Annotated in this window: 57 protein-coding genes and 1 pseudogene (2 of these 58 running past the window's edge); 28 read left to right on the forward strand and 30 right to left on the reverse strand. The window is 59.7% G+C overall.

Translation table 11 applies throughout. The features are described from left to right. From G560_RS18455 to G560_RS0103820, 4 genes are all read right to left on the reverse strand, one after another. A protein-coding gene (locus tag G560_RS18455) for a Ppx/GppA family phosphatase (protein WP_022702982.1) crosses the window boundary here: on the reverse strand, positions 1–167 show its start. The gene continues 1,408 nt to the left of window position 1, outside the view; the window shows 167 of its 1,575 coding nt (coding positions 1–167); it begins with the start codon at positions 165–167; its stop codon lies off the left edge, out of view. Between the two features lie 64 nt (positions 168–231). Continuing rightward, the gene (locus G560_RS0103810) at positions 232–2,418 is read right to left on the reverse strand and encodes an RNA degradosome polyphosphate kinase (protein WP_022702983.1); all 2,187 of its coding nucleotides are present in this window, start codon (positions 2,416–2,418) and stop codon (positions 232–234) included. Positions 2,419–2,473: 55 nt separating this feature from the next. Next, positions 2,474–3,145 carry a P-loop NTPase family protein gene (locus tag G560_RS0103815; protein ID WP_022702984.1) on the reverse strand — a complete coding sequence of 224 codons (672 nt, stop codon included), beginning with the start codon at positions 3,143–3,145 and terminating at the stop codon, positions 2,474–2,476. After that, entirely contained in the window at positions 3,142–4,221 is a 1,080-nt protein-coding gene (locus tag G560_RS0103820) for an AI-2E family transporter (RefSeq protein WP_022702985.1), read from the reverse strand. The genes G560_RS0103815 and G560_RS0103820 overlap by 4 nt, the downstream gene beginning before the upstream one ends. A gap of 181 nt (positions 4,222–4,402) precedes the next feature. Between G560_RS0103820 and proS the strand changes: the two genes are divergently transcribed. From proS to G560_RS0103845, 5 genes are all read left to right on the forward strand, one after another. Next, positions 4,403–5,740, forward strand: a complete 1,338-nt coding sequence (proS, locus tag G560_RS0103825) for a proline--tRNA ligase (protein ID WP_022702987.1) — start codon at positions 4,403–4,405, stop codon at positions 5,738–5,740. A 139-nt stretch (positions 5,741–5,879) separates the two neighbouring features. Next, positions 5,880–6,380: a DUF2937 family protein gene (locus tag G560_RS0103830; protein ID WP_022702988.1), complete on the forward strand. Its 501-nt coding sequence runs from the start codon at positions 5,880–5,882 to the stop codon at positions 6,378–6,380. Positions 6,381–6,494: 114 nt separating this feature from the next. After that, complete coding sequence (locus tag G560_RS0103835; RefSeq protein ID WP_050525270.1) at positions 6,495–7,742, forward strand: lipoprotein-releasing ABC transporter permease subunit; 1,248 nt, start codon at positions 6,495–6,497, stop codon at positions 7,740–7,742. Continuing rightward, complete coding sequence (locus G560_RS0103840) at positions 7,735–8,415, forward strand: ABC transporter ATP-binding protein (RefSeq protein WP_028913699.1); 681 nt, start codon at positions 7,735–7,737, stop codon at positions 8,413–8,415. Before G560_RS0103835 ends, G560_RS0103840 begins: the two co-directional genes overlap by 8 nt. 84 nt (positions 8,416–8,499) lie before the next feature. Continuing rightward, positions 8,500–9,165 carry a DUF3047 domain-containing protein gene (locus G560_RS0103845; RefSeq protein WP_022702991.1) on the forward strand — a complete coding sequence of 222 codons (666 nt, stop codon included), beginning with the start codon at positions 8,500–8,502 and terminating at the stop codon, positions 9,163–9,165. A gap of 5 nt (positions 9,166–9,170) precedes the next feature. Here the strand turns inward: G560_RS0103845 and G560_RS0103850 are convergent, their stop codons facing one another. Continuing rightward, on the reverse strand, positions 9,171–10,157 hold the full coding sequence (locus G560_RS0103850) for an acyltransferase family protein (RefSeq protein WP_022702992.1): 987 nt from the start codon (positions 10,155–10,157) through the stop codon (positions 9,171–9,173). A gap of 26 nt (positions 10,158–10,183) precedes the next feature. Between G560_RS0103850 and G560_RS21570 the strand changes: the two genes are divergently transcribed. Then, entirely contained in the window at positions 10,184–10,309 is a 126-nt protein-coding gene (locus G560_RS21570) for a hypothetical protein (RefSeq protein ID WP_022702993.1), read from the forward strand. Between the two features lie 34 nt (positions 10,310–10,343). On the opposite strand, the gene G560_RS21575 is transcribed toward G560_RS21570, so the two are convergent. From G560_RS21575 to parE, 3 genes are all read right to left on the reverse strand, one after another. Further along, entirely contained in the window at positions 10,344–10,475 is a 132-nt protein-coding gene (locus G560_RS21575) for a hypothetical protein (RefSeq protein ID WP_022702994.1), read from the reverse strand. Between the two features lie 203 nt (positions 10,476–10,678). Further along, positions 10,679–10,996, reverse strand: a complete 318-nt coding sequence (locus tag G560_RS0103865; RefSeq protein WP_022702995.1) for a hypothetical protein — start codon at positions 10,994–10,996, stop codon at positions 10,679–10,681. Continuing rightward, on the reverse strand, positions 10,989–12,944 hold the full coding sequence (gene parE, locus G560_RS0103870; RefSeq protein ID WP_022702996.1) for a DNA topoisomerase IV subunit B: 1,956 nt from the start codon (positions 12,942–12,944) through the stop codon (positions 10,989–10,991). Before parE ends, G560_RS0103865 begins: the two co-directional genes overlap by 8 nt. A 185-nt stretch (positions 12,945–13,129) precedes the next feature. Here parE and G560_RS0103875 point away from each other — a divergent pair, with 185 nt between their 5' ends. Next, the gene (locus G560_RS0103875) at positions 13,130–14,020 is read left to right on the forward strand and encodes an NAD-dependent epimerase/dehydratase family protein (RefSeq protein WP_022702997.1); all 891 of its coding nucleotides are present in this window, start codon (positions 13,130–13,132) and stop codon (positions 14,018–14,020) included. Between the two features lie 15 nt (positions 14,021–14,035). Here G560_RS0103875 and G560_RS0103880 read toward each other — a convergent pair whose 3' ends face one another. Together G560_RS0103880 and G560_RS0103885 are read right to left on the reverse strand one after the other, a co-directional pair. Continuing rightward, positions 14,036–14,392 carry a hypothetical protein gene (locus G560_RS0103880; protein WP_022702998.1) on the reverse strand — a complete coding sequence of 119 codons (357 nt, stop codon included), beginning with the start codon at positions 14,390–14,392 and terminating at the stop codon, positions 14,036–14,038. A 26-nt stretch (positions 14,393–14,418) separates the two neighbouring features. After that, positions 14,419–15,078, reverse strand: a complete 660-nt coding sequence (locus G560_RS0103885; protein ID WP_022702999.1) for a glutathione S-transferase family protein — start codon at positions 15,076–15,078, stop codon at positions 14,419–14,421. A 196-nt stretch (positions 15,079–15,274) separates the two neighbouring features. Between G560_RS0103885 and ppk2 the strand changes: the two genes are divergently transcribed. From ppk2 to G560_RS0103905, 4 genes are all read left to right on the forward strand, one after another. Continuing rightward, entirely contained in the window at positions 15,275–16,273 is a 999-nt protein-coding gene (ppk2, locus tag G560_RS0103890) for a polyphosphate kinase 2 (protein WP_022703000.1), read from the forward strand. Between the two features lie 91 nt (positions 16,274–16,364). Next, positions 16,365–17,027, forward strand: a complete 663-nt coding sequence (locus G560_RS0103895; RefSeq protein ID WP_022703001.1) for a DUF1007 family protein — start codon at positions 16,365–16,367, stop codon at positions 17,025–17,027. Then, a complete protein-coding gene (locus G560_RS0103900) occupies positions 17,012–17,923 on the forward strand; it encodes a nickel/cobalt transporter (protein ID WP_022703002.1) in 912 nt (303 codons plus the stop codon). The genes G560_RS0103895 and G560_RS0103900 overlap by 16 nt, the downstream gene beginning before the upstream one ends. 47 nt (positions 17,924–17,970) lie before the next feature. After that, entirely contained in the window at positions 17,971–19,329 is a 1,359-nt protein-coding gene (locus G560_RS0103905; protein WP_022703003.1) for an MATE family efflux transporter, read from the forward strand. A gap of 22 nt (positions 19,330–19,351) precedes the next feature. On the opposite strand, the gene G560_RS0103910 is transcribed toward G560_RS0103905, so the two are convergent. Beyond that, positions 19,352–19,645 (reverse strand): DUF1330 domain-containing protein, encoded by a 294-nt coding sequence (locus G560_RS0103910; RefSeq protein ID WP_022703004.1) that lies wholly within the window; start codon positions 19,643–19,645, stop codon positions 19,352–19,354. A 10-nt stretch (positions 19,646–19,655) separates the two neighbouring features. Then, the gene (gene rlmJ / locus G560_RS0103915; RefSeq protein WP_028913701.1) at positions 19,656–20,429 is read right to left on the reverse strand and encodes a 23S rRNA (adenine(2030)-N(6))-methyltransferase RlmJ; all 774 of its coding nucleotides are present in this window, start codon (positions 20,427–20,429) and stop codon (positions 19,656–19,658) included. 162 nt (positions 20,430–20,591) lie between these two features. Between rlmJ and G560_RS0103920 the strand changes: the two genes are divergently transcribed. After that, the gene (locus tag G560_RS0103920; protein ID WP_022703006.1) at positions 20,592–21,644 is read left to right on the forward strand and encodes an acyltransferase family protein; all 1,053 of its coding nucleotides are present in this window, start codon (positions 20,592–20,594) and stop codon (positions 21,642–21,644) included. A gap of 19 nt (positions 21,645–21,663) precedes the next feature. Here G560_RS0103920 and G560_RS0103925 read toward each other — a convergent pair whose 3' ends face one another. From G560_RS0103925 to secG, 3 genes are all read right to left on the reverse strand, one after another. Then, a complete protein-coding gene (locus G560_RS0103925; protein WP_022703007.1) occupies positions 21,664–21,981 on the reverse strand; it encodes a hypothetical protein in 318 nt (105 codons plus the stop codon). A 75-nt stretch (positions 21,982–22,056) separates the two neighbouring features. Next, positions 22,057–23,700 (reverse strand): CTP synthase, encoded by a 1,644-nt coding sequence (locus tag G560_RS0103930; RefSeq protein ID WP_022703008.1) that lies wholly within the window; start codon positions 23,698–23,700, stop codon positions 22,057–22,059. A 172-nt stretch (positions 23,701–23,872) separates the two neighbouring features. Beyond that, entirely contained in the window at positions 23,873–24,268 is a 396-nt protein-coding gene (gene secG / locus G560_RS18460) for a preprotein translocase subunit SecG (RefSeq protein WP_022703009.1), read from the reverse strand. A 237-nt stretch (positions 24,269–24,505) separates the two neighbouring features. Between secG and G560_RS0103940 the strand changes: the two genes are divergently transcribed. After that, on the forward strand, positions 24,506–25,318 hold the full coding sequence (locus G560_RS0103940; RefSeq protein ID WP_155947137.1) for a hypothetical protein: 813 nt from the start codon (positions 24,506–24,508) through the stop codon (positions 25,316–25,318). A 4-nt stretch (positions 25,319–25,322) separates the two neighbouring features. Here the strand turns inward: G560_RS0103940 and G560_RS19900 are convergent. Further along, positions 25,323–25,733 (reverse strand): annotated as a pseudogene (locus G560_RS19900) (DUF6524 family protein). Positions 25,734–25,881: 148 nt separating this feature from the next. Between G560_RS19900 and G560_RS0103950 the strand changes: the two are divergent. Next, entirely contained in the window at positions 25,882–27,174 is a 1,293-nt protein-coding gene (locus G560_RS0103950) for an adenylosuccinate synthase (RefSeq protein ID WP_022703011.1), read from the forward strand. 10 nt (positions 27,175–27,184) lie between these two features. Beyond that, entirely contained in the window at positions 27,185–27,418 is a 234-nt protein-coding gene (locus G560_RS0103955) for a DUF2842 domain-containing protein (protein ID WP_028913702.1), read from the forward strand. 48 nt (positions 27,419–27,466) lie between these two features. On the opposite strand, the gene G560_RS20230 is transcribed toward G560_RS0103955, so the two are convergent. Continuing rightward, positions 27,467–29,809, reverse strand: coding sequence for a hypothetical protein (locus G560_RS20230; RefSeq protein ID WP_022703013.1), 2,343 nt, complete (start codon positions 29,807–29,809; stop codon positions 27,467–27,469). A gap of 141 nt (positions 29,810–29,950) precedes the next feature. Between G560_RS20230 and G560_RS0103965 the strand changes: the two genes are divergently transcribed. Next, a complete protein-coding gene (locus G560_RS0103965) occupies positions 29,951–30,604 on the forward strand; it encodes a thiamine diphosphokinase (RefSeq protein WP_022703014.1) in 654 nt (217 codons plus the stop codon). Here the strand turns inward: G560_RS0103965 and G560_RS0103970 are convergent. Then, positions 30,601–31,536 carry a DMT family transporter gene (locus tag G560_RS0103970; protein ID WP_033419240.1) on the reverse strand — a complete coding sequence of 312 codons (936 nt, stop codon included), beginning with the start codon at positions 31,534–31,536 and terminating at the stop codon, positions 30,601–30,603. The genes G560_RS0103965 and G560_RS0103970 overlap by 4 nt on opposite strands. Positions 31,537–31,720: 184 nt before the next feature. On the opposite strand from G560_RS0103970, the gene G560_RS18475 reads away from it, so the two are divergent. Then, positions 31,721–32,383, forward strand: a complete 663-nt coding sequence (locus tag G560_RS18475; protein ID WP_022703016.1) for a hypothetical protein — start codon at positions 31,721–31,723, stop codon at positions 32,381–32,383. Between the two features lie 6 nt (positions 32,384–32,389). On the opposite strand, the gene G560_RS0103980 is transcribed toward G560_RS18475, so the two are convergent. Continuing rightward, positions 32,390–33,769, reverse strand: a complete 1,380-nt coding sequence (locus G560_RS0103980) for an L-serine ammonia-lyase (RefSeq protein ID WP_022703017.1) — start codon at positions 33,767–33,769, stop codon at positions 32,390–32,392. Positions 33,770–33,779: 10 nt separating this feature from the next. Continuing rightward, the gene (locus tag G560_RS0103985; protein ID WP_028913703.1) at positions 33,780–34,469 is read right to left on the reverse strand and encodes a glutathione S-transferase family protein; all 690 of its coding nucleotides are present in this window, start codon (positions 34,467–34,469) and stop codon (positions 33,780–33,782) included. Between the two features lie 159 nt (positions 34,470–34,628). Between G560_RS0103985 and G560_RS0103990 the strand changes: the two genes are divergently transcribed. The 7 genes from G560_RS0103990 to G560_RS0104025 all read left to right on the forward strand — a co-directional run bounded on the left by G560_RS0103990 (position 34,629) and on the right by G560_RS0104025 (position 41,733). After that, positions 34,629–35,162 carry a hypothetical protein gene (locus tag G560_RS0103990; protein WP_022703019.1) on the forward strand — a complete coding sequence of 178 codons (534 nt, stop codon included), beginning with the start codon at positions 34,629–34,631 and terminating at the stop codon, positions 35,160–35,162. A gap of 99 nt (positions 35,163–35,261) precedes the next feature. Beyond that, a complete protein-coding gene (gene rpiA / locus G560_RS0103995; RefSeq protein ID WP_022703020.1) occupies positions 35,262–36,050 on the forward strand; it encodes a ribose-5-phosphate isomerase RpiA in 789 nt (262 codons plus the stop codon). Between the two features lie 3 nt (positions 36,051–36,053). Beyond that, positions 36,054–36,524 carry a PH domain-containing protein gene (locus tag G560_RS0104000; protein WP_155947138.1) on the forward strand — a complete coding sequence of 157 codons (471 nt, stop codon included), beginning with the start codon at positions 36,054–36,056 and terminating at the stop codon, positions 36,522–36,524. Next, a complete protein-coding gene (gene gor, locus G560_RS0104005; protein ID WP_028913704.1) occupies positions 36,521–37,879 on the forward strand; it encodes a glutathione-disulfide reductase in 1,359 nt (452 codons plus the stop codon). Before G560_RS0104000 ends, gor begins: the two co-directional genes overlap by 4 nt. 61 nt (positions 37,880–37,940) lie before the next feature. After that, complete coding sequence (gene hflK, locus G560_RS0104010; protein ID WP_022703023.1) at positions 37,941–39,122, forward strand: FtsH protease activity modulator HflK; 1,182 nt, start codon at positions 37,941–37,943, stop codon at positions 39,120–39,122. Beyond that, positions 39,122–40,003, forward strand: a complete 882-nt coding sequence (gene hflC, locus G560_RS18480) for a protease modulator HflC (RefSeq protein WP_022703024.1) — start codon at positions 39,122–39,124, stop codon at positions 40,001–40,003. The genes hflK and hflC overlap by 1 nt, the downstream gene beginning before the upstream one ends. A 293-nt stretch (positions 40,004–40,296) precedes the next feature. Further along, positions 40,297–41,733 (forward strand): Do family serine endopeptidase, encoded by a 1,437-nt coding sequence (locus G560_RS0104025; protein WP_022703026.1) that lies wholly within the window; start codon positions 40,297–40,299, stop codon positions 41,731–41,733. A 52-nt stretch (positions 41,734–41,785) separates the two neighbouring features. Here G560_RS0104025 and G560_RS0104030 read toward each other — a convergent pair whose 3' ends face one another. Together G560_RS0104030 and G560_RS0104035 are read right to left on the reverse strand one after the other, a co-directional pair. Next, positions 41,786–42,415, reverse strand: coding sequence for an HD domain-containing protein (locus tag G560_RS0104030; protein WP_022703027.1), 630 nt, complete (start codon positions 42,413–42,415; stop codon positions 41,786–41,788). Continuing rightward, a complete protein-coding gene (locus G560_RS0104035; protein ID WP_022703028.1) occupies positions 42,412–42,945 on the reverse strand; it encodes a peptidoglycan-binding domain-containing protein in 534 nt (177 codons plus the stop codon). The genes G560_RS0104030 and G560_RS0104035 overlap by 4 nt, the downstream gene beginning before the upstream one ends. Positions 42,946–43,199: 254 nt before the next feature. Here G560_RS0104035 and G560_RS0104040 point away from each other — a divergent pair, with 254 nt between their 5' ends. Both G560_RS0104040 and G560_RS0104045 read left to right on the forward strand, forming a co-directional pair. Further along, positions 43,200–43,523, forward strand: coding sequence for a 2Fe-2S iron-sulfur cluster-binding protein (locus G560_RS0104040; protein WP_022703029.1), 324 nt, complete (start codon positions 43,200–43,202; stop codon positions 43,521–43,523). Further along, entirely contained in the window at positions 43,520–44,206 is a 687-nt protein-coding gene (locus tag G560_RS0104045; RefSeq protein WP_022703030.1) for an FG-GAP repeat domain-containing protein, read from the forward strand. The genes G560_RS0104040 and G560_RS0104045 overlap by 4 nt, the downstream gene beginning before the upstream one ends. On the opposite strand, the gene G560_RS0104050 is transcribed toward G560_RS0104045, so the two are convergent. The 8 genes from G560_RS0104050 to G560_RS0104085 form a co-directional block, all read right to left on the reverse strand. Next, positions 44,203–45,624: an amidase gene (locus G560_RS0104050; protein WP_022703031.1), complete on the reverse strand. Its 1,422-nt coding sequence runs from the start codon at positions 45,622–45,624 to the stop codon at positions 44,203–44,205. The genes G560_RS0104045 and G560_RS0104050 overlap by 4 nt on opposite strands. A gap of 111 nt (positions 45,625–45,735) precedes the next feature. Then, positions 45,736–46,761 carry an extracellular solute-binding protein gene (locus G560_RS0104055; RefSeq protein WP_028913708.1) on the reverse strand — a complete coding sequence of 342 codons (1,026 nt, stop codon included), beginning with the start codon at positions 46,759–46,761 and terminating at the stop codon, positions 45,736–45,738. Between the two features lie 30 nt (positions 46,762–46,791). Then, entirely contained in the window at positions 46,792–47,595 is an 804-nt protein-coding gene (locus tag G560_RS0104060; RefSeq protein ID WP_022703033.1) for an ABC transporter permease, read from the reverse strand. After that, complete coding sequence (locus tag G560_RS0104065; protein WP_022703034.1) at positions 47,588–48,499, reverse strand: ABC transporter permease; 912 nt, start codon at positions 48,497–48,499, stop codon at positions 47,588–47,590. Before G560_RS0104065 ends, G560_RS0104060 begins: the two co-directional genes overlap by 8 nt. A 4-nt stretch (positions 48,500–48,503) precedes the next feature. Next, positions 48,504–49,565: an ABC transporter ATP-binding protein gene (locus G560_RS0104070; protein WP_022703035.1), complete on the reverse strand. Its 1,062-nt coding sequence runs from the start codon at positions 49,563–49,565 to the stop codon at positions 48,504–48,506. A gap of 74 nt (positions 49,566–49,639) precedes the next feature. Next, a complete protein-coding gene (locus G560_RS0104075) occupies positions 49,640–51,085 on the reverse strand; it encodes an amidase (protein WP_022703036.1) in 1,446 nt (481 codons plus the stop codon). A gap of 27 nt (positions 51,086–51,112) precedes the next feature. After that, on the reverse strand, positions 51,113–52,921 hold the full coding sequence (locus G560_RS0104080; protein WP_028913709.1) for a response regulator: 1,809 nt from the start codon (positions 52,919–52,921) through the stop codon (positions 51,113–51,115). A gap of 89 nt (positions 52,922–53,010) precedes the next feature. Continuing rightward, positions 53,011–53,346, reverse strand: a complete 336-nt coding sequence (locus G560_RS0104085; protein ID WP_022703038.1) for a DUF6476 family protein — start codon at positions 53,344–53,346, stop codon at positions 53,011–53,013. Between G560_RS0104085 and G560_RS0104090 the strand changes: the two genes are divergently transcribed. Both G560_RS0104090 and rpoH read left to right on the forward strand, forming a co-directional pair. Next, on the forward strand, positions 53,345–54,388 hold the full coding sequence (locus G560_RS0104090) for an RluA family pseudouridine synthase (protein ID WP_022703039.1): 1,044 nt from the start codon (positions 53,345–53,347) through the stop codon (positions 54,386–54,388). The two genes, G560_RS0104085 and G560_RS0104090, sit on opposite strands and share 2 nt — an antisense overlap. Before the next feature lie 151 nt (positions 54,389–54,539). Further along, positions 54,540–55,371 carry the 5' portion of an RNA polymerase sigma factor RpoH gene (gene rpoH, locus G560_RS0104095; protein ID WP_022703040.1) on the forward strand. It continues 65 nt past the right edge of the window, so the window shows 832 of its 897 coding nt (coding positions 1–832); the start codon lies at positions 54,540–54,542; its stop codon lies beyond the right edge, outside the window.

Raw genomic sequence — 55,371 nt, forward strand, 5'->3', positions numbered from 1 at the left:
CGCGCGGCCCCGTCAAACACCACCATCCGAACCGAGTTGGAACCAACATCGACTACGCCCACACGGCTGAGGGCGCGAACCGACGGGTCATCAAACAATGAGCGACCAAAGGGGCCACCATCCTCGACCGGCGTTGCGTTGGGTTTCGGCTTTTTGGCTGGGGCCATCAGGGTTCTCTTTGGGTTGCTTGCGCGGGTTGTGCAGCGCGGCGTCGGAAAGGTCAACTTGTGGCTAGTTTGTGGTGTCGTCCCGACTGTGGGTCAATTTCGGCACATCCTTGGCACCTGCCGAGCCGCGGCCCGATAGCGAGGGGTTTTCCATGAAGAAACGGTGGCAATTGAACAGTTGCCCGTCCGATGCCGACAGGTTGCGTTTGTAATCGCCGCAGGGGCCCAACAGCCAGCTTTGCGCCTCATCCGCCATGTTGGCGGCCATGATCTGGCTGACGATTTGCGCCTTAACGGTGGGGTTATGCGCCTCGACCAGCGTTTCTACGCGGCGGGTCAGGTTGCGGCCCATCCAATCGGCGGAAGAAAAGAAAACCCGCGCCTTTTTGGACGGCAAGCCATGGCCATTGCCGAAACAGACGATACGCGAATGTTCCAAGAACCGCCCCACCACTGATTTGACGCGAATATTATCGGACAACCCTTTGATGCTGGGGCGCAGCGCGCAGATGCCGCGTACAACAAGGCTGATGTTCACGCCGGCGCTCGATGCCGCATAAAGCGCATCAATGATATCGGGATCGACCAAGGAATTGACCTTGGCCCAAATCTCGGCGGGTTTGCTTGCCTTTGCATGTTCCGTCTCGGCTGCAATCATTTCAAGGAGGCGGGGTTTAAGCCCCGATGGCGCGATGGCAAGGTTTTCCAAACCTTCGGGCTGTACATAGCCCGACAGGTAATTGAAGACTTTGGTTGCATCGCGGCCCAAGGGGCCATCGCAGGTAAAAAAGGACAGATCGGTGTAAATCCGTGCGGTGATGGGGTGGTAATTGCCCGTGCCGTAATGGGTATAAGTGACCAAATTGTCGGCTTCACGCCGCACCACGGTGCTGATTTTTGCGTGGGTTTTCAGGGTCATAAATCCGTAAACCACATGTGCACCTGCGCGTTCAAGGCGGCGCGACTGGCGAATATTGGCGGCCTCGTCAAAACGAGCTTTCAGTTCGACCAGGGCGGTGACCGATTTGCCCGCCTCGGCCGCTTCGCACAAAGCACTAACGATGGGGCTGTCATTGCTGGTGCGGTAGAGGGTTTGTTTGATTGCCAAGACATCGGGGTCGCGGGCGGCCTGTTCCAAAAAACGGATGACCATGTCAAAGGTTTCATAGGGGTGGTGCAGCAGCATGTCCTTTTGCCGGATCGCCGCGAACATATCGCCTTCATGGTCCTGCACCCGTTCGGGAATGCGGGGGGTGAATTTGGGCCATTGCAGGTCTTTGCGGCTGTCGAGTACCAATTCCTTTAGGTCGGCCACGCCCAAAAGGCCGCGCACCTCGACCATATCCTCATCCGTCACATGCAGTTCTTGCATGATCAGGGCGCGCAGTTCCGGCGGCGCACCGGCGCTGATTTTCAGGCGGATCACCTCGCCGCGACGGCGGCGTTTCAGGGCAGTTTCGAACTCGCGGACGAGATCTTCGGCCTCATCTTCGACTTCCAAATCGCTGTCGCGCAGCACGCGGAAAGTGCAGTGGCCGCGGTCGGTATAGCCGGGGAACAGCATGCCGAGATGGAGGAGCAGCAGATCTTCGAGCAGCAAAAACCGGTTTTCGCCGTCTTTGGCGGGCAAGGGCACAAAGCGGGTGATTTGCTGGGGGATCGGCAAAAGCGCGAGCAATGCGCGGTGATCGCTGGCGCGTTCCAGTTCCAGCGCAAGGCAAAAGCCGGTGTTGGGGATAAAGGGGAAAGGGTGTGCGGGGTCGATCGCAAGCGGCGAGAGAACCGGAAACACCTTGTTTATAAAGTGGTTTTCAAGATGTTTCAGGTCGCGCGTGGTCAGTTTGGAGCGGCTGACGATGGTGATGCCTTGCGCGTCCATTTCCTTTTTCAGCTTGTTGAACACGGCTTGCTGGGTTTGCAGCAAGCGCCGCGCGTTGTCATTAATCAGGGTTAGCTGTTCGCCTGCGCTGCGCCCGTCGACCGAAATAGACGCCTTGCCGCTGCGTTTCAGCGCGCGTAGGCCCGCCACGCGGACGGTATAAAATTCGTCCAGATTGGTGGCGGAAATGGACAGGAAACGCAGGCGTTCCAGCAAGGGGACGGTCGGATTTGACGCCTCTTCCAGCACACGCCAGTTAAACGCCAGCCAACTGAGCTCGCGGTTGAAAAAGCGGCGCGGGCCTTTGACCTCGGCGTCCGGCAGTTTTTGCGCAGCGGGGAAGGGGGAAGAGAGAAAATCTGCCTGTGTCATGGGGTCGGCTTATGCAAAAGGAATGTAAAGACCATGTGACAGCTTTGCGCGGGCGTCAGGGATTGTCCAGCACCGTTGCGGCCAAAGCGCGGGTAACGCCCGTGCCACGTGCCAAAGCGGCGGTATCAAGGGCTGCCACCAGCGCGCGGGCGGCGGCAAAGCTGCGGTCCATACGGGGCAGGACATAGGCGATCAGGGCGGGGGTGACGGTAATTTGGCGGTCGGCGAACAGCTTGACCAGCACCGCAGACAGCAGCGCATCATCTGGCGGATCAAGCCGCGTGACGGGGGCGGCCTGTACGCGGCTGGCCAGATCGGGCAGGGTAAAGCCCCAATCGCGCGGCGCGGTGGCGGCGGTCATCAGCAGGGCGGCCCCTGTTGCGGCGAGCATGTTGTGCAGATGAAACAGCGCGGTTTGGGCGATGGGGTCGCTGCCAAGGGTTTCGCAATCCTCGATCACCACCGCAGGTTGGGTTGCGAGTGTTGGGATATCGGCATGGTCTAAGGTGCTTGCGGCATGTACCTGCGCACCGGATGCGGCGGCCCAAACATGGGCAAGATGGGTTTTGCCCGCAGCGGGTGGACCTGTCAGCACCATCTTGCTACCCGGCCAGGTGCGCCACGCATCTAGTGCTGCCAAGGCCTGCGCATTGGTGGATGACACGAAAAAATCCTCTCGGCCCCGCGCCGTGCGGTGGGGCAGATCAAAGGCGAGTTGTTGGGTCACTTGCCATCGTCCTGCGACGGGGTTTTGCCAACACCTTGGTACAAAAGGCTTTCCTGATACTTCTCGATGGCCCAGCGAGTCAGCACACCGATGGACGCGGCCACGGGAACTGCAACCAGCATACCGACAAAACCAAAAGCAGACCCGAAAGCAGACAGCGCGAACAGCAGCCAAACGGGGTGCAGGCCAACGGAGTTGCCAACAAGGCGGGGCGTGATCACGTTGCCCTCAAGGAATTGCCCAAAGGCAAAGATGCCCGCGATGATGCCTATGGATGCCCAATCACCCCAGAACTGGAACAGCGCAAGGCCAATCGCCAGGGCCCCGCCAACCAGCGCGCCGACATATGGGATAAAGGTAATCGCGCCGGCAATAGCCCCCACCAGCAGGCCAAAATCCAGCCCTGCCAGCATCAAAGCCACCGAGTAGAAAACGCCCAAGGCGATGCAAACGCTGAGTTGTCCGCGCACGAACGCCGCCAGCACCTTATCAATCCGGCCTGCAAGGTCACGCACCACCGGCGCATGGTCACGCGGCAGCAGCGCATCAATCCGAGCAATCATATTGTCCCAATCCAGCAGCAAATAAAACGCGACAACAGGCACAACCACCAGAAATAGCAGCGCGTTCAACACACCCAAGGCACTGGTAAACAACGTCTTTGCCGCCTCGGTTCCCCACGCGCGCAAATTGTCGCCAATGGACAGGATGCTGCGGCGAATAACGCTGTTTTCATCCAACAGATCGGGGAAACGTTCAGTCAGAAAGGTTTGCAGTTTGCGGAAAATGGTCGGGGTCGCCTCGATCAACCCGCCCAGCTGTGACGCAAGGGACGGGATGACGGCCAGCACCAAAAGAACGCCAATCAACAGGACCGACAGCGAGATGATCGTGGTCGCCAGAACACGGCTAAGGCCAAGGCGTTCCAGCCTGTCGGCTATGGGATCTAGGAAATAGGCAATCGCGCCGCCCACCAGAAAGGGGGCAAGCACTTGGCCCAAGGCCCAAAGCGCCACAAGGAACACCGCCGCCGCGATGCCCCAATAGGTTAGCTGTTGTTTCACAGAAAGTGCCATGTCGCCCCCGTTGCGTTATCAGTGACACATTGCCTATTGGCCCCCGTAATTCAAGGCCTTGGCGGTTTTTGGCCCATGTTTATTGCGGCAATCCGCGCGCCGCCCCGTGTTGCGCCCTTGCTTGCTCCAACGGTTTTGCCTACACAAACGCGAAACCCATTTTGCCCAAAAAGGTGCTCCCATGCGGCTGACACGCTATTTCCTGCCCGTTTTGAAAGAAAACCCTGCCGAGGCGCAGATTGTCAGCCACCGCTATATGCTGCGTGCGGGCATGATCAAGCAACAGGCGGCTGGGATTTATTCATGGCTGCCGCTAGGTTTCAAAGTGCTGAAGCGCATTGAAGAGATCGTGCATGAAGAACAGGCGCGCGCGGGGCATATTCCGCTGCTGATGCCCACCTTGCAGCCTGCGGATTTGTGGCGTGAAAGCGGGCGCTATGATGATTACGGGCAAGAAATGCTGCGGATCAAGGACCGTCAGGGCCGTGATATGCTTTACGGTCCGACCAATGAGGAAATGATCACCGACATTTTCCGCGCCCATGTTGGCAGCTACAAAGACTTGCCGCTGACGCTGTACCACATCCAGTGGAAATTCCGCGATGAGATGCGGCCACGCTTTGGCGTGATGCGCGGGCGCGAGTTCCTGATGAAGGACGGCTACAACTTTGATCTGACCAAAGAGGATGCGCTGCACGCCTATAACCGCCATCTGGTCAGCTATCTGCGCACCTATGAACGCATGGGGCTGCAAGCCATTCCGATGCGCGCGGATTCTGGCCCGATTGGTGGCGATGATACGCATGAGTTTCTGGTTCTGGCCGAAACGGGCGAGTCCGAGGTGTTTTATGACAGCGCTGTGACCGACATCAGCCTTGGCGCGCGTGATATTGCCTATGACGACAAGGCGCAGTGCCAAGCGGTGATGGAAGAGTTTACCTCGCTTTACGCCCGCACGGACGAGACGCATGACGAAGCCGCCTTCAACGCTATCCCCGAAGAGCGCCGCAAATCGGCGCGGGGGATTGAGGTTGGGCAAATTTTTTACTTTGGCACCAAATATTCCGATGCGATGGGGGCCAATGTTGTCACCCCCGATGGCGGTAAGGTGCCTGTGCATATGGGCAGCCACGGGATTGGCGTGTCGCGCCTGCTGGGTGCTATTATCGAGGCAAGTCATGACGAAAAGGGCATCATCTGGCCCGAAGGTGTGACCCCGTTCCATTGTGGGATTGTGAACCTGAAGCAAGGCGACGCCGATGTGGATGGTGCCTGCGAAGGTATTTACAAGGCGCTAAAAAAGGCCGGCCTTGACCCGCTGTATGATGACCGCGACGACCGCGCGGGCGCCAAGTTTGCGACGATGGACCTGATCGGTTTGCCGTGGCGCATTACGGTTGGCCCGCGCGGATTGAAAAACGGCGTGGTCGAACTGACCAGCCGCCGCACGGGCGAAAGCGTAGAGATGACAGCCGAAGCGGCTGTGGCGCGGGTTGTGGCAATTTACGCCGGTCTCTGAGGCAGGCGCGATAGGGTTAGAAAAAGCGGCGTGGTTCCTGTAGCGGGGGCCGCGCCGTTTTCGACTTTGACAGGCCGCAGGAATTAGGCGACCCTGGCCGCCAAGACCGGCGCTGTAGACCGGCCAAGGCATGAGGCAGATGATGATTGGCAAAGCGCTGGCGCTTGCGGGCGGCATGGTGGGGGCTGTGGCCTGTTCGCAATACCCCGAGTTTTCGCAGCAATACATTCAACGGTTGGCGGGGCAGGTCGATGCGCTGTCAATAATCGTGGCCGATTTTGACCGCAGCGCAGGGGCAAGCGGACTGACCCGCGTCGCGGCGTTGGACCAATTGCAAGGCACGCCGTTTCTGGCTGCCCGCCATGTCGATATGAAAAACGCCTTTGCCCGTTTTGACCGGCTGTCGAACAACCTGACATTCCTGCGCCTTGCCACACCGCTGGAACGGATTGTCATGCGGCACCGTTTGGCCGATCCTGATACATTCAATGCGACTTGGGCCGATTTTCGCCCCGCACTGCCGTTAACGGTTGCGGGTGCTGTGGCAGGCGGCGCGGGGTTTATCGGCGGTTGGGGGGCGGTTGCCTTGATCCTGTCACTGCTGCTTTGGCCGTTCCGGTGGCGCAAGGCCGCGCACTGACACAGCCGTGGCTTGACCTTACCCCGCATTTCCCGCAGTTTCCGCCCAAGTTTTCCAAGACCTCCCCAAGGAGCACGCCCTGTGAGCACCCCCCCGTTTGCGCCGTTTGAATGGATGATCGCGTGGCGCTATTTGCGGGCCAAGCGGGCCGAGGGCGGCGTGTCGGTGATGACATGGATAAGCCTCATCGGCATCACCTTGGCGGTGTTCGCGCTGATTGCCACGCTGTCGGTGCGCGCAGGGTTTCGGGCGGAATTTGTCGATACAATCCTTGGGGCCAATGCCCATATCAGCGTCTACGGCGCGCAGCATCAGGCAAGCGATGGCCGCACCATTCGCGGGTTTGAGGATTATGACGCGGTCGCGGCCAATATTGCCGCTGTGCTAGGTGTGACCCGTGCTGCGCCCATGATCCGTGGGCAAGTTATGGCCACGGCAGCTGACCGCAGTTCGGGCGTTGAGGTGTACGGGATGCGCGGCGATGATGTCCGCGCCATTCCGCGCGTGGGGACGGGCGCCGATGCTTACGGCGCGCTGGACCGTTACGACGAAGGGATCGCGATCGGATCGGGGATTGCGCGCGAATTGGGGGTGACGGTGGGCGACCGCATTCGCCTGATTTCGCCGAATGGGGTAAAAACTGCCTTTGGCACAAGCCCGCGTGTTTCGGCCTATGAGGTGGTTTATGTGTTCACCGCTGGGCGCTATGACATTGACCGTACACGGATTTACATGCCACTGGCCGCCGCCCAAGACTACTTTAACCGCGAAGGATTGGCGGATGAGATCGAGGTTATGGTCACGACCCCCGAAGCGGTGGATGACCTGTCAATCGAGGTGATGAAAGCAGGCGGGCAATATGCCAATATCTGGACATGGCGCGACAGTTCGGGCGGTTTTTTGCGGGCGCTGGATATCGAAGACAATGTGATGTTCATCATCCTTTCGATCCTTGTACTTATTGCTGCTATGAACATCGTGTCGGGGCTGATTATGCTGGTCAAAAACAAGGGCCGCGATATCGGGATTTTGCGTACGATGGGGCTTACTGAAGGGTCGGTTTTGCGGATATTTTTTATCTGCGGCGCGTTTACCGGCATCATCGGCACGGCGCTGGGCGTGGTCTTTGGTTGTGTGTTCGCGATCTATATCGACCCTATTTTCAGCTTTGTGAATTATGTCGCAGGCGGAGGGGTTTGGGACCCGTCGATCCGTGGCATCTATGCGTTGCCCGCGAAATTGCAGTTTGGCGATGTGATGGCGGCGGTGTCGTTATCTTTGGGCCTGTCGTTTGTTGTTACCATCTTTCCGGCGCGGCGCGCGGCCAGGATGAACCCTGTCGAGGCGTTGCGCTATGAGTGAGATTATGCTGTCATTGGAAAGTGTTACTAAGGCCTATAACAAGGGCAAACCCGCCGAGGTGCAGGTGCTGCGCGGCGCATCGCTGACCGTGGCACGAGGCGAAGTGGTAGCGCTTGTGGCCCCATCGGGCGCGGGCAAATCGACTTTGCTGCATATCGCGGGTTTGTTGGATACAGCCGATAGCGGGGAAATGCGGCTGGGCGGCACCGATTTGGCAGGCCTGTCCGACCGCGCGCGGACCGAGGCGCGGCGGCGCGATGTGGGGTTCATCTATCAATTCCACCACCTGCTGCCGGAATTTACCGCATTGGAAAACATCGTTTTGCCGCAGCTTGCGAATGGTGCTCCGCGCAGCAAGGCCGAGGCCCATGCGCTGGCCTTGTTGGACAAGGTCGGCGTTGGCCATCGCGCGCAGCACCGCCCTGCGGCATTGTCGGGGGGCGAGCAGCAGCGCGTTGCCTTTTGCCGCGCCTTGGCCAATGGCCCGCGCCTGTTGCTGGCGGATGAACCCACGGGCAACCTTGACCCCGCGACATCCGACCAGGTGTTTGGCGCGCTGATGGATTTGGTGCGCGACACCGGCCTGTCGGCGCTGATTGCCACGCATAACATGGAGCTTGCCGCGCGCATGGACCGGATTGTGCGGCTCGACGCGGGGCGGGTGGTTTTGTAACGGCCTCACGGCCGCCTCAAGCACTTGTGTGCCCTGTTACAGCGATTGGGTGCTAGGCAGGGTAAACGATTTTTGAGAGGTCATATGACACGTTCCATCCTGATCGCCGGTCTTTTGGCCGCAACGCTTGCCCCCGCCTTGGCCCCCACACAGGCCTTTGCCGAAGGGGTTTCATTCGACAAATCCTGGACCACGCAGCGGTTCTCGCTGTTTTCATCCAATAAATACGGGTTCAACGGCAATGCGATGTCGATTGCATCGGATGGGTCGGTATCGCTGGCCTATGCCCGCGTAAAACCGGGGCTTTGGGGGGCAAAGGCGGCGAAATGGTCTTGGGCCGTTAACCAGTCTGTGCCGGCCACCGATCTGGCAAAAAAGGGCGGCGACGACCGCAATGCATCCCTGTATTTCGTGTTCTTGCCACAGGCCGAGGCTGAGGCTTTGGGGGCCAAAGCCGATGTGCGCAAGTTGCTGACATCCGAGTCGGCACGGGTGCTGGTCTATGTGTGGGGCGACAATCGGGGGCGTGGCACAGTGTTGGCCAGCCCCTACTTGGGCACGCGCGGCAAGACGGTGTTACTGCGCGCGGCGGGCACGGGCAAGTTTTCGGAAAGCGTGAACCTGGCCGCCGATTACAAGCGGGCCTTTGGCGGCACGGCGGGAGCCTTGGTCGGGCTGGCCGTATCTGCGGATTCGGATGATACAAAAACCGCCATCCGCGCGTCGATTTCGGGATTGTCGTTGAACTAAGGGCGCTAGGCCCTGCGCGGGGCTTCAAACCCGACCCACACCGACAGGCCCGCACGTTTTGCCAGCCAGATCAGCACCAAGGGCCCAAGCAACCCCGCGACTGTGCCCAGCAGCATATGCGGGGCAAGGTCGCTGACGCCAAGGGCGCGCAAAACCACCCGTGTGGCTGCCGAAAAGATCACATGTGTCAGGTAAATCGGCATGGTGTATTGCCCCAAACGGGCCAGCCACGCGGTAAGGTTTGCAAAGAGTGGCAGGTTGGCCCAGACCATCACAAAACCCGCCGTGGCAAGGGCTGTGGCCAAGGTTCCAAGCCACGGTCCCCCCGCAGTGGCGCCAGCGGCAACCAAGGCCTGCGCTGCGCCAAAGGCCAGAATGCCGGGCAAGATCAACCCCTTGCGCAGCAACGCGCCGTGGCCTGCCAGCATGGCAAACGCGATGCCCGCAAAAAACGGCGGCAGATAGATGACCGTGTTCCACAGGCTGTCAAACGGGCTGACATTGATCCATCCCGCGCGCGCGGCCACGGCCAAAGCGGCCATCACCAGCAATTGCGCGGGCCTTGGCAGGCGGGCCAGCGCCCATGCGATGACGTGCAAGATGAACAGGGTGTACAGGAACCAGAAGATCCCCACGGGTGGCAGGACTGACAGCACAACCTCGGCTGCGGAATAAACATGGCCCTTGATCGGGATGCCTGCGGCCGATTTCAGGCCAGCATCGATCCAGCCCCACAAAAGCATGGGCCACAGCAGCAGAATGGCGCGGTTTTGCAAAAAGTCGGGCCAAGGGCGGCGGGCCGAGAAGAAGAGGCCGGACAGAAAGAAAAACACCGGCATGTGAAACAGGTAAATCGCGGCATCAATGCGGGCAAACAGCGCCGCATCGGGGATCATCCCCGCTGTGTTCAGCCCGCGCCATGTGTGGCCAATGATGACAAAGATGATGGCCACAGCCTTGACCACATCAAACCCCGTTAACCGCTGCGACATTGACGCCTCAAATACACATATTCTGCATGGGGTCATGGCGGGTGCGGGGGGCGTTTGTCAAAGGGAAAATCGTGCGGGTGGTGACGGGTGGTGGGTTGGCACCCACCCTACGGCTGTGGGGGTGGGTGGTCAGTGTTTTGGGCGGTGGCTGAAAGGAGTCGGGGTGAACCCCGACCTACACGCCGATCACTTGATCTTTTTGCCTGCGATGGTGGTCGCGTCCTTGCCCGCATTGGAATTGGCGGTGGCGAGGACTTTGACAACTTCTTTCTTGGGCTTTTTGGTTTCTTTGTTGCCTTTGTTTTTCTCTTTGGACATGGGGGTATCCTTCCGGATAGAGGCCGCTAAGGCGGATGCCGGGGCGGTGGTCGCGCAAGGCTTTTCTGCGCGGCAGGGGGCTTGACCCTGTAAGGAGAAGGCTAGGCTTGTTGACCCGCGTGCGCAAGCGGGAGTGAGGGGGACGGGCGATGGTGCGCTTAAGCGCACCCTACGGCCTTGGCCACCGTAAAGACAGTATCCACTCAGGGGCCGTCCAAATTCAGACAAATATAGAGGGCCGTGAAAAAGACTTCATCTCTCCTGAAACGAACAAAGTGAGCAATGTTGCCGTTATCGTCGAGAACGACTGCATTTTTGGCCACGTTCTTCAAGAGCCCAGCGAAAGTGGCGGGGTTCTTCGATATATCCAAAAGTTTAGCGGCCTCAAATTCTGAAAGACTACGGTAAGAGCCACCCTTCGCAAGCACATCCGCGATGCAATTTTCCTGCTGTGTTGCAAGACTTGGGCTGGCAGTTAAGACGATGATAATAAAACTAGCAAAAAGTCGATACCTAAACATCCAACTCTTCCACAAACTGCGCGTTCTCTTGAATATACTGATACCGCAGCTCTGGCTTTTTCCCCATCAAACGCTCGACCAGATCGGAGGTTTCGCCCGGTTCGTCCTCGTCAATGCTCACGCGGATCAGCTTGCGGCTGTCGGGGTTCATCGTGGTGTCTTTCAGGTCTTTGGCGTCCATTTCGCCAAGCCCCTTAAAGCGCTGCACGTCGATTTTACCCTTGCCGCCCAGACCCTTGGCAAGCCACAGCTCTTTTTCCACGTCATCGGCGACATAGAGACGTTTGGCGCCTTGGGTCAGGCGGTACAAAGGCGGGCAGGCCAAATACAGGTGGCCTTGGTCGATCAGCGGGCGCATTTGGGTGAAAAAGAACGTCATCAAAAGGGACGCGATATGCGCGCCGTCGACGTCCGCGTCGGTCATGATGATGATTTTATCATAGCGCAGGTCATCGACCTTGAACTTGGTGCCCATCTGGACGCCCAACGCCTCGCATATATCGCGGATTTCCGAGTTGTCGTGCAGCTTGTTGGAGGCAGCACCTAGGACGTTCAGGATTTTACCTTTCAGCGGCAGCAGCGCCTGATTTTCACGGTTCCGCGCCCCTTTGGCCGACCCACCGGCCGAGTCGCCCTCGACGATGAACAGCTCGGTCCCTTCGCGGTTTTTCGCGGTGCAATCGGTCAGTTTACCAGGCAGACGCAGCTTTTTGGTGGCGGTTTTGCGGGCGGTTTCCTTTTCTTGGCGGCGTTTCAGGCGTTCTTCGGCGCGCAGCACCAAAAAGTCCAAAATAGCCCCTGCGGATTTGGTATCCGATGCCAGCCAGTTGTCAAAATGGTCGCGCACAGCTCCTTCGACGTATTTCGCAGCCTCCTCGGTTGCCAAACGGTCCTTGGTTTGGCCGACGAATTGCGGTTCGCGGATAAAGATGGAGATCAGCGCACAGCCGCCCGTCATCATATCGTCGCGGGTGATCAGCTCGGCCTTGCGGTTTTTGACCAGCTCGCCGTAGGCGCGCACGCCTTTCAGGATCGCGGTCCAAAAGCCGGATTCATGTGTGCCGCCTTCGGGAGTGGGGACGGTGTTGGTGTAGGATTGGATGAACCCGTCGCGCGAGGGCGTCCAGTTGATCGCCCATTCGACCGAGCCGGGGACGTTGTATTTCTCGGTAAAGCTGACTTTGCCCGCAAAGGGTTTGTCGGCGTAGGTGGTGGCACCCGTCAGGTTTTCGTTCAGGTAATCGGCAAGCCCGCCGGGAAAGCGGAAGGTCGCCTCCATCGGGGTGTCGCCATCGGGGATGTGGGATTTCCAGCGGATCTCAACACCGGAAAAGAGGTAGGCCTTGGACCGTGCCATCTTGAACAGGCGGTGGGGTTTGAGTTGCAGAGAGCCGAAGATTTGTGGATCGGGGTGGAAGGTGACAGAGGTGCCGCGCCGGTTGGGGGCAGCACCGATTTTGGCAAGGGGGCCTTGGGGCACGCCGCGCGAAAACTCCATCGCGAAAAGTTCGCGGTTCACGGCAACTTCTACCCGCAGATGGTCGGACAGCGCGTTGACCACGGACGAGCCGACGCCGTGCAAACCGCCCGAGGTTTGGTAGCTGTCGCCGGAAAATTTGCCACCGGCGTTGAGGGTGCAAAAAATCACTTCTAGCGCGGATTTGGTCGGGATTTTCGGATGCATGCCTACGGGAATGCCGCGCCCGTTGTCGCGTACAGATATATGGCCATTGGCGTGGTGTTCGACCTCGATCCATGTGGCATGGCCTGCGACGGCTTCGTCCATCGAGTTGTCGATAATCTCGGCCACCATGTGATGCAGCGCGCGGTCATCCTTGCCGCCGATATACATGCCGGGGCGCAGGCGGACGTGCTCCATATCCTCCAGCACCTCGATCGAGGAGGCGTCATAGGTGGACGGGGCGGAGGAGAGGAGGTCGTTGGCCATGCGCTGCTCGATTCTTTTGGGGGCGTCTTTGAGGCAGGATTAGACCATCTGGCGACGAGGGGCGCAAGACTTAGGGGGATTGGCAGTGTGGTGAGGCCAGAGTGAGTATTTGGGCAAAGATGAAGCAGGGGTTGAGGCGGGGTGAGTGCAGCGCTAGGTTTAGCGAAATTGAACTGGGGGACGCGATGCGGATTTTGTTTACGGGTGGCAGCGGCAAGGCGGGGCGACATGTGATCCCCTATCTGATTGCGCAGGGGCATCGGGTGTTGAATGTGGATTTGACGCCGCTGGATGTGCCGGGCGTGGGCAACCTGATCGCGGATATTACCGATTCTGGTCAGATGTTTAACGCGCTGACCAGTTATGCCGGTTTTGACGAGTTGGAGCCTGGTACGGGGGTGCCGCGTTTTGACGCTGTGGTGCATTTTGCCGCCATCGCGCGGATTTTGATTGCGCCGGACAATGAGACGTTTCGGGTCAATACCATTGGCACCTATAACGTGATCGAGGCGGCGGTGAAGCTGGGCATCCGCAAAGTGGTTATTGCGAGTTCGGAAACCACTTACGGCATTTGCTTTGCGGATGGTGTGGTGAATCCCGATTATTTGCCGCTGGATGAGGATTATGACGTGAGCCCGATGGACAGTTACGGGTTGTCAAAGGTGGTGAACGAGGCCACTGCGCGGGCCTTTGCCAAGCGGTCGGGGGCGGATATTTACGCGCTGCGGATTGGCAATGTGGTGGAGCCGCAAGACTATGCGCAAGATTTCCCGCGCTATTTTGCGGACCCTGCGCTGCGGCGACGGAATTTCTTTTGCTATATTGATGCCCGCGATTTGGGGCAGATTGTGGATCGGTGTTTGGCGGTTGATCGGTTGGGCTATCAGGTGTTCAACGCGGGCAATGATGAGAACGGGATGAATTTGGACAACGCCGAATTGCTGGAGCGGTTCTTTGCGGGCGTGCCGGTGACGCGGAAATTGGCCCCGCGCGAGGCGTTGTTTTCGAATGTGAAAATCCGCGAGGTATTGGGATTTCGCGAGGAACACCGTTGGCAGGATTATGTGGAGGGGTGAGGGGCCTAAACTTTTTCAACTTTTTTTCAAGAGCTTGGCAATCTCCAACCACCCGCAAAGGCCAATGACACCTACAGTCCAGATTGTGAGTATAGCAAGTAACACTACTATCGCTATGAGCGTCATATTTGCAGCTTCTATGGGGATTATGTTGCATTGGGTAACCCCCCCGATGGCGTCTCCAGAGCAAAGCGCCCCAGTAGAATAGGTCACCAAAAACATCAGTAAAACCAATATGAAAACGACTTTTACAGTTCGCCTCAAAATGCAAACAACACGCGGAATACTTGAATATCTTGCCCAAAGTAGTGCCAACGCTGCCGGTGACACGCCAACCGCGAACGCCGTGGCTAGCGGCAAAATATCTGTCATCGACCAACTCCCGCCAACATCTTGCCCTATGCTGCTTCCGCATTCCGCCGCGCCATCATGTCCACAAACGCCGGACGCGCTTGGCAGCGGGCTAGCCATGCGAATGTTTTTGGATAGGCCGCGTGCAGCGGTTTGTGGGGTTGGGAATAGCGCAGGCATTCGGCGACCATGATATCGGCCACGGTGAAGCGGTTGCCGATCAGGTATTCATGTGTGGTCAGGTGGGTTTCCAGCCGTGCCAGCGGGCGTGACAGCCTGTCAACGGCGGCGGCGATTTTGGCGGCACCGTCGGGGGTGTCGGCCAGCCCGTCGGCATAGGTGTAGATGATATCAATGCCCGGCAGGTCAATGGAAATGCCGCCAAACAAGGCCCATTGCTCAGCCAAGGCCAATTCATTCGCATCTAGCGGCCCCAAATCGCCGCCGTATTGGCGTGCAAGACAAAGTGTGATTGCCAAGGATTCCGTCAGCACCAGATCGCCATCAACCATTACGGGTACCGCTGATTGGGGGCTGATTTTCAGGAACTCCGGCGACAGGGTGTTCAAGGGCGCATCTGCCGCCGTTGGGTCGGCCAGGCGGTAGCTTTGTACTACGGGAACATGGGAAAATTCTGTTCCAGCCTCGGCCAAGAGCCATAGGGGGCGGGTGGCGCGCGAGCGTAGGACGCCGTAAATCGTGGGCATTTTGACCTCATGTCACTTGGGATTTCGGTCGAGTGTTGCGGATTGTCCGACTTTGCACAAGGGGGCCTAGAGATGCGACACTTTGACAGGGATCAAAGCGCGATTGTCGCAGGCGCGGTAGGATCAAGGCCAAACCACCAGCCTATGCGCGGGACGGTTTTGCGTTTTTAAATAGGTATCACTTGAAGGAGACGACATGGCCTTACCAACCAACATCAAGAGCGTTGAACTGAACGCAGCGCGGGCACTTCAAGCGGATGCGCCCGTTTCAGCCGTCAAGGTGGAGACGGTGGCGGGCCCTAAACCTGCACGCCGCAAGCCCGGTCCGAAAGCCGTCGATCCTGAAACGGTTCGTTTGACCTTCGAACAAGGCAAGTTTCCCTATGCACGCAAGCTGGCGCGCACGACCTATGAGGCTGAAAAGGCTAAGTTGCAGGCGGAATTGCTGAAAGTGCAATTGTGGGCGCAAGAAACTGGCCAGCGCTTTGTGATCTTGATGGAGGGGCGGGACGCGGCCGGTAAAGGCGGCACGATAAAGCGGTTCATGGAGCATTTGAACCCGCGTTACGCCCGTGTCGTCGCCCTGACCAAACCTGGCGAGAAAGAGAAAGGCCAGTGGTTCTTTCAACGCTATATCGAGCATTTGCCGACCAGCGGAGAAATCGTGTTCTTCGACCGCTCATGGTACAACCGCGCTGGGGTTGAACGGGTGATGGGCTTTTGCTCGCCGGCGGAATATCTGGAGTTCATGCGCGAGGCCCCCGAATTGGAGCGGATGCTGGTACGTTCGGGTATCCAGCTGTACAAATACTGGTTTTCAGTGACGCAAGAGGAACAGCGCGCGCGGTTCGAAAGCCGCGAGACGGACCCGCTGAAGCGCTGGAAACTGTCGCCGATTGACAAGGCGTCCTTGGACAAGTGGGGCAATTACACCGAGGCAAAAGAGGCGATGTTTTTCTATACTGATACGGCGGATGCGCCATGGACGGTGGTGAAATCAAACGACAAAAAGCGTGCGCGCCTGAATTGCATGCGGCATTTCCTCACCAGTATTGAGTACCCGGCCAAAGATGTAGATGCGATCGGTGTGCCCGACCCGCTGATCATCGGCAAGGCGGGGCAAGTTATCCGTGGTAACGAGGCCCTGATCGCTGCCGCCGTACCGCCCGAATTGCGCAAGCCTAAGGCGGATTGATGCCAGTGCGACCCTGTGGCGCGCCGAGCATTCTGGCGCGCCACTTCTGCTTGTGGCAAGCTGTGCGCTGAACTGGACGTGAGGGCTGTCTGTGAAGGCTGGGTTTTGGCTGTTTGTTGCTTTGGCGGTTGTTGCGCGCGCGACCGATGCCGATGCCCATCCGCATGTCTTCATCGATACCGGCGTTGAGACGGTTTTCAATGCGCAAGGTCAGGTCGAGGCCCTCCGGATCAGCTGGACCTATGATGATTTCTATTCATTGCTGGCGGTCGAGGATCGTGGGCTGGATCCCGATGGCGACGGCGTGCTGACGCCGGAAGAGCAGGTCGCACTGACCGGCTTTGATATGGGTTGGGATGCCGGTTATGATGGTGATCTTTATGTGCTTCAGGCGGGCGCACCCATTTCGATGGGCCGCCCCGAGGCGCCGACTGCGCGCTACGAAAATGGCATCATCACCTCGACCCATCTGCGCAAATTGGCCTCGCCGCTGGATGTGGGGGCCGATGGGTTGGCCGTGCAAGTCTATGATTCCGGCTATTATACGGCCTATTCCATCAACGTCGAAACCGTGTTGACCAATGCGCCTGCGGGCTGTGTGGCCGTGGTGTACGAGCCCGATCTGGATGCCGCCGACCGCAGCTTGCAAGACAAGTTGCAAGAATACACCGCTGATCAGGATGTCGAGGCCGAGTTTCCGGCCGTGGGCGCGATTTATGCTGATGAGGTGCGTATCACATGCCCCGCGCGCTGATTTTGTTAGGGGCCGTGCTGGGCGCAGGTTTTGCGGCCGCATGGGCGCTGGGCGGGTTGGACGGGTTTACCGCTTGGGCTGCGGCCAGCCAACGCGAGGCGCAAAATGCGCTGGCTCGCGCGATCCGTGCCTTGCGCGCGGGTGAAGCAGGGGCGTTGCTGGCCCTATTAACTGTCTGTTTTGCTTATGGGTTTTTCCATGCGGCAGGGCCAGGGCATGGCAAGGTTTTGATCGGTGGGTACGGTGTGGCGCGGCGGGTGCGGATGTTGCCCCTGATGGCCGTGGCCGTGGCGTCCAGCCTTGCGCAGGCGACAACGGCGGTGATTTTGGTCTATGCAGGGGTGTTTGTGCTGGGTCTGACTCGCGAGGGGATGGTGGGCCTGACCGAGGATATTTTTGCGCCTATAAGCTACGGTGCCATTGGGTTGATCGGGCTGTGGCTGGCATGGCGGGGTTTGCGCGCGTTTTTGCGGGCGGGGCTTGTGGAACATCATCACCATGGCCATGGGCACGGGCACCACGACCACAGCGATGACTGCGGCTGCGGCCATGCGCATGGGCCGGACCCTGCGCAGGTGGCGGCGTTGACGGGGTGGCGTGATACGGCCTTGTTGATCGGTGGCATCGCGATCCGGCCCTGCACGGGGGCGCTGTTTTTGCTGATCCTGTGCTGGCGCATGGGGATTGATGCGGCAGGGATTGCGGGTGCCTATGCGATGGGGTTGGGAACGGCCACGATCACGGTTGCGGTGGCGTTTATGGCTGTTTGGGCGCGGGAAGGGGCACTTCACGCCTTGGCCGGGGGCCGATTGGCGCGGGCTGCCCCCTTGATCGAGCTGGGCGCGGGGCTGACGGTGGCCGTGTTGTCCGCGATCATGCTGCGCGCAGCGCTCTAGCATCACAGCCTCTTGCCCGCCCTGCGCCGCGCGGATAAGGCTTGGGGATGAAGTCGCCTGTTCCCTTATCCAAGACCGACCACGCCCGTGCCTTGCTGACGCTTGGCTTGCCGCTGGTGGGCAGCCATTTGGCGCAGATGTCGCTGCATGTGACCGATACGGTCATGCTGGGGTGGTACGGGGTGGTGGAACTGGCCGCCGTTGTTCTGGGCGCATCGGCGTTTTTCATCGTGTTCATCCTTGGGTCGGGCTTTGGCCAAGCCGTGATGCCGATGGTGGCCCAAGCCTTGGGGCGCGGCGACGAGGTGCAGGTGCGCCGCGATACGCGGATGGGGCTGTGGTTGTCGATCGGTTTTGGCGTGCTGTGCTATCCGGTTTTTTGGTGGTCCGAGGCGATCTTGCTGGCGCTTGGGCAACAGCCCGATGTGTCGGCACTGGCGCAGGATTATTTGCGCATTGCTGGGCTGGGGATGTTGCCTGCGCTGTTGGTCATGGCGCTGAAAAGCTATCTGGCCGCATTGGAGCGCACGCAAGTCGTGCTTTGGATCACGGTTGCAGCTGTGGTGCTGAACGCTGGCATCAATTATGCACTGATTTTTGGCAATTGGGGCGCGCCCGAACTTGGTGTGCGGGGGGCGGCGATTGCATCAGTTTTGACCCAAGCGGTGACGTTTGTGTCGCTGGCATTTTATGCCCATTGGCTGCCGGAATTGCGGCGATTTTCCTTGTTTCAAAGGTTTTGGCGGCCTGATTGGCAGGCCATGCGGCAGGTTTTCCAACTGGGCTGGCCGATTGGCCTGACGGGGCTGGCCGAAGGCGGGTTGTTCCAAGCCTCGGCCATTATGATGGGCTGGATTGGCACGATGGAACTGGCTGCACACGGGATTGCGCTCGAGGTGACGGCGCTGGCATTTATGGTGCATTTGGGCCTGTCCAATGCCGCCACAGTGCGGGTGGGCCGCGCGATGGGGCAGGGCAATGCGCAGTCGTTGCGCGACGGGGCAAAGGTGGCGCTGATGCTGTCGCTGGGGTTTGGCGTGACGATGGTTGTGCTGTTTCTGGCCTTGCCTGCGCAGATTGTGGCGCTGTTTTTGGACCGCGCGAACCCGTCAAGCGGGGCGATTATTGCCTTTGGGACGGTGCTGTTGGCGCTGTCTGCGCTGTTCCAGATGGTCGATGCCACGCAGGTCATGGCGCTGGGTTTTTTGCGCGGAATGCAGGACACAAAAGTGCCTATGTGGTTGGCAGCGCTCAGTTATTGGGTGATTGGCATTCCGGCAAGCTATGTGCTGGCGTTTCCCTTGGGGCTTGGCGGGCCGGGGTTGTGGCTGGGCCTGACGGTGGGGTTAAGCGTGGCTGCTGGTCTGTTGCTGTGGCGGTTCTGGAGCCGTGCGCCGAGAGCGTAGAGGGCGGTGGGTTGCACCCACCCTACGCATCATAGCCTTCGATTATCAAGCAATCTCCGGTAGATACGGGATCACGCAAGGCTTTGGCGGCTTGGTATTCGGGGCTGTTGTAACAGTCATGCGCGGCTTGCAGGCTGGGGAATTCGATCACCACAGTGCGGGCGCGTGCGTGCCCTTCGACTTGGGTTTGCGGCGCACCACGGACCAGAAATTTCGCCCCGTATTTGGCAAAGGGCGCTGCATTTGCGGCCTTGTATTTTTCATATGCCACGGGGTCTGTGACATCGACATGGGCGACCCAATATCCTTTGGCCATGATGGTCCCTTTATGTTGCGAAAACCTTACTGATCCGCGCCGCCTCATCCGCTGCACCGTAAGGCGGGTTGATGATGAACATGCCCGACCCGATCATCCGGTGCCCTTCGCGGACGGGGGGAAAGCGGACTTCGTGACGCAGGGCATCGGGGAAAGCTGCGGTCAATTGTGACAGCATTCCGCCATGGCTGCCCGAGGTTAAAAGCGGATACCACAGCGCCAGAATCCCCACATTCCACTTGCGCGCAATCTTGGCGAAGTCCTTGGGAATGCTGTCATATTCTGCCTTTACCTCATAGCTGGGATCAACCAGTAACAGCCCACGGCGGGGGGTGGGGGGGCAGACGGCCTGGGCCAGTTTGAACCCGTCGATTTGGTGGATATGCGCGTCCCATTGGGTCAGATGTTCGGTCAAAACAGCGTTTTCACCGGGGTGCAATTCGGCCAGATGGATGGTGTCCATTTCCCGCATGGTCATGGCGGCGATCAGGGGGGACCCGGGATAGGCATTGGCCCCGTATTTGAACCGCACCTCATTCAGACGCTGACGGTAGGGGTGATCGGCAGCAAGCTTTTGTTCCAAAAGGGAAATACCGCGCGCGGCCTCACCTGTTTTCAAGGCGGCCTCATCCCCCAAATCATAAAGACCACGGCCTGAATGGGTTTCGATATAGCTGATCGGCTTGTCCTTTTGGACAAGGTAATCAAGCATCCACGCAAGCAGCGCGTGCTTGTGGACATCTGCCGGATTTCCGGCGTGGTAATGGTGTTGATAACTGAGCATGGTGTTTCGTAGCAGGCCCAGCGGGGCGGCGAAAGGGGCTGTATGTTTTGCGTATGCCATCCGTATGCCATCTGTATGTACAGGCGTAGGGCGCGCTTGCCTTGATTTGGCCATGCAGCTGTGGTGTTTCACCTGTGATTTTGATGGCGAGCAGAGGGTTTCATGATCACCAAAACAGGGCTTGAAGGGCAGATCGCGTCGCTGGACGGGCTGCGCGCGGTGTCGATTGTGATTGTGTTTGCCGCCCATGCGGGCATCAGCGCGGCGATTCCGGGCGGATTTGGCGTGACGGTATTTTTCTTTTTGTCGGGCTATCTGATCACCACGCTGTTGCAGCGCGAATTTGACCGGACCGGCGGGGTTGATCTGGGCGCGTTTTACATGCGCCGTTTGCTGCGGCTTGGCCCGCCGATTTTGGTGACGCTGGCGGTGGGGGCGGTGCTGGTTTGGGCAGGGGTGTTTCAGGGCGAGGTGGAATGGCGCACGCTGTCGAGCCAGGTGTTTTTCTATTACAACTATTTCGCGCAATACGGCGACCGGCACGAGATTTTCGGGACCGAGATTTTATGGTCGCTGTCGGTCGAAGAACATTTTTACCTGATCTGGCCCGCGCTGTTTTTGGGTATCGCGCGGGGCTGGGTGGGATTGCGGTTTGTGGCTGTGTTGCTGGTGGCAAGCCTTGCGTGGCGCTGGGTGCGGTTTTCTGTTCTGGGGCATGACGAGCTGGCGATTTATCTGTCATCCGACACGCGGCTGGATGGGTTGCTGTACGGCTGTTTGCTGGCGCTGATGCAGGCGCGGGGGGTGGCTGCGCGCATTATGCCGCAAGGGGCGGCGCGGCATGTGGTTTTGCTGGGGGCGGCGGCGGTGATTATGGCCAGCTTTGTGGTTCGGGATCCGGTGTTTCGGTCAACTGTGCGCTATTCGCTGCAAGGGGCGGCGTTGATGCCGGTGTTTTACTATGCCGTGACGCGGGCGCAGGATTGGTATTTCAGGCCGCTGAACTGGGCTTGGGTGCGGCAGATTGGCGTGTGGTCGTTCACCGTGTATCTGTGCCATTTCGGGGTGATTATCGCGCTGGACGCGCATGGGGTGGCGCTGGGGTCAGTTGCGATGGTTGTGGCGGCAGGGGCGGTGTCGTTGGCCTATGCGGCGGCGGTTGGGTGGTTGGTGGAGCGGCCGGTGATGCGGTGGCGGCGGGTTTGGGGGCGGTAGTGGTGCGCTGAAGCGCACCCTACGCTTGCTCCAATAGGGGGAGTTGCATTTTGAGTTGGCCACCGATGAATTTTACGTCACCCGAACTGCTTTGAACCCTGTAGCCTTCGCCAACCAAATATTTAATATACATCTTATTGTAAATGAACATAAATACCAAGCCGGACAATCCAAATGTGGCTATCGCCAACACCAATTGAATGATGGCACCGACCCAATGGCCGCGCAGCAATGCGGGAAAAAAGCCGAAAAAGAACGTGGTCCATGAAAACCCGACGGGTGCTGTTTTCATGCGACCGGAGTGGGGTTGGACGAAGTTTAACTGTGCGTATGCCATGAGCGTTCCTAAATACTGACAAGGACGCCATAAATTTCTTTTTACGTCAGAGTGTCAAGCAATTTAAGCGAGCACTCAAACCAACCTGCTCGCCTCAACCGCCGCCCGCACGAAATCGGCAAACAACGGATGCGGGGCGAAGGGTTTGCTTTTCAGTTCGGGGTGGAATTGCACGCCTATGAACCACGGGTGGTCTTTGACTTCGACGATTTCGGGCAGTTTGCCATCGGGCGAGATGCCGGAGAACATGAGCCCGCATTTTTCCAGCTTGTCGCGGTAGGTCATGTCGACCTCATAGCGGTGGCGGTGGCGTTCTTCGATTTCCAGCGCGCCGTAAACCTCGGCCACCTTTGACCCCGGTGTCAGGTGGGCGGAATAGGCGCCCAGCCGCATGGAGCCGCCTTTGTCATCGGTGACTTTGCGTTCAACGACGTGGTTGCCTTGGACCCATTCTTTCAGGTGATAGATCACGGGGGTAAAGCGTTTCGCGCCGGACTCGTGGTCGAATTCTTCAGACCCGGCATCGGGGAGGCCTGCCAGATTGCGGGCGGTTTCAATCACGGCCATTTGCATGCCAAGACAGATGCCGAGGTAGGGGACCTTGCGGGTGCGGGCGAATTCGACGGCTTTGATCTTGCCTTCGGTACCGCGTTCGCCAAAGCCGCCGGGGACGAGGATGGCGTGGAAGCGTTGCAGATGGGGGGCGGGGTCTTCGCGCTCGAACAGTTCGGCGTCGACCCATTCGACCTTGACGCGGGTGCGGTTGGCCATGCCGCCGTGGGTCAGCGCCTCGGCAATGGATTTATAGGCGTCGCCCAGTTGGGTGTATTTGCCGACGATGGCCACGCGAACCTCGCCCTCGGCATTGGTCATGCGGTCCATTACGTCTTCCCAGCGGGTCAGGTTGGGGCGCGGGGCGGGCGAGATGCCGAAGGCGTCAAGCACGGCTTGGTCAAGGCCTTCGCGGTGATAGGCGAGCGGGGCCTCGTAGATGGTTTTCAGGTCATAGGCGGCGATCACCGCCTCTTTGCGGACGTTGCAGAACAGGGCGATTTTCTCGCGTTCTTTTTCGGGGATCGGGTGTTCGGAGCGCAATAGCAGGACATCAGGGGCAAGGCCGATGGATTGCAGTTCTTTGACCGAGTGCTGGGTGGGTTTGGTTTTGAGTTCGCCTGAGGCTGCGAGGTAGGGCAGCAGGGTGAGGTGCATCAGGATGCATTCGCCGCGCGGGCGTTCGTGGATGAACTGGCGGATCGCCTCGAAAAACGGCAGGCCCTCGATATCGCCGACGGTGCCGCCGATTTCGCACAGCATGAAATCCACCTCCTGCTCGCCGATGCGCAGGTAGTCCTTGATTTCATTGGTGACATGGGGGACGACCTGAATGGTTTTGCCAAGGTAATCGCCGCGACGTTCCTTTTCCAGCACGGTGGAATAGATGCGGCCCGAAGAAACGCTGTCGGTTTTGCGGGCGGGGACGCCGGTGAAGCGTTCATAATGACCAAGGTCAAGGTCGGTTTCGGCGCCGTCATCGGTGACGAAGACTTCGCCATGTTCAAAGGGCGACATCGTGCCGGGATCGACGTTCAGGTAGGGGTCAAGTTTGCGCAGGCGGACCGAATAGCCGCGCGCCTGTAGCAAAGCGCCCAAGGCGGCCGAGGCAAGGCCTTTGCCCAATGAGGAAACAACACCACCGGTGATGAAAATATAACGTGCCATGTGGTGGACCCCCGTGGAATTTGAACATGCGATACGGCGTCTCAGAATCGCACCATCACGGGAGATGAGAGATAACCGAAAATCGGGCGGTCTGCAACAGTACCGCTAGATGATGAGAAAAAGAGTTGGCGCGCCCCAAGGTGTGGGGCGGGCTGCAGACGAGTTGAGAGCTTTAGTTGCCAGCCGGTGCCGGTGCTACTGGCGCATCATCTGCGCGCGGCGGGACCAGTGGTGCGTTGGCCGGTGCCGGTGGCAGCAGGTCTGTACCCAGCGGTGCGGTTGGCACAACAGGGGCAGGGGCCGAGCCGCCGAACTGGTCGACTACCGATGTGCCCGATGCGTTTTGCGCGGCGATCAGGGTCAGCGAGATCGAGGTGATGATAAAGCCGATGGCAAAAATCCATGTCAGCTTGGTCAGCGCGGTTGCCGCCGCGCGGCCCGACATGGCGCCGTTGCCGCCACCACCGCCGCCCATACCCAGACCGCCCCCTTCGGAACGCTGCAAAAGCACAACGCCAATCAGGCAGAGTGCAAGGATCAGGTGGACGGTAAGAACGACATTTTCCATGGGTATTTGGCTTTTCGTTTTGGCTGACGGGTCTACTTAGGCGCAACTTGGGCTGGGGGCAAGCCCTTCGGCGCGGTGCAAGGCGCTGGTGGCATCAATCTTGTGATATTGCCCTGCGCAAATGGCAGGTCCGACCGCAAAACCGTACGGCTTTGGCCATAGTTATGACCCGTTTGTCAGGCACATCCCGCAGAACCAAAATATGCGACGGTGTTCGCGATTTTAAGAGGGTTGCCCATGTTGTTGAAAAAACTGTTCGCAAAAAAGGCCAGCACGGCTGCAGAAGGGGCCAAAGCCGCGCGGCCAAATTCGGCGCTTGCCGATGATTTGGCCATGCCCGAGGCGGCCAAGGATGAGTTTTTCAACGCCCAGCCCTCGCATATTCAGCAGATATTGACCGTGCTGCACCGGATTGCGCGCGACGCTTTGCTGGTGGGCGATATTATGCGCCGCGGTGCGCCCTTGCCGGACGTGGCCGGAGAGGTCGGGACTGTGCCGATTTACTGCCGCGATATTGAAGGGTTGTTTGAGACGCTCACGGCTGATGGCAGCAAACGGTTTCAATCTTATTATTATACCAATGATTTAGCGACAATGGACCCGCGCGCGCAGCTGCATCTGAGCCAGTTTTTCGGGCGGGTGATGGCGTTAAACACGCTTTTGACCACGACAGACCCAAGTTTGCGCGCTGCCCAAGCGAAGGCTGTGCCAAAGATGTTGGACCGGATTTTGCTGGAGGCGCTGTGTTTCAAGGGGCTTTTCAGCGGCTTTGCTGTCACACGGGCGCTGCTGACCCGTGCGGCCCCAGACAGCCAGATGGTGGCGCAGTTTGAAGCGCTGGTGGCGCGGACCAAGGCGGATTTGGCGGCAACCAGCCCCTATTTGCACGATTCTGCGACGGCGTTTGAAACGCTGCCGATGGTGAACCAATCTTTGATCGTCGAGCTGTCAAAGCGGTATGAAGAGGGGCAGATTGCGGTGAATGGCGTGTATTTTGATGCCGCAACCGGCGCGCAGATGGTGGGTGGGGTGCAGCGCTTGCAGGCGTGACGGTTTAATCGTCAACCTCGTCCACAGTGGCCTGACCTGACAGGCGTTGCCACAGAATGCTCCATGATAGGCCTATGCCCAGCGCCAAGGACAGCGCAAGGATGCCTCAGTCGATCAGGACCCAGATCAGAGCCGCGAGCACGGCGCCCACCAGCAGCATCCCCAGCGTGCCAAGCGAGCGCAGGGTGGCTGCGATATAGATGAGGAAGGCCACGGAGAGCAAAAGGCCAAGCAGGACAGTAAGCGTCAGTTGCGTGGTGTAATTGGCGTTGGCCCAGCGGTAAAAGTTCCAGTCGCTGGGGTTATAGCTGGCCGCAAGCAAGGCAAATGCCCCGAACCACCGCAATAAAAAAAACCATCGCGCCGCCCTTTGATCCCTGCGCCCTGTTTGGCATGTCTGCGAGGATCCGATCAAGGCCGGATCAAGACCCGATCAGGATTGGTTGCGTGTTGCGGTATTTTCGTCTGCTTGCGCAATCGTGTGAAATAGTGGTTTCGCCCGCGCGGCAAAGCGGTTATGCCCTAATCGGTTTCAACCGGACCAGCTTGAGGAGATCATCATTATGGCCAATGTCGTTGTCGTCGGCGCCCAGTGGGGCGATGAGGGAAAAGGCAAGATTGTGGACTGGCTGTCGGAACGCGCCGATGTGATTGCGCGGTTTCAGGGCGGGCATAATGCGGGTCATACGCTGGTGATTGACGGTAAGGTGTACAAGCTGTCGCTGCTGCCATCGGGCATCGTGCGCGGCGGGAAACTGTCGGTGATTGGCAACGGGGTGGTGCTGGACCCGTGGCATTTGATCATGGAGATTGAAAAGCTGCGCGGACAAGGCGTTGAGATTACGACCGAAAACCTGATGATTGCCGAAAACGCGCCGTTGATTTTGCCAGTGCATGGTGAGTTGGACCGCGCGCGCGAGGGGCAAACCTCGGTTGCGAAAATCGGGACCACGGGGCGCGGGATTGGCCCTGCCTATGAGGATAAAGTCGGTCGTCGGGCCATTCGCGTGGCCGATTTGGCCGATGAGGCGACGCTGGAACTGCGCGTTGACCGTTTGCTGACCCACCATGACGCGCTGCGCCGTGGTTTGGGCCTTGATCCGATTGACCGTGACGCGCTGTTGGCGCAGTTGCGTGAAATTGCGCCGCAAGTTTTGCCCTATGCCCAACCCGTTTGGAAAGTGCTGAACGAGGCGCGGCGTGCAGGCAAGCGGATTTTGTTTGAAGGCGCGCAAGGGGCGTTGTTGGATATTGATTTCGGGACGTATCCCTTTGTGACCTCGTCCAACGTGATTGCTGGCCAAGCGGCCACGGGCACTGGCCTTGGGCCGAACGCGATTGATTTCGTGTTGGGGATTGTGAAAGCCTATACCACCCGCGTGGGTGAAGGCCCGTTCCCTGCGGAGTTGAAGGATGCCGATGGCGAACGTTTGGGCCAGCGCGGGCACGAGTTCGGCACAGTTACGGGGCGCAAGCGCCGTTGCGGTTGGTTTGATGCGGTGCTGGTGCGCCAGACCTGTGCGACCAGCGGTGTGACGGGGATTGCCCTGACCAAGCTGGATGTGATGGACGGCTTTCCGATCATCAAGATTTGTGTGGGCTATGATCTGGACGGCAAGCGGTTGGATTATCTGCCCACGGCGGCTGACCAACAGGCCCGCTGCACACCGATCTATGAGGAAATGGAAGGCTGGGTTGAGGATACCGCAGGCGCGCGGTCCTGGGCCGATTTGCCGGGGGCGGCAATTAAATATGTGCGCCGGATTGAAGAGTTGATCCAATGTCCGGTTGCCCTACTTTCCACCAGTCCGGAACGCGAAGACACCATTTTGGTGACCGACCCGTTCGCGGATTAAAGGGGGAAAGATGGCAATGACGTACAAAGCGCGGCGGCGGTGGTCGCTGGTGGTGCTGCTGATCGGCTTGCCGCTGTATATCGCGGCGGCGCTGTTTGTGGTCTCGCTGTTTGACCGCCCGTCGTTGCTGGTGGAATTTTTTGTCTATGTTGGGCTGGGAATGCTGTGGATTGTGCCCTTGAAAAAGGTGTTTTTGGGGGTTGGTCAAGCCGAACCGGACGCAGGCAAGGATACACAAAAATAAAAGGTCGGGGTTTTGCCCCGACCTTATTTTTTAAGCGATATGCGCGCGTTAGCCCTGTGCGGCCTTGCGGGCTTCGGCTTGGATGGGGGAGGTTTCGCTCAAGGCAAACTGGCCTTTGCGCACCTTTTCAATCCGACCATCGCGCAGCAACGCGCCAAAGCTGCGCAGCAGGCTTTCGCGGTCATCCTCGAGCGCGGGTTGGACCGACAGCACGTGGCGCACGATTTGCGGGCGCGACACATCGGCCTGCCCTTCGATATGGGCTGAATAGGCCACGGCGGCCTCGAGCAGGTCTGACAGCGATTCGGCACCCAGCATTTCGGCGTAATCGGCAAAGCTGGTTTCTGTGCCAAAGACGTTGCGCCCGTCAGGGCCATTGATCGCCGTATCAAGATCCTGGTCGTGGTCATCATCGTCTGTAAGGGCAAGGTTGCTGCTGGCCTTGGCACGGTGCGGGCGCACGGGGGTTATATGGGGCGGTGCGGCATCAGGTTTGATGCGGGGCGTGTCTATGCGTTGTTCGGACACCAGCATAAGGGGGGCGGGGCGTTCGCCAACCGCCGCAGGAGCAGGGGCGGTCGCGTTGCGGGGCCGCACGGCACGTTCCAGATCGACGCGGTAAGGCCCCATCCGCATTTCCTCGGTTGGGCCTTGATCGCCACCGCTTTTGCGGTCCGCGACTGTGGCGGCCACGGCGGCCTTTAGATGCGAGATTGCGGAGAGACGGCGGCGGTTTTCGGTGCCTTCCAGTTCGGAGTTTGTTTGATCCAGCAAACGCTTGACCGATGCATCATCGCCCGAGGACGAAATGTTATTGGCCCGCTTGCGGTTTGAGACGGGGCGCTGTGGCCGGACGGGGGCAACACTTGCCGCTGGTGCGGCTGGTGCGGTGGGTTTTGTCGCAGGCTGTTCCGCCTGCAAGGCCGCCAATTCGCGCATAAGGTCGGCTTCGGCCTCGGGTGACAAGGCTGTGGCGTCGGTTGGTACGCTGGCTGCGGGCGGGGCTGCCTGTTCCGTTGCAGGGGCGCGGCGGATTTTGATGACACGCGCACGGGCACGCTGCAAGGTTGGGCTGACGTCTGGCGCAGCTGGCGCTGTTGGTTCGGCAGGGGCCGCAGATGTGGCTGCGACCGGCGTTTCCGGAGCGTCTGCAATTTCGTCTGCAATTTCGTTTGCGATTTCTGGCGCGTCGAGGGCTGCGCCATCCAGCACGGCCAGATCTGAAAAGTCGTCATCCGAGACATCAAAATCGTCGAGATCCACGTCGCTTTCGATAGGCTGGCTGACCTGTGCAACGGGCTGTGCCGGTGATGGCGCTGGTGCCGGATCTGACATTGCGGCGGCAAGCGAGGCCATAAGGGTATCGTCGCCAGTGGTGTCGATGTCGGCTTCGGTCTCAGAGGCGGCTGGGGTTGTGTCTGCGGCTTCGTCGTCAAAACGATCGCTGACGTCGAATTCCTCGTCATCAAAGGCGCCAGCAAGGGATGCAAGCATGGCATCATCCGAAGAGCTGCTGGAGTTTGCATCTGCTTCGGCCTTTGCAGCGGCGTCTGCCTCTGCTTTGGCTTTTGCCTCTTTTTCTGCCTTTGCCTTTGCCTTTGCCTTGGCACGTGCATCAGCTTCTGCCTTTTCTGCTGCATCGGCTTGTGCCTTGGCACGTGCGGCCTCGGCTTCGACTTTTGCATCAGCGTCTGCTTTTTCGGCGGCCTCGGCTTCGGCCTTCGCGCGGGCTTCGGCTTCTGCTTTGGCCAGTTCGTCCGCTTTGGCCTGTGCTTCGGCGGCGGCTTTTTTGGCGGCTTCGGCTTGCTGTGCGGCCTCGATCTCGGCCTTTTCAAGCGCGGCTTTTTCAAGGGCAGCATTGGCTGCGGCTTCGGCCTCGGCGGCGGCAAGGGCTGCGGCGACGTTTACGCTGGGGCGGGTGGTTTCGCCCGAGGCGCGGCTTTCGGCCATAGCGCCGCGAATCCGCGACAGTTTGGCGGCCACACTTTCCGAAATGCCCGCGTCGGCATTGGCGTGCTGGTCTTCGAACAAGACGTCAGGTTTTGGTTTTGCGGCGGGCTGGCCCGACAATAAGGCGCTGGGGGCGGTTTGGGCCGGGCGGGCCACGGGCACCGTAGGTTCCATTCCGTCCAGCGAATCGGTGGCGCGCAAGATCACGCCATTGTCCTGTATCTTGGCCTCGACGCGGCGCTTCATTTCACGCTCGGCGATTTGGTGCAGCATGGCGGCATCGGGCGTTGGCGGTTCGGCCCCGAAATAGCGGTCATCTGCCGCCAAATCGCGGAAATACTCGGCAATCGCCTTCATCGTGTTGAAAGGTTCGTCGAACCCCTCCAGAGTACAGGAGAACGTGCCGTATGAAACCGTTAGAATTTTGCTCGCCCCGACCATTGGATGCTCGCCCTTTGTTACCAAACTGATGCCTTACATGACCGTAAGGGATGTTCAATTCCGTGGACACTTCGAGGTAATTTAAAGGATTGTTTGTGTTCACGCGGCAAGATTGTGCCTTAATCTGGATACAGTATTGCGATGAATCAGCCGATTGTCGAATCCCAAACGGGGGTCACCTTGATTGCGGGGGGGCCGGTTTTGGCGCGGGATCTGCGGGCGGCACGGGCGTTTGCGCCACGGGTGGTGGCGGTGGATGGCGGGGCAGACCGCGCGCTGGCGCTGGGCGTGCGGCCCGCGGCGGTGATTGGCGACATGGACAGCGTAAGTGTGGCGGCGCGGGGCGCGTTGGCCGATGTGTTGCATGTGGTGGCCGAGCAGGAGAGTACCGATTTTGACAAGGCGTTGCGCCATATTGCGGCGCCGTTTGTGCTGGGGTTGGGCTGTTTGGGGGGGCGGGTTGACCACGAGCTGGCGGCGCTGTCGGTGCTGGTGCAGCGCAGGGATGTGCCGTGTTTGCTGATCGGGCGTGAGGATGTGATTTTCGCGGCCCCGCCGGTGTTGGAGATCGCGATGCAAGCAGGCGACAGGTTCAGCCTGTTCCCGATGGCCGAGGTGACGGGGCAGAGTGAGGGGTTGGAGTGGCCGATTGCGGGGTTGCGGTTTGCCCCGGCTGGCCGCGTTGGCACATCGAACCGCGCATTGGGGCCGGTGCGGTTGGAGATGGACGGGGCAGGAATGCTGGTGATCGTGCCGCGCGCGCGGCTGGCTGTGGCCCTTGGCGCGTTAACTTAACGCTTTTGTTTCGGGGCGGTGACGGTGGCGCGGGCGGTCACATGTTCGCGGTAGATGATATAAAGGCCGGAGCCTGTGATGATGGCGATCCCTGCCCATGTCATCGGGTTGGGGAAGTCGCCAAAGACCAGATACCCAAGCGTGACTGCCGCGATAAGTTCGGCGTAGTGCAGTGGCGCAAGCGTGGCCGAAGGCGCGAATTTCAGCGCATATGTCATGCACATATGGCTGCACGCGGCCCAAAACCCCACGCCAAACAGCCAGACCCATTCGATGCCAACCGGCATGATTGCATCGAGTTCCTTGATGCCGCTGCCATCAAACAGCGCCATCAGAGGCAGGCAAATGACCGACCCTGCAAGCGCCGTATGCAATTGCATGGTGACGGGGTGCATGGACCGCGACATCGCGCGGGTGATCAGCATATAGGCGGCAAAGGTGAACGCCGTGCCAAGCGGAAACAGCGCGACCCAGCCAAAGGCCGAGATGGAGGGTTGGATGACCAAAAGCGCACCCAGAAAGCCGATGGTTGACGCGGCAATGCGGCGGGGCCCCACCTCATCCCCGAACAACAGGCTGCCGAGGATGAGCAGGATGAAGGGTTCGACAAACACAATTGCCAGCGCATCGGCGATGGGCATCACGGCCACGGCGGCGACAAAGCAATAGGTGGCCAGCATCAGGCAAACCGCGCGGGCAAAGACAAAGCCTGTGGTGCGGCGGCTGATCCGCCAGTCAAGCCGCATCAGCAAAACGAAGGGCAGCATCAGGACCGCTTGTACCACAAACCGCGCCACCACGATTTGCCCGACGGGCAGGGTGGCCGTGGCCAGTTTGGCCGACACATCAAGCAAGGGTGCCAAGACACAAAACGCGAGCATCAATCCGACACCCAGCAGGATGCGGTCGCTATGGGCGGGGGAGGTGGTCATATCTGCCATAGGGTCTAGGGGTAAAGGGGGGTGGGTAAGCCGTCCTGTCTGATTTGACCAACAAAAGGACCAAAAGCGGCACAGGGTTTGCATTGCGGTATGTGCATTATGGGATTTGCCTTGCAGGGGGGGAGAAATGGGGGCTTGCGAAGCGGGGGCGGTTCGGGTTTGTAAAAAGAGGGGCATGCGGAAAGGGCGCGCTGTGCTGATACTTGGGTTGCAACGGCTGGTGGTGTTGGAAACGCCCAAAACGGGGTCTTTGGCCCTGCGCGCGATGCTGGCCCCCTATACGCTGCCCGTATCAGACGACGCGCCGCGCCATACCGGCTATTTCGCCTATCTTGCCAAGCAAGCGCCTAAGTTGTCGCAAGCCTTTGGCGGGGCTTTGGAAACTGTGGCGGTGGTGCGGGCGCCTTTGGGGCGGATGCGCAGTTGGTATCGCTACCGGATGCGCGGCAAGGTGGCGCATCTTAAGGTCAGCACCCGTGGCATCAGTTTTGAAGAGTTTATGGTGGCCTATCTGGATGGTTCGAACCCCGAGATGGCGAATGTGGGCCGCCAAGACCGCTTTGTCGGGTGGAACGGGCGCGCGGCGGGGGTGGATCATGTGTTTGATTATGACCAGCTGGACCTGCTTGAGACGTTTTTGTCCGAACGGGTTGGGACAGATTTGGCCTTACCGTTGCGCAACACCTCACCGCAGGGGCAGAGCATTGATTACAGCCTGAGCGATGCGGTTATGGCGCGGTATCGCCACGAAAACGCCGAGGAGTTCGCGCTGTATAAGGCGGTGTCGGAGGCGGGGCAGCTTATCCGGTCGGGCGTGGCCAAACCGGTTAAGAGTTGAGGCAGCTCAGCAGTTCGGCACGTTGACGGCAAGCCCGCCGAGCGAGGTTTCCTTGTATTTCTCATGCATGTCCTGCCCCGTTTGGCGCATGGTTTCAATGCAGGCGTCAAGGCTGACCAGATGCACACCATCCCCGCGCAGGGCAAGGCTGGCGGCGGATACCGCCTTGATCGCGCCCAACCCGTTGCGTTCGATGCACGGCACCTGCACAAGGCCTTTGACCGGATCGCAAGTCATGCCAAGATGGTGTTCCAGCGCAATTTCAGCCGCGTTTTCAATCTGTTCAGTGGTCCCCCCCAGCACGGCAGCAAGGCCCGCGGCGGCCATTGCGGCGGCTGATCCCACTTCGGCCTGACAACCGCATTCGGCGCCGGAAATGCTGGCGTTATGTTTGCACAGGCCTCCGATCGCGGCGGCGGTTAGCAGAAAGTCGGCCACTTTGCTGGCCGAGGCCCCCGGTACATGGTCAAGGTAGTAGCGGATCACGGCGGGCACCACGCCAGCGGCCCCGTTGGTGGGGGCAGTGACGACTTGGCCACCCGCTGCGTTTTCCTCATTCACCGCCATCGCGTAAAGCGACATCCAGTCGTTGATAGTGTGCGGTGCTGTCATATTCAGCCCGCGTTCGGCCATGAGTTGTTCATGGATACCGCGCGCCCGCCTGCGGACCTTTAGCCCGCCCGGCAGAATGCCGGACCCTTCCATCCCGCGCGAAATGCAGTCGTTCATCACTTCCCACACCCGCGCGATGCCTTTGTCCAACTCGTCAGGCTTGCGGTAGCGGAGTTCGTTTTGCCGCTTCATCTGGGCAATGGTCAGGCCGGATTCTTTGGCCATCGCCATCATCTCGGCCCCGTTTTGGAACGGGTAGGGCACGTCTGACCGCGCATTGGCCTTGAGCGTGGCGGCATTGGCGTGTTCGGCGGCGGTTAGGACAAAGCCGCCACCAATGGAATAATAGGTTTCCGACAAGATCACATCGCCTTGGGCATCGGTGGCGCGGATGACCATGCCGTTGGCGTGTCCGGGCAGGTTGGGGCCAAAATCGAAAACCAAATCCGTGTGCGGGTCAAACTGCAAGGGGCCAAGGCCGGGGGCGTCGATGGTTTTGGTTTCTTTGATTTGCGCCAACACCGCATCGGCGCGGGCGGCGTCATAGGTTTGGGGCACAAAGCCCGCAAGGCCCAAAATCGTGGCGCGGTCGGTGGCATGGCCCACGCCGGTAAAGGCAAGGCTGCCGTGCAGCGTGGCCTTTAGGCCGTGCGCATGGAATGGGCTGTCGCGCAGGGTTTGCAGGAATTGTGCGGCGGCCACCATCGGCCCCATTGTGTGGGAAGAGGACGGGCCAATACCCACTTTGAACATATCGAGGACAGAGAGGAACATCAGGTTACTTTCAAAGCGCACTGCCTTCGGGGGGGCAGGGGGGATGGGGATGGGTAAAGGGCGTGGGGCCAAGCCCTTCGGCAGCCATGGCGGTTTGGGTCGCGGGGCGGGTTTCCAAAGCGTTGGCCATAGCGTGTAGGGCCGGAAAATCGGCGATCTTGAACCAGCGCAGGGCGGTTTTGGGGTAAAGCATCGGCCAGCGCATCAGGGTGGCGGTATAGTAGGCCAGCACGCAGGGCGACGCAAATAGGGCAGGGTGGGTTTGGGCGGCTTGGTTTAACAAGCCGAAATGCCGGATCATACGGGCGGTCAGTTTTTCTGCATGGCTATGTTCACCTTCTGGCCCGACATATTGGTCGGGATAGAATATTTGGCGCAGGTCGGCATGTGCAGCGTTTGACAGGAAAAACAACCATTTAAGGAATGGAGTACGATCAGAGTGGCCTGCCGGCGGGGCCAGATTTGCGGCCGGATGTGCCTCGGCTAGCCACAAAAGACAGGCGGCGGTTTCCGAGATTGGGCCAGCAGGGGTGACGAGTGTCGGGATAAGGCCCGTGGGGTTCAACGCGCGGTAGGGGGCGCTGTCTTGTTGCCGCGTCGCGCGGTTGACCAGTTGGGTGGTGAAAGGGATATCCGCGTCATCCATCACCAAACGCAGGATAAGTGAGGCATTGTCGGGGGCGTAGTGCAAGATGTACATGAGCCCTCCTTTTTGGCGTTTGTTGTGGATAGCGCGGCTTGGCCCAAACCTATGTCCGAAAAACGACATTTCCAACGGGTTCGCGGCATTGGGAAGGGCTGGGTTTAACCCCGTGTTAAACAGTGTTTGCGACCTTTGGTGCATAGGAAAGGGGGTAGCATGCTGCGATTGATTGTATTTTTGGTGCTGTGGCCGTTTGCGGGGTTTGCCGATAGTGCCGGGTTGTCGCCCGCGCTTCAGGCGCAAATCCGTGACAGGCCCGAACGGTTTGAGGCAAAGGTTTCGGCGTTGATCCTCGGCTATGGCGGGGCAAAGGGGATGACGGCACAAGGGTTGCAGGATTATCTGGCGATGGAGCGTGCAAGGGTGCGCGTGCGTGACATGAACGCGATGCTTTTGGCCGATCTGGATGATGACGGGGCTGTGACGCAGCGCGAATTGCTGGCGGTTGTGGCGGCGCAGCGTGCCAGTTTGCGGGGGCGGTTGCTGCGCGCGCACACTGTCAGGGATGCCGATGGTGACGGCACGGTGTCAGGCGTTGAGATGCGCGCGCAGGCCCGACTGGCGGCCACAAAAGCGACCGCTCGCGATGCCGGATTGGGCGATCTGATGCAGTTGGATTTTGACAAGGACGGCTTTGTGACGATGCAGGAATTGCGCGCAGCTTTGGCGATGCAGCGGCCTGAGAGTTAGCCAAACCGGCTCTGACTGCGGCAATACGGCAAATTGCCCCCTCGCACCGCGCGGCTGGCTGCCCTATAAGCAGGGGGCAACAGTCAGCGGAGACATAAGATGGCGGCAGAGCTTTCCCCGATCGACAAGGCGAAATTCGTGGCCGCCCAGCGGGCGGTCGGGTTTGTCGAGAACGGCATGAAGCTGGGGCTTGGCACCGGATCGACCGCTGCATGGATGGTGCGCTGTTTGGCCGAACGTATCCGCGAAGAGGGACTGCGCGTCACAGGGGTGCCGACATCCAGCCGCACGGCGGAACTGGCGCGCAGTCTGGGCGTGCCGATCACCAGTCTGGATGAGGCGCGGTGGCTGGACCTGACGATTGACGGCGCCGATGAATTTGACCCGAACCTGAACCTGATAAAAGGCGGCGGTGCGGCCTTGTTGCAAGAAAAGATTGTGGCCACGGCCAGCGACCAGATGATCGTGATCACCGATGCCGCCAAGCAAGTGTCGCAGCTGGGGGCGTTTCCGCTGCCGGTGGAGGTGATTCCCTTTGGCTGGCAAACGACCAAAGCCTTGATCGAGGAAACCTTGGTCAGCATGGATGTGATGAGCCGCGAATGTACCCTGCGGATGAATGGCGATGCACCTTTGATCACGGATGAGGCGAATTACATCGTCGATTTGCACCTGAAACGCATCGGCAACCCGCGCCAGCTGGCGATGGTTTTGAACCAGATCCCGGGTGTGGTGGAAAACGGATTGTTCATTGATATCTGTGACATCGTTGTCATCGGCCACGGCGATGGCCGCGTGGTTGTCCGCGACATCAACTCGGGCGAGACCGAGGATGACCGCGTAGAGTTCGTGCCATCCGACAATATTTTCGCCGATCTTGAGGAATGACGCGTGAAGTTTGAGATACGGCGCCCTGTTGCGGTGTCCAATCGTATGATGCTGAATGCATTTTTGCTGACTGGGGTCGGTGCCTATTTGGTTTTTCCGCAAGGCGGGGTGCCGACTGCCCTTATTTGGTATGGGATTGCAGCTGTGTTTTTCCTTTGGGCGGCGTTCACGGTGGTTGTCATGCTGCGGCCCGTGCAGCTGCGGCTGACGGCGCAAGGCGTTTACGCACAGGCCATTTTCGGCACGCACCGCTTTGACTGGGACGCGTTGAAATGGGTGGATTTCACCCGCCCGACAGCACCAGCCGTTTTGTGCTATGATCGCCCGAACGGCAAAGATCGGTTTGTGGTGTTGCCCCGCAAAAGCACAACCGACATCGACCGCGCCGATGCGCTGCGGATTGTTCTGGAATGCCGGCCCGATGTACGCAAATCCAACCCCGAACCTTTTGTTGAATTATGGAGCCGCAAATGAGCTTTGATTACGATCTTTTCGTCATTGGTGGCGGATCTGGTGGCGTGCGGGCGGCGCGGATTGCGGCGGGAACGCATGGCGCAAAGGTGGCGCTGGCCGAGGAGTTTCGGATGGGCGGGACCTGCGTGATCCGCGGCTGTGTGCCCAAAAAGCTGATGGTGTTTGCCAGCGAATACCCGGGGATGGTGGAGGATGCGCGCAGCTATGGCTGGGACGCGCAGATTGGTGGCTTTGACTGGTCGGTGTTTCGCGCCAAGCTGGATGCGGAACTGACGCGGCTGGAAAAGGCTTACCGCGGTGGGCTTTCGGGCGCAGGCGTGACGGTGTTTGACAGCCGCGCCGTGCTGGTGGATGCCCATACGGTGCAACTGGCCGATGGCAAAACCGTATCGGCCAAGCATATTCTGGTGGCCACGGGCGGCGCGCCCTTTGTGCCTGAAATTGAGGGGCGCGCGCTTGCGATCACCTCCAACGAGATTTTCCAGATGGACGCTTTGCCTGCCCGTGTGTTGGTGGTGGGTGGCGGGTATATCGCGTCGGAGTTTGCCTGCATTTTGAACGGCTTGGGCTGCAAAGTGTCGCAATACTATCGCGGGGCGCAAATCCTGCGCGGGTTTGATGATGAGGCGCGCGGCCATGTGGCGGATGCAATGCGCGAAAACGGCGTGGATATTCATTGCGGCACCGATGTGATGCGGCTGGAACAGGTAGACGGCGGGATCAAGGCGGTGGCGACCAACGGGTCCGAGACTGTGTTTGACGCCGTGCTGTATGCCACAGGGCGCAAGCCCAATTCCGGCGGCTTGGGGCTGGAGGCGCTGGGCGTGGAACTGGGGCGAGCTGGGCAGATCGTAGTCGACGACTATAGCCAAACCGCCGTGCCGTCGATTTTCGCGGTGGGCGATGTGACCGACCGGATCAACCTGACGCCGGTGGCCATTCGCGAAGGCCACGCCTTTGCTGACACAATCTTTGGCGGGCAGCGCCGCCGCGTGGATCACAGCCTGTTTGCCAGCGCCGTGTTCACCCAGCCCGAAATGGGCACGATTGGCCTGAGTGAGGAAGCCGCGCGCGAGCGTGAGCCGATCGAGGTTTACGCCACGGCGTTTCGGCCGATGCAAACGGCCTTTGCCGGACGGCCTGACCGTGTGATGATGAAGCTGATTGTTTCCCAAGCCAGCCGCAAGATTTTGGGCTGTCACATCGTCGCACCTGGTGCGGGCGAAATGATCCAGCTGGTCGGCATTGCGGTGACGATGGGGGCCACAAAAGAACAATTTGACGCTACAATCGCGGTGCATCCGACGATGGCGGAAGAATTGGTGACGATGCGCAGCCCTGTTCGTACGGGTTGAACTTGAAATTCTGGGAAAAACCACCAGTTAGAACACAACAGAAGTAGGATAGGGTATTCACATGGCAGGAAGCGGAGGCCCTTGGGGCGGCGGCGGTGGCGGCAATCGGGGCGATGATGGCGATGAGGGCGACAAGCGCCCGAATGGCGGCCCTAATGGTGGGCGGCGTCCGGGCAATGACGGGCCACAGATTCCTGAAATCGAAGAAATCATGAAAAAAGGCCAAGAGCAGCTGCGCGTCTTGATGGGCGGTCGTGGTGGCGGTAATCGGCGCACGGGTGGCGGCGGTGGTGGCGGCATGGGGCCGATGTTCACCAAGCAAGGGCTTGCGTTGGGCGGTGTGGTCGCACTCGGCCTTTGGGCGTTTGCGTCGTTTTACACGGTCAAGCCGGAAGAACGGTCTGTCGAGTTGATGCTGGGCAGCTTTTCGGCCGTTGGCAATCCGGGTCTGAACTTTGCGCCTTGGCCGTTTGTGACGGCTGAAATCGTGCAGGTCACGGGCGAACGGCAAACCGATATCGGCACGGGCCGTGGTGGGGCGCTTGACACGGGGCTTATGCTGACGCGCGACCAGAACATCGTGGATATTGAATTCCAGATCGTTTGGAACGTGTCGGACCCTGCGCAATATCTGTTCAATCTGGCCGAGCCTGCGGACACGCTGCGGGCTGTGGCGGAATCGGCGATGCGCGATATTATTGCGCGGTCGGAACTGTCGCCGATTTTGAACCGCGACCGTGGTGTGATTGCATCCGACCTGAAGGCCGCCGTGCAAAGCACCTTGGATGTGTACAAATCTGGCATCAACGTGGTGCGGGTTAACTTTGACAAGGCAGACCCGCCGCGCGAAGTTATCGACAGCTTCCGCGAAGTGCAGGCCGCACAGCAGGAACGCGACCGGTTGGAGAAAGAGGCTGATGCCTATGCCAACCGTGTGACAGCGGCGGCGCGGGGCCAATCGGCCCAGTTGACCGAAGAGGCCGAAGGCTACCGCGCCCGCGTGGTGAATGACGCCGAAGGTGAAGCAAGCCGCTTCTTGTCGGTTTATGCTGAATATGTGAAGGCGCCCGAAGTGACGCGGCGCCGGATGTATCTGGAAACGATGGAAGGTGTGCTGGGCGGGATGAACAAGGTCATCCTTGATGGCGTGTCTGGGGCCGAGGCTGGCGGGCAGGGTGTTGTGCCGTATCTGCCGTTGAATAACCTGACACCGCAGCCCAGAACCGATGGAGGGACCAACTGATGAATAAAGCAGCTATGTTATTGCCCGCTGTGGCGATTGTGGTCGTGGGCCTATTGTCATCGGTCTATATCGTGGACGAGCGTGAAAAGGCGCTGGTGTTGCAGTTTGGTGAAGTGAAAACCGTGCGCGAAAGCCCCGGTATCGGGTTCAAGATCCCCTTGTTGCAAAACGTGGTGACCTATGACGACCGGATTTTGGGCCTGTTCACGCAGCCATCCGAAGTGACCCCCGCCGATGACCGCCGTTTGGTGGTGGATGCGTTTGCGCGCTGGCGGATCACGGATTTGGTGATGTTTCGCCAAGCCACGGGGACAGGCGGCATTCGGACCGCCCAAGCGCGGATTGAACCAATCCTGAACGCCGCCATTCGTGAGGTGTTGGGTTCCGTTCCGTCACAGCGCGTGCTGTCCGAGGACCGGACCAGCCTGATGAACCTGATCCGCGATCAGGCCCGCAGGCAGGCAGCTGCCTTGGGGGTTGATATCGTTGACGTGCGGTTGACCCGCACCGATTTGCCCGAGCAAAACCTTGCATCGACCTATTCGCGGATGCGTGCAGAACGGGAACGTGAAGCGGCGGACGAGATTGCCCGTGGTAACGAAGCCGCGCAGCGGGTTCGCGCCAGTGCAGACCGGACCGTGGTGGAACTGACATCCGAAGCGCGCAAGCAATCCGAGGTGATCCGCGGTGAAGCTGATGGTCAGCGGAACGCGATTTACGCCGAGGCGTTTGGCCGTGACCCTGAATTCTTTGCCTTTACACGGTCGCTGACCAGCTATGAGCGGGCGTTAGGGGGGGCGAATTCGTCGATTGTGATGCAGCCAGACAGCCAGTTCTTTGAATATCTGCGCAGCGATCAGGCGCCGGTTCCGGCAAACTGATCTATGGGTCTAGAAATTGCGCGGCTTTTGGCCGGGGGTGCAAACTGCGCCCTTGGTTCAAAGGCCGCGCCTTTTTCGTTTGAAACCTATTCTTGCGTTCACATCCTGTTGAGCGGGCGCGACTGGGATTGTGTTGCACTTCGCGCCGCCTAGATACAGACTGTTGCTGCAAAGACTGCCGCGCCTTTACGGATTGTCCGGACGCGGGGTTGCGAAACGATGAAGAGGAGTTTCGAGTGCATTCGAAAAGCATAACATCCACCCGGTTTGCGGCGGACAGCCGACAGACAGGTATGGTTCGCGGGCTGACCGCGCTGGTTTTGGGCGCGGCCCTTGTTTTGGGGCAGGCGCTTGCTGTTGACGCGCGCGGCGCGCCCGAAAGCTTTGCCGATTTGTCGGAAAGCATCAGCCCGTCGGTCGTGAATATCACCACATCAACCACAGTGGCTGCCAGTGTTGAAGGCGGCCCGCAAGTGCCGCCCGGATCGCCCTTTGAAGATTTCTTCAAGGATTTTCTGGACCGCAACGGCAACGGCAACGGGGGGGGGGATAAACCTCGCCGGTCGGAGGCGCTGGGTTCGGGATTTGTGATTTCCGAGGATGGTTTTATCGTCACCAACAACCATGTGATAGATAAAGCCGATGAGATTGAGATCGAGTTTTTCAGTGGCAAGAAGCTGCCAGCGAAACTCATCGGGACCGACCCGAAAACCGATATTGCGCTGCTGAAGGTGGAAAGTGACACGCCTTTGCCATTTGTGCCGTTTGGCAACAGCGACCTGATGCGCGTGGGCGATTGGGTTATCGCGATGGGCAACCCGCTGGGGCAAGGATTTTCGGTGTCTGCGGGCATTATCTCGGCCCGTGGGCGGGCACTGTCGGGCACTTATGACGACTATCTGCAAACCGATGCGGCGATCAATCGTGGCAACTCGGGCGGGCCATTGTTCAACATGGACGGGCAGGTCGTGGGCGTGAACACGGCGATTTTGTCGCCAACGGGGGGGTCGATCGGGATTGGCTTTTCGATGGCGTCGAATGTGGTGACCAAGGTTATTGACCAGCTGAAGGAATTTGGCGAAACACGTCGTGGCTGGTTGGGTGTGCGGATTCAGGATGTGACGCCGGATGTGGCCGAGGCGATGGGGCTTGCCGATGCCAAAGGTGCGTTGATTACCGATGTGCCGGATGGTCCTGGTAAGGATGCAGGCCTGTTGTCGGGCGATGTGATTACACAGTTTGACGGATCACCCGTGGCAGATACGCGTGAATTGGTGCGCCGCGTGGCCGATGCCCCTGTGGGTGAGGCTGTGCGCGTGATCGTGCTGCGCGAGGGCAAGACAGAAACGTTGTTGGTCACATTGGGCCGCCGCGAAACCGCCGAGGGCGAGCCTATCCCCGCCGTCGGTGCGCCAGAGCCAGAGCCTGCGACTGCCGACATTTTGGGCCTGATCGTCAAGCCGTTGACCGCGGAGGATGCCCAGAACCTGGGTCTTGCAGCAGATGCCCAAGGCCTTGCCGTGATGGAGGTGGACGAGGTGTCGGAAGCCTATGCCAAGGGGCTGCGGGTTGGAGATGTGATCACCGAGGCCGGTCAGCAAAAGGTTGTGCGCGTCAAGGATTTGCAAGACCGTGTTGAAGAGGCCAAGGCGGCGGGGCGAAAATCCTTGCTGCTGTTGATCCGCCGTGGTGGTGACCCGCGTTTTGTGGCGCTTGGGATTGAACAGTAAGTCACTGAAATGATGTGAAAAGGGGCGGCAGGGCAACCTTGCCGCCCCTTTTTTATCCCAATTCTCGCAGCAGGCGTGACCGGAATGACCGCATCCATTCCACCCGCGCCAATGCCATTTCACGCCCCACGCTTGTGCGCATGGTTTGCGCAATCGGGAACAGCTTTACCTCTAGGTGGTCTAATGAGTAGCGTTTGTCATCCAAGGGGCGGTTCAACGCCATCGGGTCGGCGGCATCAAACAACAGCCCCCCCATCGCGCCGCCAACATGGAACATTCGCGCAATGCCGATGGCGCCCAAAGCCTCGAGTCGGTCGGCGTCTTGCAAAATCTCGGCTTCAAGCGTTTCGGGGGCAATGGCTGCGGAAAAGCTGTGGGCGGCAATCGCGTGGGCCACGGCCGGAATTTTCGCGGCAGGAAAATCGGTGCCAGCCAGATAGGCCGTGGCCCATTCGGCCGAGGCGGTCGAGGCGCGGGCGCGGTCGGGGTGGTTTTTGGGCAGGTTCACCGCATCGTGGAAATAGGCGGCAGGCAAGAGCACGGCCAGATCGGCGCCGCCTGTTTCGGTTGAGATCTCTTTTGCATTGGCCCAAACGCGGTCCAGATGCCCCAAATCATGCGCACCATCGGTCGCAGACCCCCAATGGGCGGCAATGGCGGCGCGAAAGATGTCTGGTGTCATCGCTTGAATTCCGTTGCTGAAATACCAAGCCGTTGGGCGGCGGCCAGCGACAGGCGTTCACTGTCCAGCCCCAAGGGTTCCTGGAATTGCCGTGTGGCAAGGCGGGTGGGGGCATCCAATTGGCCCGTTACCTCGCCACGATAATAGCCCCGCGCCTTTAGCGCCCGCTGCAAACTGGCCACAAAATCCAGTGTCAGGTCATCGGGGCAAGGGGTGCGGAACCACACATCGCGGCGGTCTTGGACAATGCGCTGAGAGGTTTCAGATTGAAATACCGCAGACGTGGTCATCGTGCCATCCGGCCCGCGCACCTCGGGGCGAACCAACACTTGTTCGGTCACGGTTTCGATGATTGCGGGGGTCACATCACCGGCCCAGCAAATGCCCTTGCCGGATGTCGGCGGTGTGTCGCCGCGCTTGGGTATCAGTTCTTTTTGCAAGGTGTCGGGTTGATTGGGGGCTGCAGGCACGCCCGTTTGGCATGCCCCAAGGGCAAGCGCCAAAAGCAAGATGAAAGGGGCGCGGTGCATCGTATGTGGCTCGGACTATAGGGGCGTTGCGGCGACCATAGCGGCATTCCCAACAAAGGAAAGCGGGGGCGAACAGGGTTTCGGCAAGGCGTTGCCCATTAGCCGCGCGGAGGCAGGGCCGCCTATCCGGTCAAAAAGCCGCAATATCACAAGATTTTGCCTCATCTGCGGTGTTTCGCAGGCTGGCAAACCGTACAAAAACCGCCTAAATCAATGCAAGGCCAACATGGCAACGCTTAAGGGAAATAAACGATATGGCAAAGATCACCTATGTGGAATTCAACGGCAAAGAGCATGTCGTTGACGTAAAGAACGGCCTGACCGTTATGGAAGGCGCGCGCGACAACGGCATTCCTGGGATCGAGGCCGATTGCGGCGGTGCCTGCGCCTGTTCCACCTGCCACGTCTATATTGATCCGGCATGGGTGGATAAGCTGCCCGCCAAGGATGGCATGGAAGAGGATATGCTGGACTTTGCCTATGAGGCCGATCCTGCACGGTCGCGCCTGACTTGCCAGATCAAGGTGACGGACGCGCTGGACGGTTTGCGCGTGCAGATGCCGGAAAAGCAGATTTGAAATCGGTATTTTGCGCAGCGTTGCTGTTTGCCGGTGTCGCACAGGCGCAGGTTTCCGGTGCGGCGCTGACACAGGCGACCGACCGCTATGACCACGCCATTTTGGGCGATGCCTTGGAATGGGGCGGTTTGCGGATTTCGGGGCCTGCGGGTGCCATTGAGGTAACGCTGCCGCAATCGCGGGTGTTCGAGGATATCGAGGCCCGCGTTGCCGACCTTGACGGGGATGGTGCCGCCGAGGTGTTGGTGGTGGAAACCGACATCGCGCGCGGGGCGTCATTGGCGGTTTATGATGCCCAAGGCTGGGTCACAGCGACGCCGTTCATCGGGCGCACGCATCGCTGGTTGGCCCCATTGGGAATTGGCGATATGGACGGCGACGGCCTGCCTGAAATCGCCTATGTCGACCGCCCGCATTTGGCGCGTGAGCTGGTGATCGTGCAGTATCGGGGCCGCAAACTGGTTGAAATTGTACGAATTTCGGGCCTGACCAACCACCGGATTGGCGATGCAACCATCGCCGGTGGCATCCGCAATTGCGGGCAAGGCGGCGAGGCGGTTTTGGCCAATGCCGATTGGTCGCAGCTCATGGCGGTGCGGCTTGACGCGGGCACCCTCGTGCCGCGCGCCCTTGGACCCTATTCGCCGCGCGCGATGGCGCAGGCACTGGCCTGCAAAGGTTAAAGCAGTGGTGGCCGCTGCGCCGGCCAATCGGTCGCGGCATGATAGGCCTGCCCCATCGCCAAAATCGCAGCATCTGCCCCTGACCGCCCGATCAATTGCACCCCCATGGGCAACCCGTTCGCACCAAACCCTGCGGGCAAGGCAAGGGCGGGCAACCCGATAAGGCCTGCGGGCACCACCACCTCCATCCAGCGGTGATAGGTGTCCATCGCTGTGCCGTTAATGCTTTGCGGCCAGCGCCAATCGGCGGGAAACGGCCAAACCTGCGCCGATGGCAGCACCAGCGCGTCAAAGCGGTCAAACAAACCCGCCGCCCGCGCAAACCACTGTGATCGGATCACCGAGGCGTCGTAAACCGCTTGCGCTGTCAGGCTCAGCCCTTGCTCAATCTCCCACAGCGTTTCCGGCTTGGTCTGCGCCCGCTGCGCAGGGGTGTCGTACAGTGCGCGTTTCGCGCCCGCGTTCAGCATCGCGCGCAATGTGGTCCAAGCCTGCCACAGCTTTTCGGCGGGAAAGGGCGGAGGCAGGGGCACGATATCGGCCCCCAAATCGGCAAACACCTGCAAGGCGGCCTCACTTTGCGCCAAAATCCCTGGCTCCACCTCAAAGGCGCCGCCCCAATCGCCCAGCCAGCCAATGCGTTTGCCGCGCATATCGGCGGCAACCGGCGCCGCAAACCGCTGGTTGCGCCCGAACGGCACAGCGGAGTTTTCGCCGGCTTGCACATCCAACAGCAGCGCCAAATCGGCAATATCGCGCGCCATAGGCCCCTCGGTCGCCAGGGTTGCCATGAAGGTGTCGCCCAGCGCATCACTGGGCACCAAACCCCAAGTCGGGCGAAACCCGTAGACATTGCAAAACGCCGCAGGGTTGCGCAGGGACCCCATCATATCGGACCCATCGGCCAAGGGCACCATCCGCGCCGCCAGCGCCGCCGCAGCCCCCCCCGATGACCCGCCCGCCGTGCGCCCCAAATCATACGGGTTGCGTGTCACCCCATGCACGGGGTTGAAACTATGCGACCCTTGGCCCCATTCGGGCGTGTTGGTCTTGCCAATAAAAATCGCACCCGCAGCCCGCATTCGCGCGGCCAACAGGTCATCCTTGGCTGGCACATAATCGGCAAAAATCGGCGATCCATAGGTGGTCCGCAAGCCCTTGGTCGCAACCAAGTCTTTGACGGCAAAGGGCATCCCATGCAGCGGTCCGCGAACAACGGCTGCGTCCGCCGCAGCCGCCTCGGCCATCAAAACATCGACATCCCGCAAACTGACAATGGCATTCACCGCCGGATTAACAGCCTCAATCTGCGCCAGATGCGCCGTCATCACCTCAACACACGACAAAGCGCGCCGCGCAATCATACCCGCTAACGCGACCGCCGAAAGCGAAGTCACCTCCACGCCTGCCTCCTTCATCTTTGTTCAAATACCTCCGGGGGCATTCCATTGCGCAGCAATGGGATGGTTGGGGGGCAGCGCCCCCCACGGATTGGCAAGGGCTCGATGCCCTTGCCAATCCGGGCTGCGTTACTTTTGCAGTTCCGTCCAGATCGCGGTCAAATATTCCTGCGACTTCTGGCTACAGGTCGGCAAAAACCGGCCAGCGGCGGCATGCTCGGCAGGGGCCACAACTTCGGGCGCGGTTTTCATGTCATCGGGCATGAACTCGGCCGATCCCGCAATGCCGTTGGCATAGCGCGCAAAGGCTGAAATCATTGCTGCACTTTCTGGCAACATGATGAAATCAATGAATTTATAGGCATTGTCCACGTTCTTGGCATCCGACAACAGCGCAATCGAATCCATGAACAACGGGTACCCTTCCTTGGGGTAGCCAAAGGCCACATCGGGGTTGGCAAGCCGCGCCCGCATGGTCGATCCGTTCCAGTTCACCGATGCCGCCCAATCGTTGTTCGACAGCTTTTCGGTCGCGCCATAATCCATCGACAACCAGTCCACCTTGGCCGCAACCACCAGATCGCGCACTTTCTTCAGCACCTCGGTATCTTCGGTGCAGGCCTCGCCGCCCACGTTAAAAATCGCCATGTTCAACACATCGGTCATTTCTGGCACGACGTTAATCTTGCCTTTCAGCTCTTCCGGCACGCGCAAAAACACATCGGAGGTGTTGATATCGCCCTTATAAACCGACGTGTTCACCGCCACGCCAACCGAGCCCCACTGCCACGGCACCGAAAACTTGCGGCCCATATCCCATGGCACATCCACCCATTCCGGCGCGATGTTGGCTTTGTGGGTCAGTTTGCTGTCATCAAGTTCCACGATCAGGCCTTTTTCGATCCAGATCGGGATATAGTTTGCCGACGGCACCACAAGGTCAAAGCCTGATCCGCCCGCTTCGACCTTGGCCAAAGCGCTGGTGTTGCTGTCATAGTCGGTCACGGTGACTTTGATGCCAGTCTCGGCCTCAAACTTTGTCAGCAGTTCGGGCGAGGTATAGTTGCCCCAGTTATACAGCTGCAATTCGCCCTCGGCTGCGGCAAAGCTGGTGCTGGCCAAAAGCACAGCGGTGGCGGATAGGAATTTTTTCATGAACATTCTCCCAGGTTGGTTTATGAATTGTCAGTCGTTCTTGCGCGTCAAAAGAAAGAACGCGGTCAGCAAGACCACCGTCAAGGCCAGCAACACGGTGGAAATCGCGTTGACCTCGGGTGTCACAGCCCGGCGCATCTGGCCCAGCATGTAGGTTGGCAGTGTATCTTGTCCGCCAGATTTTACAAATTCTGTGATCACGACGTCGTCCAGACTGATCACAAAGGCCAGCATCGCGCCTGCGATAATGCCCGGCAACATCAGGGGCAGGGTGACACGGCGAAAGGTTTGCCAATGGCTGGCATAGAGATCGGCCGCCGCGGTTTCCAACGTCAGGTCCATCCCTTCCAACCGCGCGCGGATGGGCAGATAGGCGAATGGAATGCAAAAGGCCGCGTGGGCAATAATCAGGTAAATCAACCCGTTATAGCCCGTGGCAACCTTGATCGAGGCAAAGAAAATCAGCAGCGCCACGGCCGTTACAATTTCGGGCACCATCAAGGGTTGGTTGATCATCACGTAGATAAATGTCTGGCCCTTGAACGCCTTTCGCCGCGTGGTGCCCAAGGCGGCCATCGTTGCCACCGTTGTCGCAATGGCCGACGCACTGGCCGCAATGATAAGCGAGCGGTAAGTCGCGCCCTTCACCGCCTCATTGGCCCAAGCCTTGCCGTACCAATCGAGCGAGAATCCCTCCCACACCGCGACCGATTGCCCACTGTTAAAGCTGTAGACGACCAGTGTGATGATCGGCATGTACAGCAGCACAAAGGCCGTGATGGCGATGAATTTGAACCCCGGCAGGCGGGCGACTTCAAAGCTGCGTTCAGCCATGTGGATTGTCCCCTTTGTTCGCGGCGCGGACATAGACAAGTAGTGCCACCATCACCACGACCAGCAAGGTCATCGACAGCGCGGCCCCCAAAGGCCAGTTTCGGCCTTGACCAAACTGCAATTCGATAAAGTTGCCGATCATCATATTCTTGCCCCCGCCCAGCACGCGCGGGGTGACATAGGCGCCAAGCGACGGCACAAACACCAGAATAGACCCTGCGATAATGCCCGGTTTCACAATCGGCAAAATCACGCGGCGCAGCACGCGCAGGCGGCTGGCGTAAAGGTCATACCCCGCCTCTAGCAGCCGCATATCAAAGCGGTCGATGGCGGCGAACAGCGGCAGCACCATTAGCGGCAAGTACACATAGGCCATCCCGATCAGCACTGCCGTATCGGTATAGATAATGCGGATCGGTTCTGAAATCACGCCCAGCCAGATAAGGGACGTGTTCAAAAGGCCTTCGTTGCGGATCACCTCGTTTATCGCGACGGTGCGAATTAACAGATTGGTCCAAAAGGGAATTGTGATCAGGAACAGCCAAAACGCCCGTTGCTTTGCAGGCCGTGTCGCGATGAACCACGCGGTGGGAAAGCCCACGGCAAAGGTGATGGCCGTGGTCATGAGCGACAGTTTGACCGACCGCCAAAAGATGGTCAGATGCGCATCGGCCAGCCCCCATGTGCCATCAAAAATGTCTTTGGTGTAAAGGATGCCGATCCAGCCGCTCAGGTCAAAGTCCCAGACCACATTGCCGTATTGGCCGGGTGTCAGGAACGAATAGGCCAGCACAATCAGCAAGGGGCCGGATGCAGCAAACACCAGAACCACCAGCGCAGGCAGCGACAATAGCCAAGCAGAGCGGGTGCGGGCGGCCTCGGCCTTGGTTTCGGCGCTGGACATGGGCCTATTCCCCCAACACTTGCAAGGCGTCCGTGGGCAGGGTGATGCCAACTTGCGCGCCTTTTGGGGCATCAATGCCACCCGCTGCGGGGCTTTGCTGGCGGGCCACAACAGCGGTGCCATCTGACAGGGTCAGGTGCAAATGCGTGTCGGTTCCGAAGTAAACGGTCGAGGCCACGGTCGCGGGCATACCGCCGCCATCCACACCCGCAATGCGGACCTGTTCGGGGCGAATGGCAAGCGTGACGGGGCCTTTGGGGGCCGTAACATCGACGGCTGCCCCATTGCCCAGCACCACGCGCGTGCCATCGCTGGTGCCGGTCAGGAAGTTCGTCTCGCCAATAAAGCTGGCGACAAAGCGGTTGGCGGGGCGGGTGTAAATGTCGCGGGGGCTGCCGACTTGTTGGATATGCCCCGCGCTCATCACGGCGATGCGGTCTGACATGGTCAGCGCCTCTTCTTGGTCGTGGGTGACAAAGACAAAGGTGATGCCGGTTTCTTGTTGCAGGCGTTTGAGTTCGATCTGCATTTCCTTGCGCAGCTTCAGGTCCAGCGCCGACAAGGGTTCATCCAGCAGCAACACTTTGGGCGTCGGGGCCAGCGCGCGGGCCAAGGCGACGCGCTGTTGCTGACCACCCGACAGCTGGCTGGTTTTGCGGTTTGCCATCGGTTCCAGCTGCACAAGGGCCAGCATGCGGGCGACGGTTGCCGCCACCTCGGCGCGCGGACGGTTTTGCATTTCCAGCCCGAAGGCGATGTTTTGCGCGACGCTTAGGTGGGGAAACAGGGCATAGCTTTGGAACACCGTGTTCACGGGGCGCTTGTTGGGCGGCAGGTGGGTGATATCCTCGCCGCCCAGCAAAATCTGCCCCGAGGTGGGCGTTTCAAACCCTGCAATCAGGCGCAAAAGTGTGGTCTTGCCACAGCCCGAAGGGCCCAGAAGCGTGAAAAACTCGCCTCGCCGGATTTGCACCGACACATCATCCAACGCCCTGACCGCCACTGCACCTTGCCCAAAGGATTTGACCGCATTGCGGGCCTCGATAGCGATTGGGGTTTCGGTCATGCTGGGCTCCGTTTGGTGATTGCCTTAGCCTAAACAGGGGATTTTGCGTTTTGCAAGTCCCTTGACCAACGGGTTCAAAACCCGGCCCAAATGGGGGGATGGTGGTGGCCCCAAGGCTGGCTGCGTTCCAGTTCGGCACATAGCGCGATTAAATCTTCATCAGCGCCGAAACGGGCGGCAAGGTGAATGCCGATGGGCAAACCCGCCTTTGACCAGCCCAGCGGTACGGATGCGGCGGGTTGGCCCGAGGCGTTGAACACCGCGCAAAACGGCGAATAGGCAAAGACGCGGCCCGGGCCGATGCGGTAATCGACGTAATCTTCGGGGGTATGGTTGAAACGGCCAATTTCGGCGGGTGGTTCGGCGAGTGTGGCGCTTAGGATGATATCGGGCGCGCCTGTGCCTTCAAACACGCTAGCCATTTCGCGGCCAAAGGCATGGATTTCATTCACCGCCTCTAGGTAGCGCAGCGGCGACAGGGTTTGCGCATGGGCCATTGCGCCGCGCCCGACGCCTTCGACCAGATCAGGGCTAAGGGTGCGGGATTTCAAGGACTTGGTGATCGACAGGGCGGTGCCGATGGCGACAATATCCGTCCAGGCGCGCATCATGGCGGCCACATTCGCGCGGGGCAGGCCGGGGGTGACGTCATGCCCAAGGCTTTGTAGCAGCTGCGCGGCTTTATGCACGGCATCGGCGCAATCGGGGTGGATCGCATCGCCGGTAAAGGTGGTGTCGCACAGCATCACCCGCATGCGTTTGGGTGGGCGGCTGATGGCATCGGCATGGCTGCACCGCAAGGGCGGGGCGGCATAGGGCGCGCCAAGGTCCGCGCCTTGGCAGGCGTCCAGCATCACGGCGGTATCGCGCACCGACCGCGTGAGGAATCCGTCAATCGCCATGCCGGCCCAGCCTTCGCCCGCATAAGGGCCATCGGGCAGGCGCGCGCGGGTGGGTTTGAACCCGAATAACCCGCAAGACGAGGCCGGAATGCGCACCGATCCGCCCCCATCCGATCCATGCGCAAAGGGCACGATGCCTGCCGCGACTGCCGCGCCCGCCCCACCCGATGACCCGCCGGGTGTGTGCGACAGGTTCCAAGGGTTGCGCGTAGGCCCGCTGTAAACCGCGCTTTCGGTTGCAGGGCCGATGCCGCCTTCGGGGGCCGTTGTGCGGCCAAAGGTAACAACACCCGTGGCCCGAATGCGGGAAAAGATGCTGGAATCCTTGCTGTATTTCGTATTGGCCAAAAGGTTTGACCCATTGTGCGACGGAAAATCCACCGCCTCGCACCCCAAATCTTTTAGCAAGAAGGGCACGCCGCGAAACGGCCCCTGCGGCAGGCCCGCCGCGATATGGGCGCGGGCGGCGCCTTCTTGCACCAACACAATAGCGTTCAAATCGGGGTTCAGCCGCGCGGTGGCCGCAAGGGCTGCGTCTAACAGCTCGGTCGGGCTGACATGGCCTGCGGCAACGGAATGGGCAAGGTCGGTTGCATCGGGAAGCAGAGGTGCGGGCATGGGGGCAATCCTTTCGAACTTTGCGCCCTAGCTTGCGGCAGGGCCTTGTGCCTTGTCCAGCACCGCTTTGATCTCGGCCTCGATCCGTGCAGGATTTATCGGTTTGGCCAAATAACCATCCACCCCGCTGGAAAGATAAAGATCGCGGTGGTCGGCCATCGCATTCGCGGTCATGGCGATCACAGGCACCTTGCCCGCAGGCGCTGGCAGCGCACGGATTTTTGCCAAGGTTTCAAGGCCGTTCATCTCGGGCATGTTCATATCCAGCAAAATCAGGTCCGGCGTCATGCCAGCCAGAACGGCAAGCGCTTGTGCGCCGCTTTCGGCCTCGATCATCGTGGCGCCAAGCATCCGCAGATAGGTCGATGCGACAAGCCGGTTGGTCGCGATATCATCGACAACCAGCACGCACAGCCCTGCCGATTTCTGGGATGTGCCCCCCGCTTCAGTGCCCCCCACAGGTCGCATTGGGGTTCCAGCATGTGCACGCGCTTGGTTGGGCGGGGCGGGTATCAGCGGCGGATTCGCCTCGGGGGCAGGCGGCGCGGCACCCAGCTGCAATGTCAGAATAAAACGCGCGCCGCTCTGGCCGGGCCGGTTGGGTGCGATGGCCAGATCACCGCCCATTTGCTGCGCCATCGTCCGGCAAATCGACAAGCCCAAACCGTTGCTGTCGGCCCCCGCCTTTGGCTTGCGGTTCTGCGAAAAGGGTTCGAACAAGGTTTTATGCATCGCGGTGGGAATGCCAGGCCCCGTATCTGCGATTTCAACACACAGCAATGGCGCCTCGGACGCCCGCAATACCATTTGCGCCGAGACATGAATGCCCCCTTGCGCCGTATTTTTCAGCGCATTGGATAGCAGGTTTGACATGCATTGTCGCAGGCGCTGCGGGTCAAACATCCAAACCTCGTCCAGTCGAGGGCCGACATCTTGGGTCAGCCACAGCCCCGCCGAGGCGATGGCAGGTTGAAACAGTGCCAAGGTGGCTGCAATTTCGCGCTGCGGCTTTGCGGGTTGCGGCCGGATCGGCAGGCGGCCCGCCTCAATGGCGGACATATCCAGAATGTCATCCAGAATAGTCGACAGCCCTTCGGCTGCCGAAATCAGAACCGACAGGCGGTTCTGGCTTAACGCGTCTTTGCTGCGGCGCTGTTCGGCATGGCCCATGCCCAAAATCGCGTTCAACGGCGTGCGCAGCTCATGGCTCATCTGGGTCAAAAACCGGCTTTTCGCCTTGTTGCTTTCCAAAGCGGCCTTGCGGTCCAATGCGGCACTACGGTGCAAGCGGTTATTGGACAGCATGGCGATCAGGGTATAGGCAAGGCCGCCGATGGCCGCCAAAGTGGAAAAGGCCAGACCGTGGTAATCGCTTTGCATCAGCCAATAGTTTGTGTTGCCAATCAGAATTGCGGTGGTAGCGGCCGCAAAACCGGAATAGCCAAATGGCATATGGATGGTGCGCGCCGAAATCAGTTGCATCAGAGTCGCCATTACAAGGCCCACGGCAAAGGCCTTGGCGTACTCATCATTCATTTGCCAGATCAGCGCTGGCGCAATCGCATAGGCCAGTTGCATTACAAAAGTACATGCCAAAACAAAGCGGTAGCGCCATCTGTGGCGCTTTGGGTCCAGCGCGCGCATGTACCGCATAGTGACCAGTTCGCAACCAATATCTACAAAAGTGCATAAGAGCGAGACCCAAAGCGGCAAGTAAATCGCCGTTAAAAGCAGTGCAAAAACCGTCAGCGGCAAGCGCCCCCAGCGTTCGCTCCACAAAAGGTCAAGCTGGCGCTTGATCTCTTCCTTTTGGCCGTGGCCGTTGGGGGGGGGCATAGGTGGTGATGTCTGCAACGGATAGGTCAACACCGGATTGGTCCTTTGCAGTGGCGTGGGGAATGCCCCGCGCCCCATAAAACAGGGTGTTAGTTGGCAAGTAAAGGCAGCTCTTGCTGCAATTGACCATCGTTCGAGTAAACCAAAATGCGGTTGTCGGTGGTGACAATCGCGGTCCAGCCCGTCCCGAAGGTAATTGCCTGCGGTGCCGTGCCTGCGGGCAAGGTGACGCTTGCCGGCAGATTGGGCAGGCCGGATTGGATGCTTTTGGTGGCTTGTGTGCCAAAGCTGTGCGGCATGCGGGTGACAAGCACGGCCACGACCGTTATGACGCCAATAATCATGGTGAGCGTCAGCACAATCACCAACCCTTTTAGAAACCTTAGGCTGGGCGGAAGCCCTTCCGGTGCCGGAGCCTGTTCCATGACTGATACTTCCTTGCCTGTCTTGTGTGTCACCATCGGGGAGGCCCCGCCTGACCGCCTTGATAAGGCGCTTGCCCGCGATGTGCCAGAAGAAGCGTCACTGTCGCGGTCGCGCCTGATGAAGATGATCGCCGAAGGGTTGGTCAGTTTCAAAGGTGTGCCCGTGACCGACCCCAAGGCGCGGGTGGCCGAAGGGCAGGTTTACACCTTGGGCATTGAACCCAGCGCCGAGGTGGACACGCTGGCCGAGGATATCGCGCTGGATATTTTGTGGGAAGATGCCGATTTGATCGTCGTCAACAAACCTGTAGGCATGGTTGTGCATCCCGCCCCGGGGTCGTGGACAGGGACGTTGGTGAACGCGTTGCTGCATCATTTTGGCGGCAATCTGTCGGGGGTAGGCGGCGAAAAGCGGCCCGGGATTGTGCATAGAATTGACAAGGAAACCAGCGGCTTGCTGGTTGTGGCGAAATCCGACCGGGCCCATCACGGGCTGGCCGCGCAGTTTGAAGCGCACACGGTGCACCGCCGCTATTTGGCCGTTGTGAACGGGGCGCCAGATGCCGCCGATCCGCGCCTGCGCGGCATCAATGGCTGTACGTTCGAGGCCGCCAACATCTTGCGCATCGCGACCAACCTTGCCCGCCATAAAACCGATCGCCAACGCCAAGCCGTGTTTTTTGAGGGTGTGGGCCGCCATGCCGTGACCCGTGCCCGCACGCTGGAAACTTACGGCACCCCGCCTGTGGCCGCCTTGATTGAATGCTGGCTGGAAACCGGACGCACCCACCAGATTCGCGTGCATATGGCCCATGCGGGGCATGGCCTAATTGGCGATCCCACCTATGGCGGGCGGCGCAAACTGTCGGAAAAGGCGATCGGCGCGGCGGCTGTGGCCGCGGTGGCCAGTTTTCCGCGGCAGGCCCTGCATGCCGCCACTTTGGGTTTCGCGCATCCCGTTACAGGCGAAATGCTGGAATTCTCATCGCCCTTGCCGCAGGATATGGCAGATTTGTTAACCGCTTTGGGCCATGTTGGCTAACATATCCGTGATCTGACCGACACAAAGCTGGAACCGCAACGGACCCTTGCACATTTAACGTAGTATAAGGGCAAAAGGGCCAATGAATGGTCCGCCTAAATGCCTATCCCCGGCACGGGTCAATGACCCAAAAGCGGGACGGAGGACGATGATGAGTACTTATGCAAATCTGCCAGCACCCAGCCCCGAACAGGGGCTGAACCGCTATATGCAGGAAATCCGCAAATTTCCGCTGCTGGAACCCGAAGAAGAATACATGCTGGCCAAACGCTGGGTTGACCACCAAGACAGCACGGCGGCGCATAAGATGGTCACGTCGCACCTGCGACTGGCCGCCAAAATCGCGATGGGCTATCGCGGTTACGGCTTGCCGCAGGCCGAGGTGATTTCTGAGGCGAACGTCGGCCTGATGCAGGCGGTCAAACGCTTTGACCCCGAAAAGGGCTTTCGCCTTGCGACCTATGCGATGTGGTGGATCCGCGCCAGCATTCAGGAATACATCTTGCGGTCCTGGTCCCTGGTTAAACTGGGCACGACAAGTGCGCAGAAAAAGCTGTTTTTCAACCTGCGCAAAGCCAAGGCAAAGCTGGGTGCGCTGGAAGAAGGCGATTTGCGCCCTGAAAACGTAGCCAAGATCGCCAATGATCTGAACGTGACCGAGGCCGAGGTGATTTCGATGAACCGCCGCCTGTCGGGGGGGGATGCCTCGCTGAATGTGACCGTCGGGTCGGATGGCGAAGGGTCGACTCAGTGGCAGGACTGGCTGGAAGACGAAGACAGCGACCAAGCCGGTGATTACGCCGAAAAGGACGAGCTGGACACACGGCGCGACATGATGATGCAGGCGATGGCGGTGTTGAATGACCGCGAAAAAGACGTCCTTATCCAGCGCCGCCTGAACGATGTGCCTGTGACGCTGGAGGAATTGTCCGAAACCTATAGCGTGTCGCGCGAACGTATCCGCCAGATCGAGGTGCGGGCGT

The sequence above is a fragment of the Pseudorhodobacter ferrugineus DSM 5888 genome (assembly GCF_000420745.1).
GTDB classification, from domain to species: domain Bacteria; phylum Pseudomonadota; class Alphaproteobacteria; order Rhodobacterales; family Rhodobacteraceae; genus Pseudorhodobacter; species Pseudorhodobacter ferrugineus.

Bases quoted from the DNA above. Each gene is read 5' to 3' on its own strand.
- G560_RS0103965 (WP_022703014.1), top strand. From the start codon at position 29,951: ATGAATCAGCCGATTGTCGAATCCCAAACGGGGGTCACCTTGATTGCG.
- rpiA (WP_022703020.1), top strand. From the start codon at position 35,262: ATGGCGGCAGAGCTTTCCCCGATCGACAAGGCGAAATTCGTGGCCGCC.
- G560_RS0104030 (WP_022703027.1), bottom strand. From the start codon at position 42,415: ATGACACCAGACATCTTTCGCGCCGCCATTGCCGCCCATTGGGGGTCT.
- G560_RS0103810 (WP_022702983.1), bottom strand. From the start codon at position 2,418: ATGACACAGGCAGATTTTCTCTCTTCCCCCTTCCCCGCTGCGCAAAAA.
- G560_RS0103920 (WP_022703006.1), top strand. From the start codon at position 20,592: ATGATCACCAAAACAGGGCTTGAAGGGCAGATCGCGTCGCTGGACGGG.
- G560_RS0104065 (WP_022703034.1), bottom strand. From the start codon at position 48,499: ATGTCCAGCGCCGAAACCAAGGCCGAGGCCGCCCGCACCCGCTCTGCT.
- G560_RS0103880 (WP_022702998.1), bottom strand. From the start codon at position 14,392: ATGACAGATATTTTGCCGCTAGCCACGGCGTTCGCGGTTGGCGTGTCA.
- G560_RS0103905 (WP_022703003.1), top strand. From the start codon at position 17,971: ATGAAGTCGCCTGTTCCCTTATCCAAGACCGACCACGCCCGTGCCTTG.
- G560_RS0103940 (WP_155947137.1), top strand. From the start codon at position 24,506: ATGTTGTTGAAAAAACTGTTCGCAAAAAAGGCCAGCACGGCTGCAGAA.
- ppk2 (WP_022703000.1), top strand. From the start codon at position 15,275: ATGGCCTTACCAACCAACATCAAGAGCGTTGAACTGAACGCAGCGCGG.
- G560_RS0104070 (WP_022703035.1), bottom strand. From the start codon at position 49,565: ATGACCGAAACCCCAATCGCTATCGAGGCCCGCAATGCGGTCAAATCC.
- G560_RS0103980 (WP_022703017.1), bottom strand. From the start codon at position 33,769: ATGTTCCTCTCTGTCCTCGATATGTTCAAAGTGGGTATTGGCCCGTCC.
- G560_RS0103990 (WP_022703019.1), top strand. From the start codon at position 34,629: ATGCTGCGATTGATTGTATTTTTGGTGCTGTGGCCGTTTGCGGGGTTT.
- G560_RS21575 (WP_022702994.1), bottom strand. From the start codon at position 10,475: ATGTCCAAAGAGAAAAACAAAGGCAACAAAGAAACCAAAAAGCCCAAG.
- G560_RS18475 (WP_022703016.1), top strand. From the start codon at position 31,721: ATGCGGAAAGGGCGCGCTGTGCTGATACTTGGGTTGCAACGGCTGGTG.
- hflK (WP_022703023.1), top strand. From the start codon at position 37,941: ATGGCAGGAAGCGGAGGCCCTTGGGGCGGCGGCGGTGGCGGCAATCGG.
- G560_RS0103955 (WP_028913702.1), top strand. From the start codon at position 27,185: ATGGCAATGACGTACAAAGCGCGGCGGCGGTGGTCGCTGGTGGTGCTG.
- G560_RS0104085 (WP_022703038.1), bottom strand. From the start codon at position 53,346: ATGGAACAGGCTCCGGCACCGGAAGGGCTTCCGCCCAGCCTAAGGTTT.
- G560_RS0103970 (WP_033419240.1), bottom strand. From the start codon at position 31,536: ATGACCACCTCCCCCGCCCATAGCGACCGCATCCTGCTGGGTGTCGGA.
- G560_RS0104040 (WP_022703029.1), top strand. From the start codon at position 43,200: ATGGCAAAGATCACCTATGTGGAATTCAACGGCAAAGAGCATGTCGTT.
- G560_RS0103950 (WP_022703011.1), top strand. From the start codon at position 25,882: ATGGCCAATGTCGTTGTCGTCGGCGCCCAGTGGGGCGATGAGGGAAAA.
- G560_RS0104060 (WP_022703033.1), bottom strand. From the start codon at position 47,595: ATGGCTGAACGCAGCTTTGAAGTCGCCCGCCTGCCGGGGTTCAAATTC.
- G560_RS0104090 (WP_022703039.1), top strand. From the start codon at position 53,345: ATGACTGATACTTCCTTGCCTGTCTTGTGTGTCACCATCGGGGAGGCC.
- G560_RS0104075 (WP_022703036.1), bottom strand. From the start codon at position 51,085: ATGCCCGCACCTCTGCTTCCCGATGCAACCGACCTTGCCCATTCCGTT.
- G560_RS20230 (WP_022703013.1), bottom strand. From the start codon at position 29,809: ATGGTCGGGGCGAGCAAAATTCTAACGGTTTCATACGGCACGTTCTCC.
- G560_RS0103840 (WP_028913699.1), top strand. From the start codon at position 7,735: ATGAGTGAGATTATGCTGTCATTGGAAAGTGTTACTAAGGCCTATAAC.
- G560_RS0103910 (WP_022703004.1), bottom strand. From the start codon at position 19,645: ATGGCCAAAGGATATTGGGTCGCCCATGTCGATGTCACAGACCCCGTG.
- secG (WP_022703009.1), bottom strand. From the start codon at position 24,268: ATGGAAAATGTCGTTCTTACCGTCCACCTGATCCTTGCACTCTGCCTG.
- gor (WP_028913704.1), top strand. From the start codon at position 36,521: ATGAGCTTTGATTACGATCTTTTCGTCATTGGTGGCGGATCTGGTGGC.
- G560_RS0103885 (WP_022702999.1), bottom strand. From the start codon at position 15,078: ATGCCCACGATTTACGGCGTCCTACGCTCGCGCGCCACCCGCCCCCTA.
- G560_RS0103900 (WP_022703002.1), top strand. From the start codon at position 17,012: ATGCCCCGCGCGCTGATTTTGTTAGGGGCCGTGCTGGGCGCAGGTTTT.
- hflC (WP_022703024.1), top strand. From the start codon at position 39,122: ATGAATAAAGCAGCTATGTTATTGCCCGCTGTGGCGATTGTGGTCGTG.
- G560_RS0104080 (WP_028913709.1), bottom strand. From the start codon at position 52,921: ATGCCCCCCCCCAACGGCCACGGCCAAAAGGAAGAGATCAAGCGCCAG.
- G560_RS0103830 (WP_022702988.1), top strand. From the start codon at position 5,880: ATGATGATTGGCAAAGCGCTGGCGCTTGCGGGCGGCATGGTGGGGGCT.
- G560_RS0103930 (WP_022703008.1), bottom strand. From the start codon at position 23,700: ATGGCACGTTATATTTTCATCACCGGTGGTGTTGTTTCCTCATTGGGC.
- G560_RS21570 (WP_022702993.1), top strand. From the start codon at position 10,184: ATGGGGTCATGGCGGGTGCGGGGGGCGTTTGTCAAAGGGAAAATCGTG.
- G560_RS0104035 (WP_022703028.1), bottom strand. From the start codon at position 42,945: ATGCACCGCGCCCCTTTCATCTTGCTTTTGGCGCTTGCCCTTGGGGCA.
- G560_RS0103985 (WP_028913703.1), bottom strand. From the start codon at position 34,469: ATGTACATCTTGCACTACGCCCCCGACAATGCCTCACTTATCCTGCGT.
- G560_RS0104025 (WP_022703026.1), top strand. From the start codon at position 40,297: ATGGTTCGCGGGCTGACCGCGCTGGTTTTGGGCGCGGCCCTTGTTTTG.
- G560_RS0103820 (WP_022702985.1), bottom strand. From the start codon at position 4,221: ATGGCACTTTCTGTGAAACAACAGCTAACCTATTGGGGCATCGCGGCG.
- parE (WP_022702996.1), bottom strand. From the start codon at position 12,944: ATGGCCAACGACCTCCTCTCCTCCGCCCCGTCCACCTATGACGCCTCC.
- G560_RS0104055 (WP_028913708.1), bottom strand. From the start codon at position 46,761: ATGAAAAAATTCCTATCCGCCACCGCTGTGCTTTTGGCCAGCACCAGC.
- proS (WP_022702987.1), top strand. From the start codon at position 4,403: ATGCGGCTGACACGCTATTTCCTGCCCGTTTTGAAAGAAAACCCTGCC.
- G560_RS0103925 (WP_022703007.1), bottom strand. From the start codon at position 21,981: ATGGCATACGCACAGTTAAACTTCGTCCAACCCCACTCCGGTCGCATG.
- G560_RS0104050 (WP_022703031.1), bottom strand. From the start codon at position 45,624: ATGAAGGAGGCAGGCGTGGAGGTGACTTCGCTTTCGGCGGTCGCGTTA.
- G560_RS0103845 (WP_022702991.1), top strand. From the start codon at position 8,500: ATGACACGTTCCATCCTGATCGCCGGTCTTTTGGCCGCAACGCTTGCC.
- G560_RS0103850 (WP_022702992.1), bottom strand. From the start codon at position 10,157: ATGTCGCAGCGGTTAACGGGGTTTGATGTGGTCAAGGCTGTGGCCATC.
- G560_RS0103875 (WP_022702997.1), top strand. From the start codon at position 13,130: ATGCGGATTTTGTTTACGGGTGGCAGCGGCAAGGCGGGGCGACATGTG.
- G560_RS0103865 (WP_022702995.1), bottom strand. From the start codon at position 10,996: ATGTTTAGGTATCGACTTTTTGCTAGTTTTATTATCATCGTCTTAACT.
- rlmJ (WP_028913701.1), bottom strand. From the start codon at position 20,429: ATGCTCAGTTATCAACACCATTACCACGCCGGAAATCCGGCAGATGTC.
- G560_RS0103835 (WP_050525270.1), top strand. From the start codon at position 6,495: ATGATCGCGTGGCGCTATTTGCGGGCCAAGCGGGCCGAGGGCGGCGTG.